At 73.0% G+C, this 55,029-nt stretch carries 54 protein-coding genes and 2 pseudogenes (1 of these 56 only partly in view); 26 read left to right on the plus strand and 30 right to left on the minus strand.

All coding sequences use genetic code 11. From position 1 onward, the window contains the following. On the minus strand, nucleotides 1-623 hold a 623-nt coding region (locus ACH4G3_RS39955), incomplete at its 3' end, for a maltotransferase domain-containing protein (protein ID WP_397629069.1). Between the two features lie 73 nt (nucleotides 624-696). Then, complete coding sequence (locus tag ACH4G3_RS39960; protein WP_397629070.1) at nucleotides 697-1,074, minus strand: DUF5133 domain-containing protein; 378 nt, start codon at nucleotides 1,072-1,074, stop codon at nucleotides 697-699. Between the two features lie 364 nt (nucleotides 1,075-1,438). Between ACH4G3_RS39960 and ACH4G3_RS39965 the strand changes: the two genes are divergently transcribed. Together ACH4G3_RS39965 and glgX are read left to right on the plus strand one after the other, a co-directional pair. Next, nucleotides 1,439-1,951 (plus strand): hypothetical protein, encoded by a 513-nt coding sequence (locus ACH4G3_RS39965; protein ID WP_020269863.1) that lies wholly within the window; start codon nucleotides 1,439-1,441, stop codon nucleotides 1,949-1,951. Next, nucleotides 1,948-4,095, plus strand: coding sequence for a glycogen debranching protein GlgX (gene glgX, locus ACH4G3_RS39970; RefSeq protein WP_397629071.1), 2,148 nt, complete (start codon nucleotides 1,948-1,950; stop codon nucleotides 4,093-4,095). Before ACH4G3_RS39965 ends, glgX begins: the two co-directional genes overlap by 4 nt. Nucleotides 4,096-4,134: 39 nt before the next feature. On the opposite strand, the gene ACH4G3_RS39975 is transcribed toward glgX, so the two are convergent. Further along, on the minus strand, nucleotides 4,135-4,938 hold the full coding sequence (locus tag ACH4G3_RS39975; RefSeq protein ID WP_243377937.1) for a VOC family protein: 804 nt from the start codon (nucleotides 4,936-4,938) through the stop codon (nucleotides 4,135-4,137). Nucleotides 4,939-5,190: 252 nt separating this feature from the next. Between ACH4G3_RS39975 and ACH4G3_RS39980 the strand changes: the two genes are divergently transcribed. Further along, complete coding sequence (locus tag ACH4G3_RS39980; RefSeq protein WP_174523400.1) at nucleotides 5,191-5,511, plus strand: ANTAR domain-containing protein; 321 nt, start codon at nucleotides 5,191-5,193, stop codon at nucleotides 5,509-5,511. Between the two features lie 30 nt (nucleotides 5,512-5,541). On the opposite strand, the gene ACH4G3_RS39985 is transcribed toward ACH4G3_RS39980, so the two are convergent. After that, nucleotides 5,542-6,333 (minus strand): RNA polymerase sigma factor SigF, encoded by a 792-nt coding sequence (locus tag ACH4G3_RS39985; protein WP_354749318.1) that lies wholly within the window; start codon nucleotides 6,331-6,333, stop codon nucleotides 5,542-5,544. A gap of 278 nt (nucleotides 6,334-6,611) precedes the next feature. Between ACH4G3_RS39985 and ACH4G3_RS39990 the strand changes: the two genes are divergently transcribed. The 4 genes and pseudogenes from ACH4G3_RS39990 to ACH4G3_RS40005 all read left to right on the plus strand — a co-directional run bounded on the left by ACH4G3_RS39990 (nucleotide 6,612) and on the right by ACH4G3_RS40005 (nucleotide 9,145). Continuing rightward, entirely contained in the window at nucleotides 6,612-7,067 is a 456-nt protein-coding gene (locus tag ACH4G3_RS39990) for a MarR family winged helix-turn-helix transcriptional regulator (RefSeq protein ID WP_397629072.1), read from the plus strand. Further along, complete coding sequence (locus ACH4G3_RS39995; RefSeq protein ID WP_397629073.1) at nucleotides 7,064-7,921, plus strand: ABC transporter ATP-binding protein; 858 nt, start codon at nucleotides 7,064-7,066, stop codon at nucleotides 7,919-7,921. Before ACH4G3_RS39990 ends, ACH4G3_RS39995 begins: the two co-directional genes overlap by 4 nt. Then, nucleotides 7,881-8,445: pseudogene (locus ACH4G3_RS40000) on the plus strand (ABC transporter permease); the annotation flags it as partial. The gene ACH4G3_RS39995 and the pseudogene ACH4G3_RS40000, both read left to right, overlap by 41 nt. 178 nt (nucleotides 8,446-8,623) lie before the next feature. After that, nucleotides 8,624-9,145 (plus strand): hypothetical protein, encoded by a 522-nt coding sequence (locus ACH4G3_RS40005; protein ID WP_397629074.1) that lies wholly within the window; start codon nucleotides 8,624-8,626, stop codon nucleotides 9,143-9,145. Nucleotides 9,146-9,169: 24 nt separating this feature from the next. On the opposite strand, the gene hemC is transcribed toward ACH4G3_RS40005, so the two are convergent. From hemC to ACH4G3_RS40025, 4 genes are all read right to left on the minus strand, one after another. Further along, on the minus strand, nucleotides 9,170-10,105 hold the full coding sequence (hemC, locus tag ACH4G3_RS40010) for a hydroxymethylbilane synthase (RefSeq protein WP_397629075.1): 936 nt from the start codon (nucleotides 10,103-10,105) through the stop codon (nucleotides 9,170-9,172). A 68-nt stretch (nucleotides 10,106-10,173) separates the two neighbouring features. After that, nucleotides 10,174-11,196 (minus strand): questin oxidase family protein, encoded by a 1,023-nt coding sequence (locus tag ACH4G3_RS40015; protein ID WP_397629076.1) that lies wholly within the window; start codon nucleotides 11,194-11,196, stop codon nucleotides 10,174-10,176. Between the two features lie 101 nt (nucleotides 11,197-11,297). Continuing rightward, a complete protein-coding gene (locus ACH4G3_RS40020; protein WP_397629077.1) occupies nucleotides 11,298-12,071 on the minus strand; it encodes an NPP1 family protein in 774 nt (257 codons plus the stop codon). Between the two features lie 139 nt (nucleotides 12,072-12,210). After that, entirely contained in the window at nucleotides 12,211-13,191 is a 981-nt protein-coding gene (locus ACH4G3_RS40025) for an ATP-dependent DNA ligase (protein WP_397629271.1), read from the minus strand. Between the two features lie 221 nt (nucleotides 13,192-13,412). Between ACH4G3_RS40025 and ACH4G3_RS40030 the strand changes: the two genes are divergently transcribed. Then, on the plus strand, nucleotides 13,413-13,928 hold the full coding sequence (locus ACH4G3_RS40030; RefSeq protein ID WP_397629078.1) for a MarR family winged helix-turn-helix transcriptional regulator: 516 nt from the start codon (nucleotides 13,413-13,415) through the stop codon (nucleotides 13,926-13,928). Nucleotides 13,929-13,938: 10 nt separating this feature from the next. Here ACH4G3_RS40030 and ACH4G3_RS40035 read toward each other — a convergent pair whose 3' ends face one another. Continuing rightward, the gene (locus tag ACH4G3_RS40035) at nucleotides 13,939-15,096 is read right to left on the minus strand and encodes an MFS transporter (RefSeq protein ID WP_397629272.1); all 1,158 of its coding nucleotides are present in this window, start codon (nucleotides 15,094-15,096) and stop codon (nucleotides 13,939-13,941) included. A 90-nt stretch (nucleotides 15,097-15,186) separates the two neighbouring features. Here ACH4G3_RS40035 and ACH4G3_RS40040 point away from each other — a divergent pair. The 4 genes and pseudogenes from ACH4G3_RS40040 (at nucleotide 15,187) to ACH4G3_RS40055 (ending at nucleotide 19,258) form a co-directional block, all read left to right on the plus strand. After that, nucleotides 15,187-15,934 (plus strand): annotated as a pseudogene (locus tag ACH4G3_RS40040) (AraC family transcriptional regulator). A 75-nt stretch (nucleotides 15,935-16,009) separates the two neighbouring features. Continuing rightward, a complete protein-coding gene (locus tag ACH4G3_RS40045) occupies nucleotides 16,010-16,390 on the plus strand; it encodes a DoxX family protein (protein WP_397629079.1) in 381 nt (126 codons plus the stop codon). Further along, nucleotides 16,387-16,854 (plus strand): peroxiredoxin, encoded by a 468-nt coding sequence (locus ACH4G3_RS40050; protein ID WP_397629080.1) that lies wholly within the window; start codon nucleotides 16,387-16,389, stop codon nucleotides 16,852-16,854. Before ACH4G3_RS40045 ends, ACH4G3_RS40050 begins: the two co-directional genes overlap by 4 nt. Nucleotides 16,855-16,915: 61 nt before the next feature. Continuing rightward, nucleotides 16,916-19,258 (plus strand): SpoIIE family protein phosphatase, encoded by a 2,343-nt coding sequence (locus ACH4G3_RS40055; RefSeq protein WP_397629081.1) that lies wholly within the window; start codon nucleotides 16,916-16,918, stop codon nucleotides 19,256-19,258. Nucleotides 19,259-19,267: 9 nt separating this feature from the next. Here the strand turns inward: ACH4G3_RS40055 and ligD are convergent, their stop codons facing one another. From ligD to ACH4G3_RS40070, 3 genes are read right to left on the minus strand one after another with little or no spacing between them, the layout of a single operon-like run. Beyond that, nucleotides 19,268-20,299 (minus strand): non-homologous end-joining DNA ligase, encoded by a 1,032-nt coding sequence (ligD, locus tag ACH4G3_RS40060; protein ID WP_397629082.1) that lies wholly within the window; start codon nucleotides 20,297-20,299, stop codon nucleotides 19,268-19,270. Between the two features lie 5 nt (nucleotides 20,300-20,304). Continuing rightward, nucleotides 20,305-20,919, minus strand: a complete 615-nt coding sequence (locus ACH4G3_RS40065; protein WP_397629083.1) for a DNA polymerase ligase N-terminal domain-containing protein — start codon at nucleotides 20,917-20,919, stop codon at nucleotides 20,305-20,307. Nucleotides 20,920-20,957: 38 nt separating this feature from the next. Beyond that, nucleotides 20,958-21,788 (minus strand): aldo/keto reductase, encoded by an 831-nt coding sequence (locus ACH4G3_RS40070; RefSeq protein ID WP_397629084.1) that lies wholly within the window; start codon nucleotides 21,786-21,788, stop codon nucleotides 20,958-20,960. 111 nt (nucleotides 21,789-21,899) lie between these two features. Between ACH4G3_RS40070 and ACH4G3_RS40075 the strand changes: the two genes are divergently transcribed. Beyond that, nucleotides 21,900-22,964 (plus strand): LacI family DNA-binding transcriptional regulator, encoded by a 1,065-nt coding sequence (locus ACH4G3_RS40075; RefSeq protein WP_397629085.1) that lies wholly within the window; start codon nucleotides 21,900-21,902, stop codon nucleotides 22,962-22,964. Here the strand turns inward: ACH4G3_RS40075 and ACH4G3_RS40080 are convergent. From ACH4G3_RS40080 to ACH4G3_RS40095, 4 genes are read right to left on the minus strand one after another with little or no spacing between them, the layout of a single operon-like run. Then, the gene (locus ACH4G3_RS40080; protein WP_397629086.1) at nucleotides 22,927-24,324 is read right to left on the minus strand and encodes a glycoside hydrolase family 32 protein; all 1,398 of its coding nucleotides are present in this window, start codon (nucleotides 24,322-24,324) and stop codon (nucleotides 22,927-22,929) included. The two genes, ACH4G3_RS40075 and ACH4G3_RS40080, sit on opposite strands and share 38 nt — an antisense overlap. Next, complete coding sequence (locus ACH4G3_RS40085; RefSeq protein ID WP_397629087.1) at nucleotides 24,321-25,175, minus strand: carbohydrate ABC transporter permease; 855 nt, start codon at nucleotides 25,173-25,175, stop codon at nucleotides 24,321-24,323. Before ACH4G3_RS40085 ends, ACH4G3_RS40080 begins: the two co-directional genes overlap by 4 nt. Before the next feature lie 17 nt (nucleotides 25,176-25,192). Then, nucleotides 25,193-26,149: a carbohydrate ABC transporter permease gene (locus tag ACH4G3_RS40090; protein WP_397629088.1), complete on the minus strand. Its 957-nt coding sequence runs from the start codon at nucleotides 26,147-26,149 to the stop codon at nucleotides 25,193-25,195. Further along, nucleotides 26,146-27,555: an extracellular solute-binding protein gene (locus tag ACH4G3_RS40095; RefSeq protein WP_397629089.1), complete on the minus strand. Its 1,410-nt coding sequence runs from the start codon at nucleotides 27,553-27,555 to the stop codon at nucleotides 26,146-26,148. The genes ACH4G3_RS40090 and ACH4G3_RS40095 overlap by 4 nt, the downstream gene beginning before the upstream one ends. 183 nt (nucleotides 27,556-27,738) lie before the next feature. Between ACH4G3_RS40095 and ACH4G3_RS40100 the strand changes: the two genes are divergently transcribed. Together ACH4G3_RS40100 and ACH4G3_RS40105 are read left to right on the plus strand one after the other, a co-directional pair. Continuing rightward, a complete protein-coding gene (locus tag ACH4G3_RS40100; RefSeq protein ID WP_397629090.1) occupies nucleotides 27,739-28,713 on the plus strand; it encodes a TauD/TfdA dioxygenase family protein in 975 nt (324 codons plus the stop codon). Nucleotides 28,714-28,795: 82 nt separating this feature from the next. Then, nucleotides 28,796-29,359 (plus strand): dihydrofolate reductase family protein, encoded by a 564-nt coding sequence (locus ACH4G3_RS40105; RefSeq protein WP_397629091.1) that lies wholly within the window; start codon nucleotides 28,796-28,798, stop codon nucleotides 29,357-29,359. Here ACH4G3_RS40105 and ACH4G3_RS40110 read toward each other — a convergent pair. From ACH4G3_RS40110 to ACH4G3_RS40130, 5 genes are all read right to left on the minus strand, one after another. After that, nucleotides 29,356-30,390 carry an LLM class flavin-dependent oxidoreductase gene (locus tag ACH4G3_RS40110; protein WP_397629092.1) on the minus strand — a complete coding sequence of 345 codons (1,035 nt, stop codon included), beginning with the start codon at nucleotides 30,388-30,390 and terminating at the stop codon, nucleotides 29,356-29,358. The two genes, ACH4G3_RS40105 and ACH4G3_RS40110, sit on opposite strands and share 4 nt — an antisense overlap. Before the next feature lie 90 nt (nucleotides 30,391-30,480). Further along, nucleotides 30,481-31,986 carry a metallophosphoesterase family protein gene (locus ACH4G3_RS40115; protein WP_397629093.1) on the minus strand — a complete coding sequence of 502 codons (1,506 nt, stop codon included), beginning with the start codon at nucleotides 31,984-31,986 and terminating at the stop codon, nucleotides 30,481-30,483. A gap of 46 nt (nucleotides 31,987-32,032) precedes the next feature. Continuing rightward, nucleotides 32,033-32,890 carry an MHYT domain-containing protein gene (locus ACH4G3_RS40120; RefSeq protein ID WP_397629094.1) on the minus strand — a complete coding sequence of 286 codons (858 nt, stop codon included), beginning with the start codon at nucleotides 32,888-32,890 and terminating at the stop codon, nucleotides 32,033-32,035. 117 nt (nucleotides 32,891-33,007) lie between these two features. Continuing rightward, the gene (locus ACH4G3_RS40125; RefSeq protein ID WP_397629095.1) at nucleotides 33,008-33,763 is read right to left on the minus strand and encodes a dienelactone hydrolase family protein; all 756 of its coding nucleotides are present in this window, start codon (nucleotides 33,761-33,763) and stop codon (nucleotides 33,008-33,010) included. A gap of 145 nt (nucleotides 33,764-33,908) precedes the next feature. Beyond that, on the minus strand, nucleotides 33,909-34,529 hold the full coding sequence (locus tag ACH4G3_RS40130) for an L-threonylcarbamoyladenylate synthase (RefSeq protein ID WP_243377919.1): 621 nt from the start codon (nucleotides 34,527-34,529) through the stop codon (nucleotides 33,909-33,911). A gap of 173 nt (nucleotides 34,530-34,702) precedes the next feature. Between ACH4G3_RS40130 and ACH4G3_RS40135 the strand changes: the two genes are divergently transcribed. Next, nucleotides 34,703-36,214, plus strand: coding sequence for a helix-turn-helix domain-containing protein (locus ACH4G3_RS40135; RefSeq protein ID WP_397629096.1), 1,512 nt, complete (start codon nucleotides 34,703-34,705; stop codon nucleotides 36,212-36,214). 228 nt (nucleotides 36,215-36,442) lie between these two features. Here ACH4G3_RS40135 and ACH4G3_RS40140 read toward each other — a convergent pair whose 3' ends face one another. From ACH4G3_RS40140 to ACH4G3_RS40165, 6 genes are read right to left on the minus strand one after another with little or no spacing between them, the layout of a single operon-like run. Then, nucleotides 36,443-37,669 carry a cytochrome P450 family protein gene (locus tag ACH4G3_RS40140; protein ID WP_397629097.1) on the minus strand — a complete coding sequence of 409 codons (1,227 nt, stop codon included), beginning with the start codon at nucleotides 37,667-37,669 and terminating at the stop codon, nucleotides 36,443-36,445. Next, nucleotides 37,666-38,904 (minus strand): cytochrome P450 family protein, encoded by a 1,239-nt coding sequence (locus ACH4G3_RS40145; RefSeq protein ID WP_397629098.1) that lies wholly within the window; start codon nucleotides 38,902-38,904, stop codon nucleotides 37,666-37,668. Before ACH4G3_RS40145 ends, ACH4G3_RS40140 begins: the two co-directional genes overlap by 4 nt. After that, the gene (locus ACH4G3_RS40150) at nucleotides 38,901-39,524 is read right to left on the minus strand and encodes a GTP-binding protein (RefSeq protein WP_397629099.1); all 624 of its coding nucleotides are present in this window, start codon (nucleotides 39,522-39,524) and stop codon (nucleotides 38,901-38,903) included. Before ACH4G3_RS40150 ends, ACH4G3_RS40145 begins: the two co-directional genes overlap by 4 nt. After that, nucleotides 39,496-39,858 (minus strand): DUF742 domain-containing protein, encoded by a 363-nt coding sequence (locus tag ACH4G3_RS40155; RefSeq protein ID WP_397629100.1) that lies wholly within the window; start codon nucleotides 39,856-39,858, stop codon nucleotides 39,496-39,498. Before ACH4G3_RS40155 ends, ACH4G3_RS40150 begins: the two co-directional genes overlap by 29 nt. After that, nucleotides 39,855-40,277 (minus strand): roadblock/LC7 domain-containing protein, encoded by a 423-nt coding sequence (locus tag ACH4G3_RS40160; RefSeq protein ID WP_037673550.1) that lies wholly within the window; start codon nucleotides 40,275-40,277, stop codon nucleotides 39,855-39,857. Before ACH4G3_RS40160 ends, ACH4G3_RS40155 begins: the two co-directional genes overlap by 4 nt. Continuing rightward, a complete protein-coding gene (locus ACH4G3_RS40165; protein ID WP_397629101.1) occupies nucleotides 40,274-41,911 on the minus strand; it encodes an ATP-binding protein in 1,638 nt (545 codons plus the stop codon). Before ACH4G3_RS40165 ends, ACH4G3_RS40160 begins: the two co-directional genes overlap by 4 nt. Before the next feature lie 342 nt (nucleotides 41,912-42,253). Here ACH4G3_RS40165 and ACH4G3_RS40170 point away from each other — a divergent pair, with 342 nt between their 5' ends. After that, nucleotides 42,254-42,490, plus strand: coding sequence for a hypothetical protein (locus ACH4G3_RS40170; RefSeq protein WP_397629102.1), 237 nt, complete (start codon nucleotides 42,254-42,256; stop codon nucleotides 42,488-42,490). A 115-nt stretch (nucleotides 42,491-42,605) separates the two neighbouring features. Here the strand turns inward: ACH4G3_RS40170 and ACH4G3_RS40175 are convergent, their stop codons facing one another. Then, the gene (locus tag ACH4G3_RS40175) at nucleotides 42,606-43,220 is read right to left on the minus strand and encodes a hypothetical protein (protein ID WP_397629103.1); all 615 of its coding nucleotides are present in this window, start codon (nucleotides 43,218-43,220) and stop codon (nucleotides 42,606-42,608) included. 210 nt (nucleotides 43,221-43,430) lie between these two features. Between ACH4G3_RS40175 and ACH4G3_RS40180 the strand changes: the two genes are divergently transcribed. Next, nucleotides 43,431-45,089, plus strand: coding sequence for a catalase (locus tag ACH4G3_RS40180; protein WP_397629104.1), 1,659 nt, complete (start codon nucleotides 43,431-43,433; stop codon nucleotides 45,087-45,089). Between the two features lie 4 nt (nucleotides 45,090-45,093). On the opposite strand, the gene ACH4G3_RS40185 is transcribed toward ACH4G3_RS40180, so the two are convergent. Further along, on the minus strand, nucleotides 45,094-45,948 hold the full coding sequence (locus ACH4G3_RS40185; protein ID WP_397629105.1) for a fructosamine kinase family protein: 855 nt from the start codon (nucleotides 45,946-45,948) through the stop codon (nucleotides 45,094-45,096). Between the two features lie 250 nt (nucleotides 45,949-46,198). Here ACH4G3_RS40185 and ACH4G3_RS40190 point away from each other — a divergent pair, with 250 nt between their 5' ends. Further along, the gene (locus ACH4G3_RS40190) at nucleotides 46,199-46,522 is read left to right on the plus strand and encodes a hypothetical protein (RefSeq protein ID WP_397629106.1); all 324 of its coding nucleotides are present in this window, start codon (nucleotides 46,199-46,201) and stop codon (nucleotides 46,520-46,522) included. Nucleotides 46,523-46,548: 26 nt separating this feature from the next. Here ACH4G3_RS40190 and ACH4G3_RS40195 read toward each other — a convergent pair whose 3' ends face one another. Further along, nucleotides 46,549-47,082 carry a hypothetical protein gene (locus ACH4G3_RS40195; RefSeq protein ID WP_397629107.1) on the minus strand — a complete coding sequence of 178 codons (534 nt, stop codon included), beginning with the start codon at nucleotides 47,080-47,082 and terminating at the stop codon, nucleotides 46,549-46,551. A 267-nt stretch (nucleotides 47,083-47,349) separates the two neighbouring features. On the opposite strand from ACH4G3_RS40195, the gene ACH4G3_RS40200 reads away from it, so the two are divergent. The 7 genes from ACH4G3_RS40200 to ACH4G3_RS40230 all read left to right on the plus strand — a co-directional run. Beyond that, nucleotides 47,350-47,877 (plus strand): hypothetical protein, encoded by a 528-nt coding sequence (locus tag ACH4G3_RS40200; protein WP_397629108.1) that lies wholly within the window; start codon nucleotides 47,350-47,352, stop codon nucleotides 47,875-47,877. A gap of 606 nt (nucleotides 47,878-48,483) precedes the next feature. After that, a complete protein-coding gene (locus ACH4G3_RS40205; RefSeq protein WP_397629109.1) occupies nucleotides 48,484-49,449 on the plus strand; it encodes an NAD-dependent epimerase/dehydratase family protein in 966 nt (321 codons plus the stop codon). Nucleotides 49,450-49,519: 70 nt separating this feature from the next. After that, nucleotides 49,520-51,184, plus strand: coding sequence for a carbamoyltransferase family protein (locus ACH4G3_RS40210; RefSeq protein WP_397629110.1), 1,665 nt, complete (start codon nucleotides 49,520-49,522; stop codon nucleotides 51,182-51,184). Continuing rightward, nucleotides 51,181-52,254 carry a glycosyltransferase family 2 protein gene (locus ACH4G3_RS40215; protein WP_397629111.1) on the plus strand — a complete coding sequence of 358 codons (1,074 nt, stop codon included), beginning with the start codon at nucleotides 51,181-51,183 and terminating at the stop codon, nucleotides 52,252-52,254. Before ACH4G3_RS40210 ends, ACH4G3_RS40215 begins: the two co-directional genes overlap by 4 nt. Then, nucleotides 52,251-53,015 carry a D-glycero-alpha-D-manno-heptose-1,7-bisphosphate 7-phosphatase gene (locus ACH4G3_RS40220; RefSeq protein ID WP_397629112.1) on the plus strand — a complete coding sequence of 255 codons (765 nt, stop codon included), beginning with the start codon at nucleotides 52,251-52,253 and terminating at the stop codon, nucleotides 53,013-53,015. Before ACH4G3_RS40215 ends, ACH4G3_RS40220 begins: the two co-directional genes overlap by 4 nt. Further along, nucleotides 53,012-54,085: a glycosyltransferase family 9 protein gene (locus tag ACH4G3_RS40225; RefSeq protein ID WP_397629113.1), complete on the plus strand. Its 1,074-nt coding sequence runs from the start codon at nucleotides 53,012-53,014 to the stop codon at nucleotides 54,083-54,085. Before ACH4G3_RS40220 ends, ACH4G3_RS40225 begins: the two co-directional genes overlap by 4 nt. Next, nucleotides 54,082-55,029, plus strand: partial view of a glycosyltransferase gene (locus ACH4G3_RS40230; RefSeq protein WP_397629114.1) — the 5' portion only. Its footprint extends 18 nt past the window's final position; the window shows 948 of its 966 coding nt (coding positions 1-948); its start codon is at nucleotides 54,082-54,084; its stop codon lies beyond the right edge, outside the window. The genes ACH4G3_RS40225 and ACH4G3_RS40230 overlap by 4 nt, the downstream gene beginning before the upstream one ends.

Raw genomic sequence — 55,029 nt, forward strand, 5'->3', positions numbered from 1 at the left:
GGGAAGAACTCGTACCAGGAGCCGTACAGGGCCCGTTCCCGCTCCACGAGCAGGGGCAGCGGCTCCGAGGTCGTGACCAGGTCCCGCAGCGGATGACGGGCCAGGACCTCGTCCACCTCCGGCGTCAGCGCCGCAGCCAGCCGCGCCGCCGGAGGCAGCGAGTCGTCGCGCAGCGCCTCCGCGGCGTCGAGCAGCACGCCGCGGCCGGCTTCCCTGGGAACGCCGGCCGCCGCCCGCTCGTGGAGATCGGCGCCCTCTTCGAGGACCAGCCCGGGGTCGATGCCGGCCGGCACCTTGATGCCCGCCGTGTGGCGCCAGGTGGCCACCGGGTCGCTCCAGGCCTCCACCCGGTACGTCCAGCGGCCGACGGCGTCCGCGGTGACCTCGGCGCCCCAGCGGTCGCTGCCCGGGGCCAGCTCGCGCATCGGCGTCCACGGGCCGGGGCGGCCCTCGGGATCCTTCAGGACGACATTGGCGGCGACCGCGTCGTGCCCCTCCCGGAACACGGTGGCGGTGACCTCGAACGTCTCGCCCACGACCGCCTTGGCCGGTCGGTTGCCGCCCTCCACGGCCGGGCGGACGTCCCGTACCGGGATCCGGCCGATGGCCCGGGTCCTGCTCATGGTCCTCACCTCCACCGTGCTCGAAAGCCGGGCCATGGGCCCGGTTCAGGGGACAGGATGTGCGGGAAGGCGGCTACCGTCCCGCGGGGGAGCGCCGCTCCGCCGCCGGCGGTCTTCGCCGGACCGCGGTGGCCGGACGGGGCCGTTCGTTCGGTTCCTGCAGACAGGTGACCTGCTGTTCCTGCAGACGGGTGACCTGGTTCGGTTCCTGCAGACGGGTGACCTGGTTCTGTTCCTGCACCGGGGCGACCTGGTTCGTGCGCAGATACCGCTCGGCCGCGTCCGCCGCCTCCCGCGCGCAGCGCTTGCCCATCAGCACACAGAGCGTGTAGCCGGAGTCCTCGAACGTCGTCCGCACGGTGCGGTCGTTCGGTGCCGCGAGCATCGCGCGTTCCCAGGCCCGGTAACGCCGCAACTGCCGGGCGACTTCGGCTTTGGCGGGTAGCAGCATGGCGCCGATCACCTTTCGGGCTTCGAGGGGCACGGTCTCCCGACGGTCGGACGGCGGCCGTGCGCACAGCGGCACGGACCCGTAACGGCGATCGAGTTCTTCACACATGGTGCACGGGTGACGACGCAGCGTCTTGTTGGATCTTCAATCAATGACGGCTCGGTCGAGTCGCCCAGGTGCGTCAAGGCTTGCTCACTTGGGCACCGAAAGGCCTCAACTGTGCGCTCGTGTTGCACGAACGGGCTAGCACCCTCAGGCTGAGGGTGACTCAGAAGCGATAAGCGCTCACGTTCCGTGTTCGGGGCTCGTCCCGCAGGACCGCGGGAGCGAGGAGGAGCTGAGCTTCGCGGTGAGGAGCCGACCGATGAAGACCGCAGTGCCCTGCTACTACCACCTCGACGTGGAAGTCAGCCCGGAACGGGTGGGACAGGTCAGCCGCATTCTGGCCGCTCACCTGAGGTTCTGGGACCTGGACAACCTGATCCAGCCCGTCTGCGGCGGTGCCGAGATGCTGCTCAAGGCCATCGACGAGCACGCCACGGACAAGAACACGTCGATCGAGATGTGGTGGAACGGCCAGCACCTGATCACCGCCATCGGGGACAACGACCGTGCTCTGCGCCCGGACCAGGAGCTGCGTGGCTGCCTGGAGCACCTCGCGGCGATGAGCGACGGCTGGGGCTGCTGCGCCACCGAGACCGGTAGCAAGGTCATCTGGTTCTCGCAGCGCGCCCGGGCCGGCGAACGTGTCCCGCTGGTGCCGACCGCGCCCGCTCCGCACCTGAGCGAGGGCCTCGACGTGCCCCGCGAGGTGCGCGTCGCGCAGCTGGCCGGCCCGGCCAGTACACCGGAAGAGGTCCTGGAGGACGCCCGGTGACCCGGCGGCAGACCCGGAAAGGGGTGTCCGCCTGGAGCGGACGCCCCTACCCGCTGGGTGCGGAGTACGACGGGGAGGGCACCAACTTCGCGCTCTTCAGCGAGGTGGCCGAACGCGTGGAGCTCGTCCTCGTCGACGACGACGGCACCCACACCGACGTGCCGCTGACCGAGGTCGACGGCTTCGTCTGGCACGGCTACCTCCCCGGTGTCGGCCCCGGCCGGCGCTACGGCTACCGCGTGCACGGGCCGTGGGCCCCGGCCGCCGGCCACCGCTGCAACCCGGCGAAGCTGCTCCTCGACCCCTACGCACGCGCGGTCGACGGGCAGATCGACAACCACCCCTCGCTCTACGAACGGAACCCGGACGGCCCCGACCCGGCCGACAGCGCCGGGCACACCATGCTCGGTGTGGTGACCGACCCGGCCTTCGACTGGGGCGACGACACCCGGCCCTGCCGGCCCTACGCCGACACGGTGATCTACGAGGCGCACGTCAAGGGCCTGACCCGCACCCACCCCGAGGTGCCCGCCGAACTCCGCGGCACCTACGCCGGGCTCGCCCACCCCGCGGCCGTCGGACACCTCACCTCGCTCGGCGTCACGGCGGTGGAACTGATGCCGGTGCACCAGTTCGTCCACGACGGTGTGCTGCACGACCGCGGTCTGGCCAACTACTGGGGCTACAACACGATCGGCTTCTTCGCACCGCACAACGGCTACGCCGCCCACGGCACCCGCGGCCAGCAGGTCGCCGAGTTCAAGCAGATGGTGAAGACCCTGCACGCGGCCGGGCTCGAGGTGATCCTCGACGTGGTCTACAACCACACCGCCGAGGGCAACGAGAAGGGCCCCACCCTGTCCTTCCGGGGCATCGACAACTCCTCGTACTACCGCCTGGTCGACGGCGACTGGGAGCATTACTACGACACCACCGGCACCGGCAACAGCCTGCTGATGCGCCACCCCTACGTACTCCAGCTGATCATGGACTCGCTGCGGTACTGGGTCACCGAGATGCATGTCGACGGCTTCCGCTTCGACCTCGCGGCCACCCTGGCCCGGCAGTTCCACGAGGTGGACCGGCTGTCGGCGTTCTTCGACCTGATCCAGCAGGACCCGGTGATCAGCCGCGTCAAGCTGATCGCGGAGCCGTGGGACGTCGGCGAGGGCGGCTACCAGGTGGGCAACTTCCCGCCGCTGTGGTCGGAGTGGAACGGCATGTACCGCGACGCGGTGCGGGACTTCTGGCGCGGTGAGGACCACACGCTCGGCGAGTTCGCCTCCCGGCTGACCGGCTCCTCCGACCTGTACCAGCACAGCCGGCGCCGGCCCCGCGCCAGCGTCAACTTCGTCACCGCGCACGACGGGTTCACCCTGCGCGACCTCGTCTCCTACAACGACAAGCACAACGAGGCCAACGGCGAGGACAACCAGGACGGCGAGAGCGCCAACCGGTCCTGGAACTGCGGCGCCGAGGGGGCCACCCGCGACCCGGCCGTGCTGGAGCTGCGCACCCGCCAGCAGCGCAACTTCCTCACCACGCTGCTGCTCTCCCAGGGCATCCCGATGCTCTGCCACGGCGACGAGCTCGGGCGCACCCAGCGCGGCAACAACAACGCCTACTGCCAGGACAACGAGATCTCCTGGATCGACTGGCGGCTCACCGAGGAGCAGCGCGACCTGCTGGAGTTCACCCGGTACGTCATCCGGCTGCGCACCGGGCACCCCGTGCTGCGCCGGCGCCGCTTCTTCCTCGGCGAGACCATGACCCGCGCGGACCAGCCGCTGCCCGACCTGGTGTGGCTGGCGCCGGACGCCCAGGAGATGACCGACGACGACTGGCAGCGCGGCGACGCGCACTCCGTCGGGGTCTTCCTCAACGGCGACGCCATCGCCGAACCCGACCCGCGAGGCCGCCCCGTCGTCGACGACTCGTTCCTCCTGCTGTTCAACAGCCACTGGGAGCCGGTCGGCTTCCGCCTCCCCGACGCCGCCTACGGCGAACGCTGGACGGCCCTGATCGACACCGCCGCCCCGGAGGGCACGCCCGACGAGGCGGAGCACAAGGCGGGCACGGCCCTGACGGTCGAAGCACGCAGCCTGGTCCTGCTGTCGCGGCCTTCCCGCACCAGGATCAGGTGACTGGCTGACGACGACCAGCAGAGCAGGGGACTCGTGACGTCAGCGGCCCCGGCGCGCCGTCACCGTGAACTGCGCGCCGTCGTGATCGCGCAGCACGGCCTCGTCGCTGCCCTTGGACAGCACGCTGCCGCCGTGCAGTTCCGCGGCCCGGGTGCAGGCCTCGACGTCGTCGACGCTGAAGTGGACCTGCCAGTGCGGCCGGATCGTCGGGTCGGGGGCGGCCTCCAGCGCCCCCGACTCGATGCGCGCCACCACGTCACCGCGGCTGCGCAGCACGACCTCCCCGCCCTCGTAGTGGACCTCGCAGCAGCCGGGGCTCTCCGACGCCCAGTCGAGGACCTCGCCGTAGAAGATGGCGGCGTCGAAGGCGTCCCGGGTGTGCAGCGTGATGAAGGCAGGCTGCGCGTTGCGCCAGGTCTCCCAGTCGGTGAACAGGTCGCCCTCCCAGATCCCGAAGGTCGCCCCGTCCCGGTCGGCCAGCAGCGCCGCCCGGCCCGGCGGCAGGGAGATCGGTCCGACCGCGACCGTGCCCATGCGTTCCTGCACCCGCGCCACCGCGTCGTCCGCGCTCCGCACGGCGAAGTACGGCGTCCACGCGACCGCCATCTGCCACATGGCGGCCACGCCCGCGATCCCGGCCACCGGCGAGCCGTCCGCCAGCGCGATCCGGAACCGGTCGCCGAGCTTGGCCGGCCGCCATTGCCAGCCCAGCACGGCCCCGTAGAACTCCTCGGTCGCCTTGACGTCCCTGCTGGTCAGACTCACCCAGCACGGTGCGCCGAACACGGAGTGTGAAGAGACGACGTCCTTGGTGCCGGAGGGGGTGGGCATGTCGTGGTTCATGGCAGTCGCGTCCTGATCTCGTCGGCCTGGCAGCCACCGGAGGAATGACACCAGTGTCCAACCGGAACCCCCGTGGGCGCCTGCCGAGTACCCCGGCGACGGCAGCAAAACGGCGGGGTGAACCGGCCTGGACCGCCCCGGTGGCACCGGGCGGGCCGAGTGACGACGATGGAGGCGTCGGACACTGCGTCAAGGCACTCAAGCACCCCACGAGGTCATGGGGACAGCGGCGCACCGGACCCGGAGGTGACCATGCCCACGGACGGGGGCTCGGAGCGGATCTTCGAGTTGCAGGAAGAAGTCCGGCAACTGAAGGAGGCGGTCGTCTCCCACGCGGTCGTGGACCAGGCGATCGGGATGGTCGTCGTGCTCGGCCGGATCTCTCCCGACCAGGGCTGGGCCGTGCTGAAGGAGGTCTCCCAGCACACCAACATCAAACTGCGCAACGTCGCGGAACTGATCCTCGTCTGGGGACGCACCGGTGTGATGCCCCGGGAGATACGGGCCGAGCTGGAGGACGCCCTCGACCGCGCCGGACCGACCCAGATCCCCGAAGCGCCACCGGAGCAGTGATCCGCCCGGCGGCGCCGATGGGGGGTCCGGTCACCTGACCTCGGTGAGCAGCTCCTCGCGCAGATGGGCGAAGCAGCTGCTGAGCAGCCTCGAGACGTGCATCTGCGAGATGCCGAGCTGCTCCGCGATGCGGCTCTGCGTCATGCCCTTGAAGAACCGCAGGTAGAGGATGATCCGCTCGCGCTCCGGCAGCGCCTCCAGACAGGGCTTGACGGCCACGCGGTTGACGACCGTGTCGAAGGCCGGGTCCGGCCCGCCGATCGCGTCCCCGAGGGCGTAGCCGTCCGTGCCGGGCATCTCAGCCTCCAGCGACAGGGCGGAGAAACACTCCAGGGCCTCCATGCCGGTGCGCACCTCACCCTCGGTGAGGTGGGCGTACTCGGCGATCTCGGCGACCGTCGGGGAGCGGCCGGGGGTGGTCTGCGACAGCTCCTTGGCGGCGTGCCGCACCCGGTTGCGCAGGTCCTGGACCCGGCGGGGGACGTGCAGCGTCCACATGTGGTCGCGGAAGTGGCGTTTGATCTCGCCGGTGACCGTCGGCACGGCGTAGGCCTCGAAGGCGTTGCCGCGCGCCGGGTCGTAGTGGTCGACGGCCTTGACGAGACCGAGGGCCGCCACCTGGTAGAGGTCCTCCAGGGCCTCGCCCCGGCCCCGGAAGCGGACGGCGATGCGCTCGGCCATGGGCAGCCAGGCCTCGACCAGCTCGTCGCGCAGGGCCTTTCGCTCGGGCCCCTCGGGCAGCCGCGCGAGACGTGCGAACGCAGCGGCGGTGTCGGGGGCGTCGTCGTGGGGGTGCGTTCTGGTGCTGCCGGCGATACGCATGGTGCGCACCTCCCTGAGCAGGTGCCGAAGGGTCGGACACCGTAGGAAGCACGGACTCGGACCTCACGGAGGGGCACCCGGGGCCCGGGCGGCTCCCACGGACGTGCCTCCGGTCCGAAGCACTTCATCGCCCTTTCCCGGGCGGGGAGACCACGAAACAATTCCGACAATACGCCCATTCGTGAGCATGGGCTTTTCCGGGAGCCGCTGCCGTCTCGAGTACATCCCTTGACTCCGCCTTGGCCCGATTACCTCTGTCACAGAGCTGATCTCGCCGCATGGAGCCGGAGACCTTCCCCGAAGAGCTGGCCGACGCGCTCGTCGGGGTCCAGCGGCTGATCCGGCGGCGCCTGCGCCGCGAGATGCCCGACCCCCGCCTGCGTGGCGCCGAGGCGGAGCTGTTGCGCCTGGTCGTGACGCGGCCCGGCATCGGCATCTCCGACGCGGCGAAGGACCTCGGGTTGGCGGCCAATTCCGTGTCGACCCTGGTCAACAAGCTGGCGCGGGCGGGCTGTCTGGTCCGTGAGACCGACCCGGCCGACCGGCGGGCCGCCCGGCTGCTGCCCACGCCGGCCGCCGGGGCCCGGCTGCGCGAGTGGCGCCGCCGCCGCGCCGATCTCGTGCGACGCCATGTGTCGCGGCTCGACGAGGCGGACTGCGATGCCCTGCACGCCGCGATCCCGGCCCTGCGCAAGCTGGCCGACGCCCTGCACGAGGAGGCCGGCGAGTCATGACGCGGGACACCGGACGACCACAGGCCGAGGCCGTCGCCTGCACCGGGCTCGTCCACGGCTTCGGCGAGACCCGGGCCGTGGGCGGACTCGATCTCACGGTCCGGCAGGGCGAGGTCTTCGGACTGCTCGGCCCCAACGGCGCCGGCAAGACCACGGCCATCCGCTGCCTCACCACCCTGCTGCCGGTGCCGGCCGGCACGGTCCGTGTCTTCGGCCACGACGCCGCCGGCGACCGCATGGCCGTACGCCGGCTGCTCGGATACGTACCGCAGCAACTCTCGGCGGACGCCGGTCTCACCGGGCGGGAGAACGTCGCCCTGTTCGCCCGGGTCTTCGACGTGCCCCGCCGGGAACGCGCCGAGCGCGTCGCCCGGGCCCTGGCCGCCGTCGGCCTCGCCGACGCCGCCGACCGGCTCGCCGCCACCTATTCCGGCGGCATGGTCCGACGGCTCGAACTCGCCCAGGCCCTGGTCAGCGCCCCGCGGCTGCTGATTCTCGACGAGCCCACGATCGGCCTGGACCCGATCGCCCGCACCGGCGTGTGGGACCACATCGAAGCGGTCCGCGCGGCCACCGGCATGACCGTGCTCGTGACCACCCACTACATGGACGAGGCCGACCAGTACTGCGACCGGGTCGCCCTGATGCACCGCGGCCGGATCCGGGCCCTCGGCACCCCGGCCGAGCTCAGGGAAGGGCTCGGCGCCCGCCGCCGCGCCGCGGGCGCGGCCACGGACACGCTGCCCACGCTGGAGGACGTCTTCCGCGACGTGGCAGGCAGTGGTCTCGACGACGAGGCAGGAGAATTCCGCGATGTCCGAAGCACCCGCCGCACCGCCCGCCGCGTCGGCTGACCCTGCTCCCGGCCAGGGCACGGACCTGCTGCTCAAGCCCCCGCAGCCCCGCGCCGGCTGGCTGCTGCTGCCCGCCCGCGTCGGTGCGATGTGCGTGGTGGAACTGCAGAAGCTGCGCCACGACCGCACCGAGCTCTACACCTGGGCGGTCCAGCCGGCCCTCTGGCTGCTGATCTTCGGCCAGACCGCTCCTCGTCACGCCGACTCCGCGCTCCGCGCTGATCACCGGCAAGGCCTTCGCGGCGGGAGTCAAATCGCTCGTCCAGGCGGTCGTGGTCCTTCTCATCGCCGCCCTGCTCGGCGTGGCACTGACCTGGAACCCGCTCAAGCTGCTCGCCGTAGCCGCGATCGTCGTCCCCGGCTCGGCCTTCTTCTCCTGCCTGTCGATGATCATCGCCGGCATCGTCCTCAGCCGCGACCGCCTCATGGGTTTCGGGCAGGCGATCACCATGCCGCTGTTCTTCGTGGTGTCACCGCGGCCTCGGCCCTGCTGGGCCGTCCGGCCCGTTGATCTTCACCCGGGAAAGTGATGTGCGGCACGCGGCGGCAAGCGCTTTCTCCGCTTGTTTCCGGATAACCGCTGGGCACGGCTTGATCACCGATCAAAAGGGATGAACTGCCAGGCCACAGCGCATTCCGCTCATTTGACAGTGCGCTCGGCCCACAGATAGGAAGCAGCTTCCAGAGGTCGAGAGGTGCAGCGTGTACGAGCCGAACGTGGTCGGGGACTGGCAGGAGTACGACGAGCATGCCGGTCTGCGCGTCCGCGTCCACCGTCTGGAGCTGGCCGAGCCGCCCCGCGGCCGTGACGACGCCGCCGACGGGCTGACGTACTTCAGCCTCCGCGTGACCGTCGAGAACCGCGGCAGCCGGCACCTCGGCATCCACCTCGAGGACGGCCAGATCGACGTGCGGATCGGCCCGGACGGGGAGAGTGCCTTCCTCGACTGGCGCAACTCGCAGTTCATCGAGGGCTTCGACGTCTACCCGCTGCGCCGGGCCACCGCCGTGCTGTACGGGGCCGGCGCCGAGGCGTCCCTGGGTCTCGTGGACGTCCAGGTCCAGCTGCGCGTCGAGGAGGAGTGGGCCGACCGCCGGCTGTGGTCGGGCGGTATCGGCGCGCACGAGGGGCCCGCCGGGGCGCAGCAGGGCGCGCTCCGTGACAGCCTGGCCCACCAGGTGAGCGTCTTCCTCCAGGACCAGGCGGGGGAAGGCACCGCCTGATCCGGTGTCAGCGCGTCCCGCCGGTCAGTGCGGGATGCCGTCGATGATCTCGCGGGCACCCTGGCGCAGCAGGGCCACGGCGACCGAGGTCCCGAGCGTGGCCGGGTCGAGCCGGCCCGCCCACTCGTGGGCGTTCAGCCGGGTCTTGCCGTCCGGGGTGAACACACAGGCCCGCAGGGACAGTTCGCCACTGCGGTCGACCTGCGCGAACCCGGCGATCGGGCTGTTGCAGTGCCCCTGGAGCACATGCAGGAACATGCGCTCGGCGGTGGTCTCCCGGTGGGTGTCCGGGTCGCCGAGACCGCTCACCGCGTCGATCAGGTCGGCGTCGTCCTCACGGCACTGGAGCGCCAGTACGCCCGCGCCGATGGGCGGCATCATCGTCTCGGTGGAGAGGATCTCGCTGATCACGTCCTCGCGGCCGATGCGCTCCAGGCCGGAGACCGCGAGCAGGAGGGCGTCGGCCTCTCCGGCTGCCAGCTTGGCCAGGCGCCGGTTGGCGTTGCCCCGGAACGGCACGCACTCCAGATGCGGGTGGGTTGCGGCCAGTTGGGCGACCCGGCGCACCGACGAGGTGCCGATCCGCGTCCCGGCCGGCAGCTCGTCCAGGGTGAGCCCGCCCGGGTGGATCAGGGCGTCCCGGACGTCGTCCCGCTTGAGGAACGCGGCGAACACCGTCCCCGCGGGGAGCGGCCGGTCGGCGGGCACGTCCTTCACGCAGTGCACGGCGAGGTCGGCCTCACCGGCCAGCAGTGCCGCGTCGACCTCCTTGGTGAACGCGCCCTTGCCCTCGACCTTGGACAGGTCGCCCATCCACTTGTCACCGGTGGTCTTCACCGGTACGACCTCGGTGCGCACTCCGGGATGGGCGGCGGACAGCTCCGTCCGGACTCGCTCCACCTGGGCGAGCGCCATGGGGGAGTCGCGGGAGACGATGCGGATCAGTTCGGGGACGGACATGCCGCCACGATAGACCCTCCCGGGGGTACGTCCGTGCCATACCTCCCCCGACCGCCCTTCGGCGTACGTCAGTTCGGGACGAGGGGCTCGCTCAGTTCGACCGCGCGCAGGGCCGCGGCCAGGGCCCGCTCGTCGCCCACGCCGAGGGCGGTGTCGGCGAGCTTGATGACGTGTTCGTCGCCGTGGGCGAGGGCCCGTTCCAGCACCTCCTCGGCGGTGCGGCCGGGCGCGGGAGCGTGGGTGAGGGGCTCGGCGTGGGCGTACATGGCGGTGACCGCCGCGGACGCGGTCCACGCCGCGTGCAGGCTCGGTGCCCACAGCTCGCGCGGCAGGGAACCGAGGGTGCGCAGCACGGCGTTGGGTGCCGTCGCCGCGTGCACCAGCATGGTCTCCTCGCCGTGGCCGTGGGTGGCGTACCGGTGGGTCGCGGCCCGGACCAGTTCGGTCAGGCGTGCCCGTGCCGTGTCCGGGTCGGTCACGTCGCCCGCCCACAGCGGCAGTCGCCGTACGGCCGCCAGCCGGTCGGGAAAACCGCCTCGGGGGTCGGCGATCGGCGGCACGGCGTCCAGGGACCGCGCCGCACTCGGCGCGGCGGGCAGTACGGCGATGCGGGACACGGGACGGTGCCGGGCCGCCCAGTAGCCCAGCCCGTGGGCGAGTTCGGCGAGCCGCGGCGCGCTCTCGCCGGCTCCCAGCGCCCGTACGGCGTGGCCGACGCGGATCACCGGGTGCGTGGAGCCGCCGTACAGCCCCGGCAGCAGCCGTGGCCACCAGGCCGCGAGGACGTCCCGCCAGGGTCGTTCCGCCAGGGCGTTGTCGAAATACTTGATCCAGTCGGCGGCCCGGCGTGGATCTCCCAGCGCCTCACGCCAGTTGGCGTCGGTCACCGGTGCCACGGGGGTGGGGAAGTCCTCCAGCTTGGGCCGGTACAGGTCCAGCCAGCGGTGCACGGCGTCCGCCCGCCCGTGCGCGGCCAGCGCCTCCACGACCATGGGGGCGTGGTTGGTGAGCCGGCCGAGCCGCTCCGGCCCCGAGGCGTGGAGCCGTTCGAGGGCTTCCTCGAGTGTCCCTGTCGTGTCGTGTGCGTCCATGAACGGGACGCTAGGCGGCCGCCCCGCGCCGGCGGATCGGACGCGGGGCGGAAGCCGGACCCGGCCGGGGGACCTAGGCCCCCCGGCCGGGCCGGGCGCGATCAGGCGTAGGGGTCGAACGCGATGCCGGAGGGCTTGGCCGACGCGAGGTGGTTGGCGAAATTGGCGTCCTTGAGGCCGAAGTTGGCGCTGCCGAAGTTGTAGGACGTCAGCTTGTCGCGCACCCCGGCCGGGTAGCCGTTCCAGCCGACCAGCGGGGGGTACTGCCAGGTGCCCTTGTGGTTCTCCGGCGGCTCGTCGTTCGAGTTCGCGAGACGGAAGCAGTGGGTGCTCGCCCCGTCCTTGTGGTAGACGATCTTCGGGTGCGTGCCGTCGAAGCGGACCTGCGACGCCGCGTGCACGCTGAACGAGCCGTGGGCGGACGCCGAGACGTACTTGACCTGGTTGTCCTGCACGAACACCGCGACGTGCTCGAAGTCGTGCCGGTGGCCGCCGATGCCGCTGCCGGCCACCGCCTGGTCCTTCTCGAAGTAGAGGGCGTACAGGATGGCGCACCAGCCGTTGTTGCACTTGGAGCGCGAGTAGCCGTTGGTGTTGTCCAGGTCCGAGGCGTCGCGGCAGTCGCCGTTGAGGGCGCCGGTCGGGTTGAGACCGCCGTTGACGGTGCCGTCCGCGCCGATGGCGGGCGTGGAGTAGCAGCCGTCGGTGTCGTAGTCGTAGGCGGGCTGGAACGTCTGCTCCAGCGACTCGGCGTTGGCGGGCAGTGCCCGCGGCGGGGCGGCGGAGGCCGTGGCGGGGAAGGCGAGGACGAGGGCGGCGGCACCGGCCAGTCCGGTGAGCCATCTCCTGCGGGGTGCGAACGGGCGTGACGACACTGCGTCCTCCTCTTGGGCGCAGCCCAACGGCTGTGGGGGAAAGGGAGGTTCAGCTTCCAGGCTGAACGCGTCCATGCCAAGAGGAAGGTGTGATCCCAGGGGTGAATCGCAGCCCAACAGCCAGAGTCGCGGCCCCGTTTCAGACCATGTCGTCCGGGATGTCGGCCGCGGCCTCCTCGGGCGCGAGATCCGGCCGGAGCCGCAGCCAGGACGGTTGCCGCAGCAGGCCCTCCCGGGTGCGGGTGCTGTAGCGCACCTCGCCGACCAGCCGGGGTACGACCCAGTGCGCGCCCGGAGCCCGCGGGGCGGGGTCGAAGGGGCAGACGTCGGTCGCGGCGGCCCGTAGCAGCCCGGCGAGTTCGGTCCGTTCGGCTTCGCTCCAGCCGGTGCCCACGCTCCCGACGTAGCGCAGCCGCCCCGCCGCACGCTGCCCCACCAGCACCGCGCCGGGCAGGCCGGTGAGCCGTCCCTTGCCGGGCTGCCAGCCGCCGACCAGGACGTCCTCGGTGCGCATGTTGCGGATCTTGATCCAGGCCCGGGAGCGCACCCCCGGCTCGTACACCGAGTCCAGCCGTTTGCAGACCAGGCCCTCCATGCCGTGCTCCCGCGTGGCGGCCAGGGCCTCGGCGCCGTGGCCGACGATCGCGGCCGGGGTCGACCAGGAGGGCCCGGCGAGGCCGAGGTCCCCCAGCGCAGCGCGGCGTCGTGCGTAGGGCAGCCGGATCAGCGACCGGTCCCCCAGATGCATCAGGTCGAACAGCACGAGATGGACCGGCACCTCCGCCGCCCGCCGGGCCGCCCTCGCGGGCGCGTGCGCCAGCCCCATGCGGGACTGCAGCAACTGGAAGCTCGCCCGGCCCTGTTCGTCCAGGGCCAGGATCTCCCCGTCCAGCACGGCCGGCACGGGGCCCAAGGCGGTGCCCAGGGGCCGCAGTTCGGGATACGCGGCCGTGATGTCCTCCCCGGAGCGGGCGCGCAGCAGCACGCTGCCGTCCCCGGGGAGATAGACCACCACGCGCTGGCCGTCCTGCTTGGTCTCATAGGCCCAGCGCGCGTCCTGCGCGGGGGGCGGCAGGGTGCCGGGCGTGGCGAGCATGGGCGGGATCAGCGGCAGGTCCACGGGTGAGTTGTGGACGGCCCCGCGCCGGGTCACGCCCGTTTTCCGGGTCTTTCCCCTGAACGGCGTCGATACCGGCGCCGTCCTCAGGGCCCCTGGTTCGCGCCGGGCGGCGCGCCGCTGCTTCGGTCACTGGCTGGGCCACGCCGACGCCGAGCCCTGGCGTGGTGTCCGCACCATCGTGAATTACTTGAGTTAGGCAACGAGCTGGTAAAGTGGCTCACATGTCCACACCACCGCTCCCCGACACCCCCTCCCCGGAAGTGATCGAGATCGAGCGTGCGCTCACCCGTATCACGTACCTGAGCACGCGCGCCCGCCAGCACGACCGGCTGATGGCCCTGGCGGGCGTGCCGCTCGACCGTGCCGCCGTCGCGCTGCTGCGGCAGGTCGCCGACTCCGAGCCGCTGCGGCCGGGAGAACTCGCCGCCCGGCTGGGAGTGGAGGCCTCGCACGTCACGCGCACGGTGCAGCAGTTGCAGAAGTCCGGCTACGTCACCCGCGTCCCCGACCCCGACGACCGCCGCGCCCAGCGCATCGAGCTCACCGACGCCGGCCTGCAGGCCATCGCCAAGGTCCGCGAGGCCGGGGTCCGCGGCATGCAGATGGCCCTGTCCGACTGGTCGCCCGAGGAGCTTCGCCAGCTCGCCACGCTCTTCCACCGCATGGTCGACGACTTCCTCGCCCACGCCGTCGACGAGGAGCCCGAGGGCCGGTCCGCCCCGGTGGGCCGGGCCTGACGCCCGCAGGTCACCGTGTGGCCGGGTCGCGCGGATCCGCCCGCTCGGCGACCGCGGGGCCGGGCGGTGCGGGCTCGCGCAGCCGGCACAGCAGCAGCCGGCCCACCGCGGGCAGGGCGATGAGCGGCAGCAGCGCCGTCCGCAGGGACGTCGCGTCGGCCAGCGCCCCGAGCAGGGGCGCGGCGAGGCCCCTGACGCTCACCGTCAGACCGAGCGTGACCCCGCTCGCGGTGCCCACCCGCCGGGGCAGGCAGTCCTGGCCCAGGGTGATGTGCAGCGAGAACGGCACGTACAGGCCCGCCGACGCCAACGCGACGAACAGGTACACCAGCGGCCCCGGCGCCAGGACCAGGCCGGCCACGGCGAGCACCGTCAGGGCGTACGACCGGCGCACCACCGTCAGCCGCCCGTACCGCTCGGCCAGCCGCCCCCCTGCCAGCGTGCCCACCGCGCCACCGGCGTAGAGCACGAACAGCGCCGCCGTACCGGCGACCTCCCCGCCACCGGTCCGCTCCCGCACGTACAGCGGGACGAACGCGCTCAGACCGACGAACACGACCGAGCGGCAGACCACGGCCCCGGACAGCCGCAGAAAGGCCGGCCAGTCGTCCCGGCCCGTGGTGACGGGCGCACCCGCCCGCGCCGCACCGGACGCGGTCGCGCGCACCGCCGCCGCGCACAGTGCCGCTCCCGCCACCGCGGGCACCGCCAGGAGGGGAGAGGCGCGCAAGCCGCCCGTCGCCATCACGGCGAGGACCAGCAGGGGTGCCAGGGCGAAACCGGCGTTGCCGCCGAAGGAGAACCAACCCATCGCCGTGTGGCGGCCCTGCGCGACGGCCCGCGCCACCCGGGCGGCCTCCGGGTGGTAGGCGGCCACCCCCGCCCCTGACACGGCGACGACCGCCAGGGTCGACGCGTAGGAGCCGGTCACCCCGCTCAGGGCGACGCCCGCCCCGGCCGTCAGGGCGCTGAGCGGCAGCAGCCACGGCATCGCCCACCGGTCGGTGAGCACCCCGAACAGCGGCTGCACCAGAGACGACAGCAGGGAGGCGGCCAGTACGACGCCGGAGGCGGCGGCGTAGGAGTAGGCGCGCTCGGTGACGAAGTACGGCACCAGAGCGGCCACGGCGCCCTGGTACACGTCCACGCAGGCGTGTCCCAGGGACATCAGAGCGACAGGCCGGTTGCGGCGGGAAGCGGTCACCCGGAGATCGTCGCCGCCGGGACGCCTGGCCCGCTTCCGATAATCTGCCGGACTGTGCCGAACATCCGCCACACCCCGACGGCCCCGACCCGCGCGCAGCGGCTGACCGCGGGCGACCGCATCGACGCGCACCGGCACGACGACCACCAGATCGTCTACGCGGGCTCCGGCGTCGTCGCCGTCACCACCGACGCCGGCACCTGGTTCGCGCCCGGCACCCGCGCCATCTGGGTCCCGGCCGGCACCGTGCACGCCCACCGCGCCCACGGCCGGCTCGACCTGCACCTGGTCGGCCTGCCCACAGGCGACAACCCGCTGGGCCTGGACCACCCGGCCGTCCTCGCCGTCGGCCCGCTGCTGCGCGAGCTGATCCTCGCCTACACCTGCGACCCCGGTGACGACAGCCCCGAGCGGCACCGGCTGTGTGCCGTCCTGTGCGACCAGCTGCGCCTCTCGCCGCAGCAGCCGCTGCGCCTGCCCACGCCCGCCGACCCGCGCCTGGCCGCCGTCTGCGCGCTCGTGCACGCCGACCCGGCCGACGCGCGCACCCTCGCCGCCCTCGGCGCCGCGACCGGTGTGGGGGAGCGCACCGTCAGCCGGCTCTTCCGCAGCGAGTTCGGCATGACGTTCCCGCAGTGGCGGACCCCAGTCACGGCTCTACCACGCCCTGCGGATGCTGGCCGACGGCCTGCCCGTCACGACCGTCGCCCACCGCTGCGGCTGGTCCTCGGCCAGCGCCTTCATCGACGTCTTCCGCCGTGCGTTCGGCTGCACGCCGGGCGCGCACAACCGACGCGGCTGACCCGTCGAAACCCCGGCTGCGGGCACCCCTTTACCGTCCAGTAATATCGCGCGGCAGGTCATCAGAGGAGGAACCGTGTCCCGGTCCGAACGCTCGCCCCTGCTGCTCGCCGGCCTGCTGGCCGCCGCGGGGGTCGCCCACTTCGCCGCCCCACGCCCGTTCGACGCGACCATCCCGAGCGGTCTGCCGGGCAAGCCCAGGACCTGGACCCACGCCAGCGGAGCCGCCGAGCTCGCGCTGGCCGCCGGCCTGGCGCTGCCGCGTACCCGCAAGGCGGCCGCGCTGGCCGCGGCGGCCTTCTTCGTCGGGGTGTTCCCCGCCAACGTGAAGATGGCGGCGGACTGGCGCCACCGCCCCGCGCCGCAGAAGGCCGCGGCCTTCGGCCGCCTGCCTCTGCAGGTGCCCCTCGTGCTCTGGGCCCGCGGCGTCGCACGGAACGCGCAGGGCCGGTCGTGACCGCGCGCGTGGAGACCGGGGACACGGTCGAGGACTTCGCCCTTCCCGACGAGACCGGCACCGTCCGCAGCCTGTCCGGGCTGCTCGCCGAGGGACCGGTCGTGCTCTTCTTCTACCCGGCCGCCCTGACCCCCGGCTGCACCGCACAGGCCTGCCACTTCCGCGACCTCGCCGCCGAGTTCGCCGCCGTCGGCGCACGCCCCGTCGGCATCAGCGGGGACACCGTCGAGCGCCAGCAGGAGTTCGCCGGACAGCACGCCCTCGGCATGCCCCTGCTGTCCGACACCGACGGCACGGTCCGTGAGCGGTTCGGCGTGAAACGCGGCTTCTCCCTGGCGCCCACGAAGCGCACCACCTTCGTCATAGCGCAGGACCACACCGTCCTCGACGTCGTACGCAGCGAACTGCGCATGAACGCGCACGCCGACCGGGCCCTCGCCGCCCTGCGCGCTCACCGGAGCTGACACTGTCACGAATGCTCCGTCGCGGTTGATACAGGGCGGCAAAGGGATAATCCTGGACGATATGGAGGACGCCTCCGCTGCTGCGATCATCAACGCCCGCGGCACCGTGACGGGGTGGAGCGAGGGTGCCCGGCGGCTGACCGGCTACCCGGCCGAGGAGGCCGTGGGCCGGTCCGTACGGGAGCTGCTCGCCGAGGACGTGCCGGCCGAGGCGGTGTCCGCGCGGTCGGGCACCGTCATGGTGCGGCACCACGACGGCTATCTGATCGGGCTCCGTGTCCGAGCATGCGCCGTGACCGGCCCGGACGGGGCACCGAACGGCTACGTGATCACCGCCGAGCCGCCCGGCAGCGCCGAGACGTCCCTGGCCGGAAAGGCCTTCCAGCAGGCGTCCATGTCGATGTCCGTGTTCGACACCGACCAGCGCTATCTACGGCTCAACGACGCCGCCTGCCATGTGATGGGCGTGCCCGAGGAGACCCTGCTGGGGCGGCACTTCCCGGAGACCGTCGAGGAGGCCGAGCACAGCCAGGGCTTCAACTGGCACCTGCGCCACGTCGTCGAGACCGGCCGCCCGCTCCGCTACGAGAGCTACACGGGCGCCCCGGCCCTGAACCGGGAGCACGCCTGGGTCACCGAGATGTGGCCGGTCCGCGACCACTCCGGCGAGCTCCTGGGCACCGCCCTGGCCGCGTTCGACAGCACCGAGCAGTACTGGGCGCGAGAGCGGCTGGCCCTGCTCAACGAGGCCGCGGCGGCCATCGGCACCACCCTGGACGTGGTGCGCACGGCCGAGGAGCTGATCGGGATCGTGGTGCCCCGGTTCGCCGACTTCGCGAGCGTGGACCTGTTCGACTGGGTCCTCGGCGCGGAGGAGTCGCCGACCGTGCCCACCCACGAGATCGTGCTGCGCCGCGTCGCCCACGGCTCCGTCACGGAGGGCACCCCGGAAGCCGCCGTCCACCTGGGAGAAGTGGACGCCTACCCCGCGTTCTCCCCCATCGCGCGGGCGATGCTGGAGGGCCGGGCGATCGTCAGCCAGGCGGGGGAGCCGTCCTTCATGCGGTGGGTCGCCGAGCGCAACACACGCGCCCCGCATGGCAGCCCCTACCGCCAGGGCGCCCACTCGATGATGGCGGTGCCGCTCCGGGCCCGCGGCACCACCCTCGGCGTCGCGGTCGCCGTGCGCATCCGAAAGCCGGACGACTACGCCGCCGACGACGCCGTGTTCGCCGAGGAACTCGCCAGCCGTGCCGCGGTCTGCGTCGACAACGCCCGCCGCTTCGCCCGCGAACGCACCACCGCGCTGGCGCTCCAGCACAGCCTGCTGCCGAGAGGACTGCCCGGCCAGGCCGCCGTCCAGGTCGCCCACCGCTATCTGCCCTCCGGCTCGGCGGCCGGCATCGGCGGCGACTGGTTCGACGTGATCCCGCTGTCCGGCAGCCGGGTCGCGCTCGTCGTCGGCGACGTCGTGGGCCACGGCATCCCCTCCACGGCGACGATGGGCCGCCTGGTCACGGCCGTACGGACCCTCGCCGACGTCGACCTGCCACCCGACGAACTCCTCACCCACCTGGACGACCTGGTCACCCATCTCGCGTCGGACGAGGACGGCGACGAGGTCGCCGAACTCGGCGCGACCTGCCTGTACGCCGTCTACGACCCCGTCACGCGCCGGCTGAACCTGGCCGCCGCCGGGCACCCCGCCCCCGCCCTGGTACTGCCCGACGGATCCGCGCGGCTGATCCCCATGAGCGCCGGGCCCCCACTGGGCGTCGGGGGGCTGCCGTTCGAGGCGACGGAGCTCCAGCTGCCCGAGGGCTCCGTCGTCGCCCTCTACACCGACGGCCTCATCGAGGACCGGGACCGCGACGTCGACCACGCCACCGACGAGCTGTGCCGCGCCCTGACCGTGCCCGCCGACTCGCTCGACGCCCTGTGCGACACCGTGCTGAAGGCCGTACTGCCGGAGGAGCCCGGCGACGACGTCGCCCTGCTGCTGGCCCGTACCCGGGCGCTGGGCGCGGACCAGGTCGCCACCTGGGACGTGACACCCGACCCCGCGCAGGTGGCCGCCACCCGCCAGGCCGCCACCGAGCAGCTCACCGCGTGGGGGCTGGACGAGACGGCCTTCGTCACCGAACTCGTCGTCAGCGAACTGGTCACCAACGCCATCCGGTACGGCGCCGCGCCCATCCAGCTCCGTCTCATCCGCGACCAGACCCTCATCTGTGAGGTGTCCGACGGCAGTTCGACCTCCCCGCACCTGCGGCGGGCCCACCAGGACGACGAGGGCGGCCGCGGACTGCTGCTGGTCGCCCAGCTCACCCAGCGCTGGGGCAGCAGGCAGACCACCCGGGGCAAGACGATCTGGTGCGAACAGTCGCTCACGCCGCTGTTCTGACCCGACCGTTCACGCGGCGGCGTGCCCCGACGGGCGTTCCCGCACCACGTCCCGTGGCTTCTTGTCGTCCCGAAGCCCCAGGTAGCGGGGGTGGCGCAGCATGCCGTCCCGGGTCCACTCGGCGAACGCGATCTGGGCCACCAGCTCCGGCCGCACCCAGCGCGCGCCCGCCTCCCGCACCGGCCCGTCGAACGGCGAACCGGACTCGCGCATCCCGTCGAGCCGCTCACGCAGGTCCAGCAGCGTGCGCCGGCCGAAACCCGTGCCGACCTTGCCCGCGTACCGCAGCCGCCCGCCCTCGTAGTGGCCGAGGAGCAGCGCGCCGAGCCCCACCCGGCTCCCGGCCGGTTCGGTGAAACCCCCGACGACGAACTCCTGCCCCTGGGAGCACTTCAGCTTCAGCCACTCCGACGACCTGCGCGGCTGGTAGACACCGTCGGCGCGCTTGGCGATCAGGCCCTCCCAGCCCCGGGCGCACACGTCCGCCAGCAACTCGGCGCCGCCCGCGTTGCGGTGCGGCGTCAGCCGGAGCGGGGAGCGGTACGCCACAGCCCGGCGCAGCAGCGACTTGCGGGCCCGCAGCGGCAGGTCCCTGGTGTCGGCCCCGTCCAGCCGGAGCAGGTCGAACACGTAGTACGTCACGGCCACCCCGCTCGCCGCCACGTCCTGACGCCGGGTCAGGCCCATGCGCTGCTGGAGCCGGGAGAAGTCCGTACGCCCGCCCGAGAACGCGACGATCTCCCCGTCGAGGACGAAATCCGCGCACGACTGTGCGGCGAGCGCGTCCACGATCTCCGGGTAGGTGTCGTTCAGCCGGCGGCCCGACCGCGACAGCAGCGTCACCCGCTCCCCGTCCCGGACCGCCAGCACCCGGATGCCGTCCAGCTTCCGCTCGAACACCCACTCCTCGTCGGCGTCCGAGAAGTCCCGCCGGTCGCTCAGCGTGGCGAGCATCGGGCGCGCCGCCAGTGCCGCTCCGGGACGGGCCGCGCCGAGCAGCCGCCGCTGCCCCTCGGGCAGGGTGTCGAGGAGGCCGGACACCGCCGTCACTCCCCGGTCGCGTCCGAGGCGACCTGGGCGAGGGTCCGCCCGGACACGGCCGAACGCGCCCGGCGCGGATCGGGAGCCCCGTGCGTACGGGCCCGGCCCCCGGCCCGCTTCACCAGCAGCCAGGCCTCCTCGCCGTCACCGCTGCCGTCGCCGCGGAACCGGGTCAGGGCGTACTCGCCGCGCAGTTTCGCCCCGCTCAGCCGGAACGTGGCGTGCCCGCGCTCCAGCGACTCGGCGAAGTCCACCGGCCGTCCCCTGCGGTCGTGGCTCAGCGGCTCGTAGGTGCCGTGGTCCCAGACGATCACCGTGCCGCCGCCGTACTCGCCACGGGGGATCACGCCCTCGAACTCCTCGTACTCCAGCGGATGGTCCTCCGTGGGCACGGCCAGCGGCTTGTCCTTCGGGTCGGCCGAGGGGCCCTTGGGGATCGACCAGGACTTCAGGACGTCGTCCACCTGCAGCCGGAAGTCGAAGTGCATCGTGCTCGCGTCGTGGATCTGCACCACGAACCGGGGCCGGTCCCCGGCGGACTCCCCGCTGCCCCGGGGCTCGCCGGTCCGGTCGAAGTCGCGCTTGCCGCGGTAGTCCCGCAGCCGGTCCCGCTCAGCCACCTGCGGCTCCTTCCTGCCTCGCGGGCCCCGGGTACCCGTCAGAACTCCTCGTGCACCTCGGGGTCCCCGCCGACCCGCCGGTGCGACCGGTCCGCGACGGCGGTCATCTCGTCCTCGCTCAGCTCGAAGCCGAAGACGTCGAGGTTCTCGCGCTGCCGCTCTGGGTTCGCCGACTTGGGGACGGGCACCGCGCCCAGCTGCGTGTGCCAGCGCAGCACGACCTGCCCCGCCGTCACCCCGTGCGCCTCGGCGATCCGCGCCACGGCGGGATCCCGGAGCAGGGGCGTGCCCCGGCCCAGCGGGCTCCAGCTCTCGGTCAGGACGCCCTTGGCCTCGTGGAAGGCGCGCAGGTCGTCCTGCGGCAGGAAGGGATGCAGCTCGATCTGGTTGACGGAGGGCAGTACGCCGGTCTCCTTCTCCAGCCGCTCGATGTGCCCGGCCGTGAAGTTCGAGACGCCGATCGACCGGACGAGCCCCTCCTCGCGCAGCTTGATCATGGCCTTCCAGGAGTCGACGTACCGGTCCACGCGCGGCAGCGGCCAGTGGATCAGGTACAGGTCGACGTACTCCAGGCCCAGACGGGCCCGGGACTCCTCGAAGGAGGCGAGCGTCTCCTGATAGCCGTGGTGCCGGCCCGGGAGCTTCGTCGTCACGACGATCTCCTCGCGCGGCACCACGCCGGAGGCCACCGCCCGGCCGACCCCCGTCTCGTTGCGGTAGTTCGTCGCCGTGTCGATCAGGCGGTAGCCCGCCTCCAGGGCCGAGAGCACCGCCTGCTGGGCCTCGTCGTCGCCGAGCGGCCAGGTGCCCAGGCCGAGGGCGGGGAGCGCCGTACCGTCGTTGAGCGTGTGCGTCGGGATGCTGATCACCGTCGGGCCTTCCCGTTGACTGTGTCCTTGCGACTGTGTCGTCCCTCCAGCGTCACGGATAGGGTGAGCGGTGATCAACCGGACGGGTGGGGGATGAGGACGGCGGACGGCATGGGCAGCGCCGAGGGAAAGCAGGCCACCGGATCAGGGCGTCCCACCTCGCGGGACGTCGCCCGGCTCGCCGGCGTGTCGCACACCGCGGTGTCCTTCGTGTTCAACGGCCGCGCCGAGGGCAACCTCTCGCCCGCCACCCAGGAGCGCATCCGGCAGGCCGCGGTCCAGCTCGGCTACCGCCCCGACCCCGTCGCCCGCGGTCTGCGCCGCAGCCGTACGGCCGTGATCGGCCTGGTCACCGACGAGATCGCCTCCTCCCCGTTCGCCGGGCGGCTGCTGCGCGGCGCCATGGACACCGCCTGGGCCGGGGAGCACCTGGTCCTCACCGTCGACTCCGGCGGCGACCCGGCCAAGGAGGACGCGGCGGTCGCCGAACTCCTCGACCGGCGCGTCGACGGCATCATCTACGCGGCCATGTCCCTGCGCCGCGTCCGGGTCCCCGAGGGCCTGCACCGCACCCACTCCGTGCTGGCGAACTGCCTGCCCGAGGACGATTCGCTGCCCGCCGTCATCCCCGCCGAGCGCGCCGGCGGCCGTACGGCGGCCCGGCTGCTGCTGGAGCAGGGGCACCGGAGGGTCGCCCTCGTCGGCGGGGAGGACGACATCGCCTCCGTGGAGCGGCTGCGCGGCTTCCGCGACGCGCTGCGCGCCGAGGGCATCACCGTCCCCAGGGACTGGGTCGTACGGAGCGGAGGAGAGATCTCCAGCGGTTACGAGGGTGCTGTCCGCGTCCTGGACGCCACCCCGGCCGACCGCCGGCCCACCGGGATCTTCACCTACAACGACCGGGTCGCGGCGGGTGTCCTGCACGCCGCGACCCGGCTGGGCATCGCCGTACCCGGCGACCTGTCGGTGGTGGGCTACGACGACCAGGAGCACATGGCCGCGTATCTCGCGCCGCCCCTCACCACCATCGCGCTGCCCCACCGGGCGATGGGCGAGGCCGCTGCCCGGCTCCTCCTCGACGCCATCGCCACCGGCCGGACCCCGCCCGCCTCCGTGCGGCGCCTGGCCTGCCCGGTGATCAGCCGCGCATCGGTGGGACCAGCTCCCATCCGGTGACGGCCACGCCGGACGGCACCCTCAACTCCCGTACGTCGTCGGCACGGTGGTAGACGCGCTCGGTGACCACGGCCCGGTCCCCGACGAACAGCTCGTACAGCGAGCCGTCGGCCAGGACACGCACCGTGAGCTCCTCCCGCGGCGGCACCCGGACCACGACCGGCGCCGGCGGGCCGGCCTCCGTGCGCGGCCAGTCGCCCCGGTCGAGTGTCACGGTGCCCTCGTCCGGGTCCAGCCGGACCGTCAGCTCGGCGCCCGAGGGCGACCGCAGGAGACTCACCGCGGCGTGCCCCCGGGCACTGACCGTCAGGTCGTAGGCCGCCGGCAGCGCGGCCCGGCCCGGGCCGGCGACGAACGGCTCGGCGGCGTGCAGGCGGTGCAGCTCCGGGGCCGGGCTGACCCGCAGCGCCCCGTCCGGATGGACGTCGACGACCCGGGGCGCGGTCAGGACGCCGGCCCAGTCGGCCCCGCCCGGCTCGCGGGCCTCCCACGACCAGCCCCACATCAGGGCCCGGTCCGGCTCCTGGAGCACGGCGGGCGCGTAGAAGTCGCGGCCGTGGTCGAGCAGGCCGCCCGCCCGGGCGGAGAAGCGCAGGTCCGTCGGAGCGCGTCCGGGGTCCAGACGCCCCGTGAGATAGCCGGTGGTCCACGGGTCGCCGTCCCACAGGGACACGACCAGCACCCACTCGCCGCTCCGCGTCGCGTACAGCTGCGGGCACTCCCAGCCGGTCGCCCGGTCGCCGAACGCCGCCGCGGCGGCCGGGTCCCGGCCGTCCAGGAGCACACCCGCGAAGCGCCAGTCGGTCAGGTCGTCGCAGTCGTAGAGCAGCACCGACGGCGTGCCGTCCGCGTGGCCGGCGCCGACCAGCGCCCAGCGCCGTCCGTCGTGCCGGAAGACGAACGGGTCGCGGAACATCGCCACGTCCAGGCCCTCGGGCGGGCCCGTCACCACCGGCGTGGGCAGGGGAGTCCAGTCGGTCAGCGCGGGGTCGTCCGGATCGGCCGCCCGGGCCAGGCAGACCGTGCCGAGTCCGCTGTGGTCACGGTCGACCCCGGTGTAGACGGCCGTCGGCACGCCCCCGTCGTCGACCACGCACCCGGACCAGCAGCCCGCCTCGTCCGGGCCGCCCGGAGTCGGCGTGAGGGCGATCGGGTGGTGCTCCCAGCGGGCGAGGTCGGTGCTGGAGGCGTGGCCCCAGTGGACGTTCGCGTGGACCGGGGCGTCGGGGTTGTGCTGGTAGAAGAGGTGGTAGCGGCCCCGCCAGTGGAACGGGCCGTTGGGGTCGTTCATCCAGTTGGCGGGCGGGCGGACCCTAAAGCGCGGGGCGTGCGGGTCCTGCGGGGGAGCGGCGAGGCTCAACGGTTGACTCCTGCGGACGTGATGCCCTCACGCAGAGGGCGCTGGCCGACGACGAACACGGCGACGGCGGGGATCATGGAGAGGACGACACCGGCGAGCACCACGGAGATCGAGCCGGTGCCGAGGTTGCCCTGGAGGGAGACCAATCCCAGCGGCAACGTGTAGTTCTGGCCCGACGTTTCGAGGATCAGCGGCCGGAAGAACTCGTTCCAGTGGTAGTTGAAGGCCAGGACGCCGACGATCGCGAGGCCCGGCGCGGCCAGCGGGGCGTACACCGACCGGAAGGTCCGCCAGGGCCCGGCGCCGTCCAGCATCGCCGCCTCGCCCAGGTCCTTGGGCATGCCCAGGAAGTACTGCCGCATCAGGAACGTGCCGAACGCCGTCGGGAAGGCCGGGATGATCAGCCCGAGCAGGGTGTCGGTCAGGCTCATCGACTTCAGGACCAGGAACACCGGCACGATGGTGACCTGCAACGGCACCATCATCGTCGCCAGGACCAGGCCGAAGAGCGGCTTCTTGAAGCGGAACTCCAGCCGCGCGAAGGCGTATCCGGCCAGGCCGGCCGTGATCATCTGGCCGGCCGCGATCAGGCCCGTGACCAGTGTGGAGTTCAGCGCGAACAGCCAGACGTCGATCTGGTCGAACACCCCGCGGTACGCCTCGGTGGAGGGGTTCGCCGGGATCAGCTGCGGCGGCAGGTCGAACGCCTCGGCGGGGGTGCGCAGCGAGGTCGACACGGTCCACACGACCGGGCCGAGGGTCAGCAGCGCGCACACGGTCAGCCCGGCGATCCGGGCCCAGGGCGCCAGCCCGTGCCGCACGCGGCTGGAGGACAGGGTTGCTTGGCTCATGGGAGGACTCACCCGGCTCACTGGTAGTGGACGAAACGCCGGCTGAGCCGGAACTGCAGGGCCGTGACCGCCATGATCAGCACGAACAGCAGCACACCCACCGCGGACGCCTCACCGAAGCGGAGCTGCTCGAACGCGGTCTCGTAGATCACCATCACGACCGTGCGGGTCGAGTCGCCGGGACCTCCGTTGGTCAGGACGTACGGCTGCTCGAAGACCTGGAGCGCGTTGATGATGCCGACCACCGAGGCGACCAGCAGCGTCGGCGACAGCAGGGGCAGCGTGACGCTGAGGTGCTTGCGCAGGCCGGTGGCACCGTCCAGCGCGGCGGCCTCGTGGATCTCCTTCGGGATGTTGTTCAGACCGCCGACGAACAGCAGGAACGAGAAGCCGAACTGCTGCCAGACGTAGACCAGGACCACGGTCGCCATCGCCGCGTTCTCCGACGTCAGCCATGGCACCGGCGCGATCCCGACGAAGCCGAGCAGCCAGTTGACCACCCCGAAGTCCTGGTTGAACAGGTACTTCATCACCACCGAGATCGACGCGGCGGACAGCACCAGCGGGAAGAAGAACGCCGAGCGGAACACCGACCGCAGCCACACGGGCATGCGCCCGTTCAGCGTCAGCGCGAGCGCCAGGGCGACCAGCAGCTGCAGCGCCACCGCGATGACCATGAAGACGAGGGTGTTGCGGAAGGACACCAGCACGGTCTCGTCGCCGAACACCGCGCCGTAGTTGGAGCCGCCGGCGAAGCGCGGCGAGTCGATCACGTTCCAGTGGAAGAGGCTCAGCACCACCGAGCCGACGATGGGGACGACCGTGAAGACGACGATGCCGACGATCGTCGGGGCCAGGAACAGCGTGGCCAGCAGCCGGGTGCCGCGGTCGCGGGCCGAGGGACGCGGTGCGTTCCTCGTGGGCGGGGCCTCGGGCCGTCCGGCTCGGGCGGGCGGTGTCCGGGTGTCCGTCATGCGTCACGCTCCATGGCCTTCTCCAGGTCGCCCTGCAACCGGCGCAGCGCTGGACGGACCGAGCGCGGGGAGGCCAGGGCCGTGCCGGTGTGCTTGAGCAGCAGCTGCTCGACCTCGGCGACCTGCGGCGGCGCCGGGATGGGTCCGGTGTCGGGGAACCGGTCGAGGGTGTCGTAGAAGACCGGCCAGTGCGCCGGGCCGGTCTTCTCGTACCGGTCGGCGGTCAGCATCGAGCGGCGGGCCGGGGTCGTCTGGTTCGTCGTGAACAGCCGTGTGAGGGTGTCCTTGCGGGCCGCGTACTTGATGAACTCCCAGGCCTCCTCCTGCCTCTTCGAGGTGCGCAGCAGCGCGTAGCCCGCCGCGCCGTACTGCATGCGCTGGGCGCGCCAGCGGGGGAAGTACTGCACGTCGAACCCGTCCCGCTCCATCCCCGCCAGGTGCAGGCCGCCCGCCCAGAAGCCGCCCGCCGGGGTGACACCGACCCGGCCGTTGGAGAACACGCCGATGAGGTTCTGGCCGTTGCCGCCCTCGGGGCGGGTGCACAGGCCGTCCCGGACGAGGGAGGCGAGGTAGTCGTAGACCTCCTCCACCCGGTCGTGCGTGGCCTGCGGCGTCGTCCACCGGAAGCCGCCCCCGCGGCCCTCGCGCTGCGCGGCCGGGTAGAAGGAGTCCCACAGCCACGCGCCGCCGGGAGCCTTGGACTCGGCGAGCAGATTGGTGTCGTTCGCGAACAGCCAGGGCACCACGCCGCCCCACAGCCGGTTGGTCCAGAAGTAGGGCGTGAAGCGGGAGCCGCTCGCCTGCTTCATGTCCCGCAGCAGCGCCGTGAAGTCGTCGCGGGTCCAGTCGGCCGGCGGGTACTGCGCGCCGGCCCTGCGCAGCACCTGGCGGTTGAGGTACATGTCGGCCGCGTTGAACTCCACCGGCAGCTGGAAGAGGCTGCCCTCGTACATCATCGACTCCACCAGCGACGGATGGACGTCGGCGAAGTACTCCTTCAGTTCGGCCGCGTCCCGCTTGACCCACTTGTCCAAGGCCACGCCGAGCCGCTGCGCGAACAGCTGCACGCCCTCGGTGGCCACGTAGACCAGGTCGGGGGCGGTGCCTGCGGCCACCTGCGTGAGGATCTTCGCGAAGAAGTCGGACCAGTCCACGGCCTGCACGGCGTTGATCTGGAGCTTGATGTCGGGGTGCAGGTCGCGGAAGCCCTCGCGGAGCATGCGGATGGCCTCCGGCCCGTAGGCGGGGCCCAGTGTGGCGACGACGAGGGAGCCGTCGTCACGGCCGGGTATGTCGGCTCCGGTGAGCCGGTCCCAGCTCGCGGCGGTGCCGGCCAGGGCGGCTGCCCCCGCGCCGTAGGCGCCGTACCGCAACAGGGCGCGCCGGGTGAGGTGCGAGTCGGTCATCGTGACGCCTAACTCGTGTTAGTCGAAGTGATGCCCCAGATGATGTGAGCGCCGCACGGGCCTGTCAAGGTGCTCGACGGGGCGGACCTTTAACGAGTTAGGTCCCGCGGTGTCGCCCTGGGCGGAGATCGCTGTCACGATCTTCCGGTAGGCACGACCACGTCCACGACCAGCGGAGTGCGCATGACGACGGACAGCCCGATGACGGACGAGGCGGTGCGGGACGCCGGGATCGAGGTGAAGCCGGTCGCGGGGCACATCGGCGCCGAGATCAGCGGGGTCGACCTGGCCGCGGACCTGGACGGCACCGTGGTCGCCGCGATCAGGTCGGCGGTGCTGCGGTGGAAGGTGGTGTTCTTCCGGGGGCAGCGGCTCGACCATGCCGGGCATGTGGCGTTCGCGCGGCGGTTCGGTGAGACGGTGGTGCTGCCCCGGCGCGGCAAGGCCTCGCCCCCGGACTTCCCCGAGATCGAGACGACCGCCGACCGGCTGGAGCTGGGCGGGCGGTTCGGCATGGAGCACGACGAGTGGCTGCGGCGCCGCCGCCACACCCTGCTGCGCGGCTGGCACTGCGACCACGGCGCCCGCGTCGACCCGCCCGCCGCGACGATCCTGCGCGCCGAGACGGTGCCGCCCTACGGCGGCGACACCACCTGGTCGAACCTCGCGGCGGCGTACGCCGGGCTCTCCGCGCCGCTGCGGCAGTTCGTCGACGGGCTGCGGGCCGAGCACCGGCTCGGCGTCGGCTACCAGCCCCGGCCCGGCGACGACGCCTACGTCCGCCACCTGCTGGACCGCCAGGTCGCCTCGCTGCACCCCCTGGTGCGCGTCCACCCGGAGACGGGCGAGCGGATCCTCTACGTCAACGGCTACTACGTGGAGCAGATCGCCGGCCTCTCCCGGCCCGAGAGCGCCGCGATCCTGGAGATGCTGCTGGAGCAAGCGGTCCGGCCCGAGTACACCGTCCGGTTCCGCTGGGAGCCGGGCAGCGTGGCGTTCTGGGACAACCGCGCCACGATGCACCTGGCACCCGGCGACACCGCACACCTCGACCACCCGCGGATCATGCACCGGGTGATGCTCGCCGGGGACGTGCCCGTCGGGGTGGACGGCAGGGCGTCGGAGCCGATCACGGGGACGGCACCCGGCCGCTGGTGACACGAAGCCGATCCGTGCGTCGCGATGAGTTTTGCGGTGTCCCGGGGTCGTACGGTCGAACCCCTTACCGAGGAGGACGCCGATGCGCAGCGTGACCTATTCGATGAGCGTCTCACTGGACGGCTACATCGTCGGGCCGGACGGCGACTTCGCCTGGACGGTGCCCGACCCGGAGGTCTTCCGCTTCTGGATCGACGAGATCCGGGACGTCGGCGTCCACCTGATGGGACGACGGCTGTACGAGACGATGCTGTACTGGGAGACCGCCGACCAGGATCCCTGGCTCGACGCCCCGGAGCTCGAGTGGACCGCGCTCTGGAAGCCGCTCCCGAAGGTGGTGTTCTCCACCACGCTGTCGGCGGTACAGGGCAACGCCCGCCTGGCCTCCGGCGGTCCGGCGGAGGAGATCGAGCGGTTGCGGGCCGAGCCGGGGGAGGGCGACATCGCGATCGGCGGCGCGACCCTCGCCGCCGAGGCGGCCGCGTCGGGTCTGATCGACGAGTACCGGACCGTGGTCTACCCGGTGCTGGTCGGCGGTGGCATTCCGTACTTTCCGCGAGCCGAGCGCCGGGTGGATCTCGAACTCGCCGAGACCCGCACCTTCGGCTCGGGAGTCGTCTACCTCCGCTACCGCGTGGCGCGCTAGGGGGTGTCCGCCGGTCGCCGGCCCAGTGCCGGTGCGAGCTTCGTCGCCATGTCGGTGAGGATCTGGACGTAGTCCTCGTGCTCGAAGGTGAACGGGAGGGCGAACGCGACCTCGTCCACCTCCCGGAACGCCGCGTGCGCGTGCAGCCGCTCGGCGATCTCCTGCGAGGTCCCCACCAGGTCCGGCGCGAACAGCAGCCGCGCCGGGCCCTGCGGCGCGGCCGTACGAGGGGTGCGCTCGGCGGCGTACTTCTCGTAGCGGGCGCGCTGCCCGGGCGAGGCGGAGTCCGTGGGGATGACGACCAGGCCCTGCGAGACGCGGGCGGCCTCGCCGTCGGGGTGGGCGGCGCGGAACGCCCGGATGTGGGAGAGCTGGATCCGTGCGAAGTCGTGGGGCCCGTGGGGGTCCTCGGCCTTCACGACGCTGCTCGTGAGCAGGTTCATGCCGTGTTCGCCGGCCCACCGGGCGGACCGCAGGCTGCCGCCGCCGTACCACAGGCGGCGGCCCAGACCGGGGGAGTGCGGCTGCACCCGGTCGGAGAAGGTCTCGAACCCCTCCGTGCCGCTGAAGTCCGTCACCGGCTCGCCCCGGACGGCGTCCAGCAGCCGCTCCACCCGCCCGTAGCCGAAGTCCTCGGCGTCGGCCGTGTCCGGGTAGAGCGCGTCCTTGACCTGGTCGAAGCGCATCGGCGGGCCCACACTGACGCCCGGGTTGAGCCGGCCCCCGGACAGCAGGTCGACGGTGGCCAGGTCCTCGGCGAGGCGCAGCGGGTTCTCCCAGCCGAGCGGGATGACCGCCGTGCCGAGTTCGATCCGGCGGGTGCGCTGCGAGGCCGCGGACAGGACGGCGACGGGGGAGGAGATGCCGTACTGCAGATGGCGGTGGCGCACCCACGCGCTGTCGAAACCGAGCCGCTCGCCCAGTTCGATGATCTCCAGCGTGGACTCGTGGCCGCGCCGGGGATCCGCCTCGTCGAACAGCCCGATGGTCAGGAAGCCCAGCTTGCGCAGCGGTCGCGGGGTCGGTGGCACGGGCGCCTCCATGATTGAACGTTCAAGGGTCTACGGCTGTGCCAACCCGGCGGCGGCCCGCGCTGTTCCCGCCGCACCGGTTCCCGCGTGTCAGCGCAGCGGGATCGTCACCTCGTCCTCGACCGGCGGGGCGAGTTCCTGAGCGCGGTTGCCGGTGGCCGCGAAGCAGCGCAGCCGGACCGACTCCGGGGAGACGTCCAGACGCAGGAAGCACTTGAAGAACGGCGGGCTGTACGTCGCCGAACTCGGCGAGAACAGCGACGTGTAGATCTTGCGCACGGGCAGCCGGAACCGCTTGGCCCGGTCGGGCCGGCGGCCGGTTCCGAGCAGCCCGGCGACCAGCCGGACGCGCCGGGTGACACGAGTGGCCGCGCCCGGGACACGCGTCGGCGGGATGCCCAGGCGCTCGGCGGTCACGGCCGTCGCCTCCGCCTCGGTGAGCGTGAAGAAGCGGGGCATGCGCAGCCGGCGGCCGTAGAGCCGGCTGTAGAAGGCGAGGGAGTCGCCGCGCAGCGGATAGCAGCGGAAATCCCGCTCGGTCACGTTCGCGACGTTGACGCGGGGGATGGTGTGGGTGGCGTGCATGAACGCCCCGCCGCCGCCCGCGACCACGTACTGGATGGTGCGTCCGTCGTCCAGCCGGACCGGGTAGCGCTGGTAGTTGTGGATGTCGCCGCCTATCGCCGCCACGTAGTGGTGCTCCGGGTCGCGGACGATGTCGTCGACGGTGCCGCCCCCTTCGATGGCGCACGGCTCGCGCCTGCCGTCCACGTACAGGGGCGACCCGGTGACCAGGATCTTCGGACGGGGCCCCTGGGACACCTCGCGCAGCCAGGCGCCCTGCTCGGCGTCGAGGGTGCCCAGCAGGCCCGTGTCGATGCCTATGATCCGCACCGGTCCGGCGTCGATCGCCCAGTACGGGCCCGGCTGGACGGCCTGCTGGGCGGGTGCCGAGCGCAATGTCCGTGCCTCGGCGAGGCGGTGACCGTCGTCCGGTCGCGGCCGGTGCCACAGCAGGGACCGCAGCCAGGCCCGGGTCAGCGGGCGCGGCCGGGGCTCGGGCGGCAGCGGCGCGGCGTCGTCGCAGAAGACACGCATGAAGCCGCCGAGATCCTCGTACCAGTCGTGGTTGCCGGGGATCGCGTAGATCGGCGCCTGGTAGTCCTGGTAGGGGCGGAAGAACTTGGTGCCGTAGTCGTCCGCGCTGCCCACCGGGTAGATCACATCACTGGCCAGCACGGCGAACCGGGTGTCCTGACCGGTCTTCAGGAGGCCCGGCACGACGGCGTACTGGGGGTCGTCGCCCTCACCGGTGTCGCCGATGACCAGGAACGAGAAGCGGTCCGGATCGTCGCGCCGGATCACCTTGTCGGCCGGTGCGCCGGCGGCCGCGCGCTGTGCCACCCACCGGCCTCGGGTGCGGCCGGTCGGGTCCCCGAACCAGGAGGCCAGCACGCCGTTGCGGGCGGCCCACAGCATTCTCGGGTCCAGCCAGGAGATCTTCTCGACCTGCTGCGGCATCAACTGCCGGTACGCGCCGCGTTCGCCGGTGCCCCAGCCGGCACCTTCGGCAGTATGACGTGAGGAGTCAGACACCGCTGCACCGTAACAATGATCTATGAGCCGTCCGCAGGCGGGTCGTTCAGCGGTGACGGGCGGGCGAGTCCGTGTCGTGCCACGAAGTACGGGGCGCGGGAACCGCGTTGGCGGGCCGGACGCCGGCGGTGCGGCCCGGGTGCGGGGCGGGGTTGCGGTTCCCGGCCCGCTCGCCGTGGACCAGCAGCGGGTCGAACATGACCACGACTCCGGCCAGCAGCAGGAAGACGACCGGCCCCAGCAGCATCGGCAGCAGCAGCGACAGGGGCGACTCGCCCTCCCACGTCCCGCCGGTCGTGTCGTGCACATGGACGCTGACCGCGGACATGCCCGTGTAGTGCATCCCGGACACCGCCACGCCCATCACCAGGCTGGCCCCGAGGCTCGTCAGCAGGCCGCGGATCGTGACGGCCGACCACAGCGCGGCGGTGGCTGCGGCGATGGCGATCAGCACGGACAGTACGACGCCGACCGGGTCGTAGCCGATGTCGCCGTGCAGCCGCATCGCGGCCATGCCCAAGTAGTGCATGGCCGCCACCCCCAGGCCGGTGACGACACCCGCGACCGCCAGGGTGGCACGGCCCGGGCCGCGGTAGCCGACGATGAACACGCCGATGCCCACGACGGCGACGGCCACGACGAGACTGAGCACCGTCGTGGCCGCGTCATAACGGACCCGGGTCTCCTCCACGTGGAAGCCGGTCATGGCGATGAAGTGCATCGTCCAGATCCCGCACCCGATGGAGGCCGCGCCTAACGCCAGCCAGCCCGGCTTCCAGGAACGCGCGTTCAGCAGCGAGCGCACGATGCACCGCAGCCCCAGCGCCCCTCCCAGACAGGCCATCAGATACGCCGCCACCGGGGTCACCGCACCGTAGCGGAACCCGTCGACCGTGCCCTCCATGAGACTCCCCCCGAGTCATGACTGATGTTCAGCAAGGTCTACGCGCAGGGATCGAGGGAAAGCAAGCCCTTACCGTCGGTAGGACGGCAAGGGCTTTCGGCCAGGAGTCGATTGGGGTCAGAATGTGCGCTTCAGCAGGTCGAACAGCGCCGCCCAGTGCCGCTCGTCGGCCTCCTCGTGGTACGACGCGGTGTCGGACTGCGTGAAACCGTGGGGCGCGCCCGTGTACACCTCGCACCGGTGGCGGACGCCCGCCGCGGTCAGAGCCTCCTCCAGGCGCTCGATCTGCTCCGGGGGCAGCGAGGGGTCCTCGTCGGCGTGGCCGAAGTACAGCTCGGCGGTGACCTTGCCGGCCACCAGATGCGGACTGTCCGGCGTGTCCGTCGCCAGCCGCCCGCCGTGGAAGCCGGCCGCGGCCGCGACCCGCTCCGGGTAGGTCCCGGCCGTGAGCAGCGACAGGCGTGCCCCCATGCAGTAGCCGGTCAGCGCGACCGGACCGTCGGCCACCGCGGGCGACTCGGCCAGCCAGCGCAGATACGCACCGGCGTCCCGCATCGCCCGCTCGTTCGTCAGGTCCTGCATGACCGGCACGATGCGCTCGAATATCTCCGGACGCGCCCCTGGGTCGATGAACTCGGGAAGGTCGAACAGGGGGGCGTGACCGTGCCGGTAGAACACGTTCGGCACCAGCACCGTGTAGCCCTCGGCGGCCAGCCGGTCCGCCATGGACCGCAGCCGCGGGCGCAGTCCGAAGGCGTCCATGTAGAGCAGGACCGCCGGGTGGGCGGCCCCGTCGGCGGGATGTGCCAGATACGCGTCGGCGGTGCCGTCCTCGGTGGGGATGTCGACGGCGGTTCCCTGTACGGCGGTCATGACTGGGCTGCCTCTCTGCGGGGGTGGGGGCCTGCAACCCGTCCGCGTGACCGGGCGGATCATGGTCATCGTGACACGCCCGTCCCGGGGCATTTCGCCCACCCCCAGCACGCGGTTGAACCGTGAATCGCCTTTGGCGTGCCCTTTACTCGAACCGTGAGGTGTCGCCCGCGCCGTGCCGCACGATCTCGGCCTCCCCGCCGGAGAAGTCGATGACCGTCGTCGGCTCGGTGCCGCAGTCACCGGAGTCGACCACCCCGTCCAGCACGTGGTCGAGCAGGTCCTTGATCTCCCAGCCCTGCGTCATCGGCTCCTCCTCGCCGGGCAGCAGCAGGGTGCTCGACAGCAGCGGCTCACCGAGCTCGGCGAGCAGGGCCTGGGTGACGACATGGTCGGGGATCCGCACGCCGACTGTCTTCTTCTTGGGGTGCTGCAGCATGCGCGGCACCTCCTTCGTCGCGGGCAGGATGAACGTGTAGCTGCCGGGCGTCGACGCCTTGATCGCTCGGAACACGTCGTTGTCGATCCGCACGAACTGACCGAGCTGCGCGAAGTCCTGGCACACGAGGGTGAAGTGGTGCCGGTCGTCCAGCTTGCGGATCGTACGGATCCGCTCGATGCCGTCACGGCTGCCCAGGCGGCAGCCCAGTGCGTAACAGGAGTCCGTGGGGTAGGCGACAAGAGCGTCCGCACGGATGCTGTCGGCGATCTGGCCGATGGTGCGGGGCTGGGGGTTGTCGGGGTGCACGTCGTAGTACTTCGCCATCCGCCGAGCTTATGCCGCCCGCGCGGTGCGGCGGCGCAGGGCGGGGTGCCGGCCCGCGGGCGGGCGCCGGGGCGCGTCCGCCCGGGATGCCCGGGATGAGAGCGCGGGACGTGTGAGGTAACGTCCGCGACCGGTGCGCCGGAGGCGGCGCGAGGGACGAGGGGAAGGCCGAGGTGGCTGGCCGAGAGGACGGGAACCGGCAGCAGGGGATACCTGCCGGGCAGGGGACACCGGCCGGGCCGGGACCCGCGTGGGCGGAGGAACTGCTCGAACACCTGCGTCCGGCGGGGCGCGACGTGCGCAGGGTCGTGGACTGGCTCGCCGGCGCCGTGCGCGGATCCGTGGCCCTTCAGGACGCCGCCGGGAACCTCATGGCCGGAACCCGGCTCCCGCTGGACGAGGGCCTCGTCACGGACATCACCGCCGGCCGGATCGCCTCCGCCGCCTGGGAGAGCCGGGAGTGCCATCAGCGCCTGGTCAGAGTGGGGCACCCGTCCCGCACCTGCGTCCTGGCCGTCTCCCGCGAGGCCCCCTTCGACCGCCGGGCCGCCGACGTCGTCACGCACACCGCCCAGGTGATCGAGCTCCTGCTGACCGAGCGCGAGTCGGCCGTGGCCGGGCACCGGCTCCGGCGGGCCACCGCCGACCTGCGCCTGGCCATCCTGCAACTGCTGATGGTCGAGGACACCATCGCCGCCCGCCGTGTCGCAGCCGGGCTCTGGCCCGGACTGCTCGACGCCGACACGGCGTGCGTGTACGTCGTCGAGTCCGACCCCGCCGTACGCGACCGGATCGCCGACGAGTGCCTGGACAGCACCAGGGAGGACGCCCTGGTCGTGCGCTGCCCGGCCATGGACGGCCATGTGATCGTCGTCAGCCCCCGCGACGCCACCGGCGAGACCCTGCGGTCACTGGTCGGCCGGCACCCGGACATCTTCCTCGGTGGCAGTGTCCGCCAGAGCCTCGCCCGGACCGCCACCGCGTACGGACAGGCCGTCAGCGCCCTCGCCGTCGCCCACTTCCGGCCCGACAAGACGGCGGTCTACGCCGAGCGGACTCACCCCGAACGCCTCATGGATCCGGAGGCACTGCGCGGCTGGACGGCCCGGGTGCTGCGCCCGCTCGACACCCTGCCGCACCACACCCGCGCCGAACTCCTCGCCACCACCCGCCTCGGCCTGGAGTTCACCGCCGTCAACGCCGCCAAGGTCCTCGGCGTCAGCCGCAACACCGTCCGCGCCCGCATGGAACGCGTGGAAGCCCTGCTCGGCACCGACTTCGCCGACCTCACGGTCCGGGCCGTCGTCCACCTGGCGATCAACACCCAGATCGGCCTGCCCGACGCCCAGTACCCCGACGGCACCGGTGACTCCACGCTCCGGCTCGCCGACCTGCTGTCCGGGCCCGCCGTGACCACCTGGGCCCGGGACCTGCTGGGCCGGATGGACGCGGACGCCCGGAACCCCCGCCGGACGCTGCGCACCTGGATCACCGCCGGCGGCAACGCCGAACGGGCCGCGCAGACCCTGGGCATGCACCCGCAGACCGTGCGCGAGCACGTCCGCAGCGCCGAACCCGTCCTGGAACGCCAACTCCTCGCCGCGGGCACCGACCTGTACGAGGTCGTGCTGGCCCACCTGGCCGTCGGCGACCTCGATCCGCCTGTTTTCCGCCGCCCCGGCTGACCGGCTCGCCTCCGGGACAACCGGTTGGCCAGGTCACGGCGGGACGAAACCGGGCCATCCGGACTCAGCTGTGCACGGGTGAGCCCTGTTGAGCATGCAACGGGCATCGACGCGATTCACAACGTCTCGGCCAGGGACGTAGGTTCGACGAACCGCGGGGGCTCGACCGGAACGGGGGACCGGTCGCGCTCCCGCGCGCAGCCTGCGGGCGGCAGCCCTCCTGTTGCCTCAGCCGCGCAGCCGCACGGGAATCTCCTGCCAGCCGAAGGCGATGAAGGACGGCACCTGCCGCAGGCCCTCCTCACCGGTGGCCAGGCTCAGGCCGGGGAACCGGTCGAACAGCGCCGGCAGCGCGGTCAGCGCCTCCAGGCGGGCCAGCGGTGCGCCGATGCAGCGGTGGACCCCGATACCGAACGCCAGATGGTCGTCGGAGGCGCGCGTGGCATCGAAGACGTCGGCGTCCGGCCCGTAGCGCTCGGGGTCGAGCCCCGCGGCGGCGTACGTCGTGAGGATGGCGTCTCCGGCCGGGATCGTGACGTCGCCGACGGTGAGGTCCGTGACGGCGAACCGGAGCGGCAGCGAGGCGACCGACGGGTGGGCGCGCAGCGTCTCGTCGACGACGGCGTCCCAGCCGATCTCCCCGGACCGTACGGCGGCGAGCTGCTCGGGGCGGCGGAGCAGGGCCACCACCGCGTTGCCGATGAGATTGACGGTGGTCTCGAAACCGGCCCCGATGACCAGCAGCAGCGTGTACAGCAGCTCCTCGTCGCTGAGCCGGTCACCGTCCTCGTCCCGGACCCGGATCAGCTCCGTGGTCATGTCGTCACCGGGGTGCGCGGTCTTGTGGGCGATCAGCGCGGGCAGCACCGTGCCGATCTGCCGTTGGACGGACGCCGCGTGCTCCGGGCTCGGGTCGGTGGTGTCCATCAGGGCCGCGATCATCCGGGCGGTGTCCTGGCCCAACTCGTGGGGCACACCGAACAGTTCGCAGATGATCCGCATCGGCAGCGGATGGGCGAACCCCTCCTTGATGTCCACGACCTCGCCGCCGGCCGCGTCGAGAGCGTCCAGCAGCTCCGCGGTGATCGCCCGCACCCGGGGCCGCAGCGCCTCGGTGCGCCGGTGCGTGAAGCTCGGCGCCACCAGCTTGCGCAGCCGCGTGTGGTCCGCGCCGTAGGTGGAGAGCATGTTGACCACGCCCACCCAGCTCATGATCCAGCCCCAGGACGGGTGCTCGCCGATCTCGGGCCACAGCCGCCAGTGCAGCCGCGGGTCCTTGCTGACCCGCGCGTCGAGGATGAGTTCCTTCAGCGTGTCGTAGCGCGTGGGCGCCCAGGCGGGGATCCCGCCGGGCAGCTCCACCGGCACGATCGGGCCGAGGGCGCGCAGCCGGGCGCTTTCGCCAGCGATGTCCGCGCCGAACGGGTCGAGTGCGATGCGGTCGGTCACGGTCACGTTCGTCCTCCTGGCTGATCGGGGGAGCGGGGAGTGAAACGGACGGGCAGCGCCGTCAGCGAGCGGTGGAACGGGCCGGGACGCCAGGTGAGACGCTCGCGCGGCAGCACGGGTTCCAGGTCGGGCAGCCACTGCGTGAGCCGTTCGATCGCCTCGGTGGCGATGAGCAGCGTGTGCTGCTTGACCGGGCAGGCGTGCGGGCCCGCCGACCAGGACAGGTGGGAGGCGTCGCCCGGGTGCCGGTCCGCGCCGCGCTCCTGCTCGGCGGCCTGCGCCAGCGCCCCGTACGAGATCACCACCGGCACCGCGGCCCGGATCCACGCGCCGTGGAAGGTGACCGGCGTGCGGGCGTAGTGGATGCCGTAGTTGGCGAGCGGGGTCTCGTGGTGCAGCACCTCCAGCACCGCGTCCGTCACCGGGCGGGCGCCGCTGGTGAGCGTCGAGTAGTAGTCCGGGTTGCCGAGGATCCTGGACAGCGCGTTGGACACCAGGTTGGCCGTCGGCTCGTGGCCCGCGCCGAGCGTGAGGAACACCTGCCAGGTGACCTCCTCGGGGGTCAGCCCCGCCGGATGGTCCAGCAGCCAGCTCGGCAGGTCGTCGCCGCGCCGACCGGTCTTGGCCGCGATCAGCTCCAGCACGTACCCGGCGTACTCCGCCTCGCCCTCCGCCGCCTGGGCACCGCCCTCGATCAGCTTGCCGAGCGCGGCGTCGAGCCGGTCGCCGGCGCCGTCCGGCAGACCGAAGAGGCTGTTGAACACCAGCGCCATCAGCGGCCTGGTGAACTCGCCGACCAGATCGGCCTCGCCCCGCGGCCCGATCCGGCTCACCAGCAGATGCACCGCCCGGTGCACCCTCTCCCGCAGGTCGTGCGGCTCCACCAGGTCGAAGGCGTCGATGAGGGTGGTGCGGTAGCGGATGTGGGCGGCACCGTCGGCGAACAGGGTGTTGGGCCGCCAGCGCATCATGCCGAGCACCGGGGAGTCGTCGGGGACGGTCGCCTCCCACGGCCGGGGGTCGTGCGAGAACGTCTGCGTGTCGTGCAGCAGATCCAGCGCCGCCAGCCGGTCCGTGACGACGTACGCCGGCACACCGGGCGCGAGTTCCGCCCAGCCGACCGGGCCGTGGGCCCGCAGGGCGGCGTAGTACGGGTGGGGGTCGCGGGCGAAGCCGTCCTCCCACAGGCGGACGGGCGCCGCACGGGAGAAGGCCTGCTCGGCAGGGGACGGGTGGGTCACCGGTACTCCGCGGGTCGGTGGTCGATCAGGTGCTGGACCAGGGCGAGCAGGGCGTCGATCGAGGAGTTCGCCTCCCGCGCGTCGCAGGTCACCATCGGGGTCGTCGGTTCCAGGTCCAGGGCGGCGCGCAACTGCTCGGGGGTGTGGTGCCGGGGCGCGTCCGGGAAGGTGTTGAAGGCCACCGCGTACGGCAGCCCGGCCTCCTCCACCAGCCCGAGCACGTCGAACGAGGCGTCGATCCGGCGGGCGTCGACCAGCACGAGCGCGCCGAGCGCACCGTGGGCGATGTCGCCCCACAGCGACCGGAACCGCTCCTGGCCGGGCGTGCCGAACAGATACAGCACGATCCCGCCCGGCAGGCTGATCCGGCCGAAGTCGATGGCGACCGTGGTGGTCGACTTGTCCCGGATCCCGGCGAGATCGTCGACCCGCGCGGACGCCTGGGTGAGCTGCTCCTCCGTGTGCAGCGGGCGGATCTCCGACACCGAGCCGATCAGGGTGGTCTTGCCCACCCCGAAAGGCCCCGTGACCAGGATCTTCACCAGGTCGCGGGCGGTGTCCGGGAGATGGATGCCACCGTCGCCGGCGGCGTCAACGGCGCTTGAGGTCGCGGAGGCCATCGGCCACTCTCTTCAGCAGGTCGGGGTCGAAGCGCCGGGCGGGCGGGATCGGCGCGCGGGCCAGCACCAGGTCACGGTCGATGAGGTCGTCGGCCAGCACCAGCACGGCGGAGACGGGCAGCCGCAGCAGGGCCGCGGCCTCCACCACCGTCAGCGACCCGTACTCCAGCTCCTCCAGCAGGGCCGCCTGCGCGGCGGGCAGATCGGCGGGAGCCGGCTCGCCGCTGCCGGTGAGGACCGACAGCCGTTCCAGGTGGGCACGGCTGGGCCGGGCCACCCCGCCGGTCGACAGATACGCGGGAACCAGGGGGCGGCCGCCTCGGCGCCCGGTCATGCCGGCGTGTCGCCGTCGGCCCCTCGGGGCCCGGCGGCCATCGCCTTCTCACCCAGCCGCGCGACCTGTGAGTGCACCCGGTGCGCGAGCAGGTCCAGGCGCACCTCGGGGTCGCCGTACGCGGCGACGCAGGTGCCGTGGTCGGTCGGGACGATGAGCACATAGCCGTGGTCCGACTCGATGACGACCTGCCGGATGTCGGCCCGGTCGGTGTCGGCGAACGCCGCCGCCGCGGTACGGCAGGCGCCCTGCACGGTGCTGGTGATGGCGGCGACCCGCTCGGCCGACGGCTGCGACAGCGCGTCGGTGTAACCGGTCACGAGCCCGTCCCGGGTGAGCAGGACGGCGGCCACGACGTGCGGCACCTCCAGGACCGGTTCGAGCACCCAGGCCGTGTCCCCCGTTGCGCGGCTGGTCATCGAGCCGTTCCCCCTTCGTGGTCGTTCCGGTCTCGGCCGGTGTCGTCGGGCCCGTCGGCCGTGGTCGCGGCCGGGGCATCCTCAGGTACGGCTGGAACGGCGCCGGTGTTCGGCCGGGCGGCGAAACGTGCGGCCGCCGTGCCGGACTGGAGGGCGCCGAGGGCGGCGGCGGACTCCTCGGGACGCCGCGGTCGGCGCTGCGGTGCGGGTGCGGCGGCCGGGGTGTCCGGCGGGGGCGTGACCCGGCTGCGGCGACGCCGCTGGGGGAGTCCGCCGTTGTCGCGGGGGCCGTGGTGGCCGGGGACTGGGGCGGAGACCTGCTCGGCCTGGTCCGTGCCGTAGCCGTGGTCATCGGGTGCGGTGGAGTGGGCCGCGGCGGTGGTGGTCGGCGGCTCGGGGTTCCGGGGCGCGGTGCGCGGCTCGGAGCCGTCGGACGCGCAGGCCGGGGCAGGTTCGGATGCACGGGCCGGGGCCGGCGGGGCGTCAGGTGCCTCAGCGGCATCGGGCGCCTGGGACGAGGCGGAGATCGACGCGCCACCGCCCGCCGTGACCCGCTCGGCCCTCCGCGTCGAACGCGGGGCGCTGGCCGCCGGAGGCAGTTCTTCGGGATCGATGCGGGTCAGCAGATGACTGTCGACCCGCAGCACCGCCCGCACCCCGCCGTACGGGGACGGCGAGGACAGGTCCACGCTCAGATCGAACTGCCGGGTCAGCCGGCCGATGGCGGCGAGTCCCATGCGCGGCGGGTCGCCGAGCTCGGTGAGCAGGATCGGTTCGGAGCCGGCCACCATCCGCTGGGCACGGGCCCGTTCGTCCTGCGTCATGCCCAGCCCGGCGTCGTCCACGGTGACGCAGACACCGTGGTGGACGGCCTCCAGGTTGACCACGACGTCGGTGTCGGGCGCGGAGTGCCGCAGCGCGTTGTCGAGGAGTTCGGCGACGATGATGGCGACCGGCTCGACGGCGTGGGACACCAGGGCGGTCCCGGCCTCCAGGTGGTTGTGGATGCGGACGCGCTGGTAGCCCGTGAGCCGGGCCTGACCACCCGTCACCGCGTCCACCAGATGGGACTCCTCCCGGGCCAGCCCCACCCAGGCCCCGCACACCACCGCGGCGATCTGCGCGCGCCGCAGCGACTGCTCGTTCTCGTGGTCCAGCTCGAACAGGGTCTGCGCCAACTCGGGGTCGTCATAACGCTGTTGCAGACCGCGCAGGGCGTCCTGCAACCGGTACAGCGCTGCCTGGATCTCCCGTGTGGCCCCGCGCATCCCGGCCTGCGCGGCGGCGTCGATGCGGGTGCGCTGCGCGGCGAGTTCGGTGTGCAGCCCCTTCAGCACCTGCTCCAGCGCGAGTCCCAGGGGCGAACCGGAGAGCTGCGGGCTGAGCGGGCCGGACACGGTGACGTGCGGGTGGGCCACCTGCCGGGCCGCTGCGGGCACGCGCCGCGCCGCCAGGTGCTCGACCTCGGCCGTGAACGCCCGTGTGGTGCCGTCGAGTTGCGCCCGCAGGGCGGCGATCTTCGCGCGCTGTGCGGCCAGTTGCCGCCGCGAGCGCAGCAACCCGCTGCCGAGGGCGAACGCGGACAGTGTGCCGACGGCGAGACCGCCGACGACCAGGTCCGGTAATTCGATCATCGAGTCGAGTCCAGGGAGAGTCGGGCAGGGCGGAGTCCGAGGTGCTCTGACGAGCCACCCGCAGCACAGTACACACCGTCATCGACCGGTCTCGCACGGTGGAAGGGCACTTCGTTCTGAAACCGACCGGGGTCTGTTCGCTTCTGTGGCAACTGTCAGGATTGCCGTACGGGGGAGGGGAGTTGGTGGTGCGTACGGGTCTGACCGACGGGCCGGCCGCCCGCCCGTCGAGGGCGTGACCGGACGGTCACGGAACGTGATACGGGTGGGCTGTGTGTCCCACCGGAGGACGGGTACCCGTCCGGCGCCTGAAGAGGTCCGCTCCGCAAGAAGGAGGTCCGAATGACCAGCGAGACGGAGACCGGCGGCGTGACCGGTACGCAGGACAAGGACTACAACCTGATCTGGTACGTCGAGGCGTGCCTGAACAACGCCCTGCGTCTGGAGGGCTACATCCAGGACGCGGAGCGCGCCAAGGACACCGAGGTGGCGGACCTGTTCCGCAAGGCCCAGGCGGACAGCCGCAAGGGTGCCGAACTGGGCAAGAACCTCCTGCGCGCACGCCTCAACGGCGGCTGAGGCCCCACCCGGGCCACGGGCCCGGACACCGCCGGCGGGCGGGTCCGGGCCCATTTCCCGGCGTAGCCCCTGCCCTCCTTCACGAGCTCGGTGCACGAGGCGATCCGCGTACGGGTCAGAGCCGAAATACTCCGCTCACCCGCTCGGCGAGTTCGTCCTCCGACGTGGTGAGGCCGACCGTGACGGCGGGCAGCCGGAGGCGTGCCGTCTCCTCGCGGAGGCGCTCCGTGAACAGGTGATCCCGCACGGCGACGTTGCGATTCGCCCGCTCCGGGTCACTGGTCCGCCCCGTGAACCCTCCGCCCGGCGTGCTCCGGCTCGTGACCGCCGCCTGCCGGAACTCCGGTGTGGGCAGCAGCCAGACGGCGTGCCCCGGGCCGGGGAGCAGGGGCTGAACGAGGTGCGGCAGCAGCCGGAAGCCCTCGACGACGACACAGGGTTCCCGCGGCATGCGCAGCAGGTCCTCGACAATCAGTCCGAAGCCCTCGCCGCGAAACCAGTGGAACGTCTCGAGCATGGTCTCCGGAGACCGGTTCACCCAGCGCTCGTCCATGTCCATGGCCATGAACTCGTGCAGCAGCGGCGCTTCGTGGGGCGTGGTCCGGCGAGCGTGATCCCCCATCACGTCGTCGGTCGCGTAGAGACGCCAGCCGTGCCGATCCGCGAGCCGGCGGGCGATCGTGGACTTGCCCGCGCCGCTCCCGCCCCCGATCCAGTAGACGTGCCGCATTCTGCCGCTCTCCCGTGGTCGCGTTCGGATTGTCAGTGGTGGCTGCCACGATGCCCAGAGGTTCACCGCCGCCTGGCCCCCGACCCGTGCGAGACACGTGACTGACCCCGCCCCGCCGGGTACCCGGGCATTCCGCCATGCCCGGCCGGGCGGCCGCTCGCGGCGCCGACCAGGTCGGCCACCGGCCATGAGCCGAAGGAGCCCACGCATATGACGGACGTATCCGGTACCGGTCCCGCTCCGGGCGACGACCGCGAGGTCCTCACCAACCGCCAGGGCCATCCGGTCTACGACAACCAGAACCAGCGCACCATCGGCGCCCGAGGCCCCGCCACCCTGGAGAACTACCAGTTCCTGGAGAAAATCAGCCACTTCGACCGGGAACGCATCCCCGAGCGCGTCGTGCACGCGCGCGGCGTCACCGCCTACGGCCACTTCGAGGCCTACGGCACCTGGGGCGACGAGCCGATCAGCCGCTACACCCGGGCCAAACTCTTCCAGGAACGCGGCAAACGCACCGACGTGGCGGTCCGCTTCTCCACCGTCATCGGCGGACGCGACTCCTCCGAGGCCGCCCGCGACCCGCGTGGCTTCGCGGTGAAGTTCTACACCGAGGACGGCAACTGGGACCTCGTCGGCAACAACCTCGGCGTCTTCTTCATCCGTGACGCGATCAAGTTCCCGGACGTCATCCACGCCCTCAAGCCGGACCCGGTGACCTTCGAGCAGCAGCCCCGCCGCATCTTCGACTTCATGTCGCAGACGCCCGAGGCCATGCACATGCTGGTCAACCTGTTCAGCCCGCGCGGCATCCCGGCGGACTACCGCCACATGCAGGGCTTCGGCGTCAATACGTACAAGTGGGTCAACGCCGACGGTGACACCAAGCTGGTCAAGTACCACTGGATGCCCAAGCAGGGCGTGCGCAGCATGACCGAGGAGGACGCGGCCAACGTCCAGGCGGACTCCCTCGGCCACGCCACCAAGGACCTGTACGAGGCCGTCGGGCGCGGCGACCACCCGGAGTGGGAGCTGCTCGTCCAGATGATGGACGACCACGACCACCCCGAGCTCGACTTCGACCCGCTGGACGACACCAAGACCTGGCCCGAGCAGGACTTCCCGCCGAAGCCGGTGGGCCGGATGGTGCTCGACCGGATGCCGAAGGACTTCTTCGCCGAGAACGAGCAGATCTCGTTCGGCACCGGCGTCCTCGTCGACGGCCTGGACTTCTCCGACGACAAGATGCTCGTCGGCCGGACCTTCTCCTACAGCGACACCCAGCGCTACCGGGTCGGCCCGAACTACCTGCAACTGCCCGTCAACCAGGCCAAGAACGCGGAAGTGCGCACCAACCAGCGCGACGGCCAGATGACGTACCACGTGGACGGCGGCGGCGAGAACCCGCAGGTCAACTACGAGCCGTCGATCACCGGCGGCCTGCGCGAGGGCCGCTACCCGACCCACGACGAGCAGGGACCCGTGATCGAGGGGCGGCTCACCCGCAAGCGCATCCCTCGCACCAACGACTACCTGCAGGCAGGCCAGCGCTACCTGCTCCTGGAGGACTGGGAACGGGACGATCTGGTGAAGAACTTCACCGACCTGCTGTCCGAGTGCGACCGGCCCGTCCAGGAGCGCATGGTCTGGCACTTCCTGCTGGTCGAGAACGACCTCGGGCTGCGGGTCGGCGAGGGACTGGGCATCGGCCCGGAGGACGTCGCCGGTCTGGAGCCCCTGGCGAGCCAGGACCTCACGGACGAGGACCGCGAGCGCCTGGCCAACCTGGGCAAGAACCCGCCGCGCGACGTCGAGGGCCTCACCATGACCCACTGCGTGCCGGACGAGCGGCACGTCGTGACCCGCTGACCGCTCACCCCGCCAGGGCGGTACGGGCCGCCGCGAGGGCCTGTTCCGCGTAGCCCCGGCCGAACAGCACGGCGTGCACCAGCAGCGGAAACAGCTGGTGCACGCCGACGCGGTCCGTCCAGCCGTCGGCGAGCGGCGCCTTCTCCTGGTAGCCGTCCAGTACCTGGTCCAGGTGCGGGCAGCCGAACAGACGCAGCATCGCCAGATCGGTCTCGCGGTGCCCACCGTGCGCGGCCGGGTCGATCAGCCGGACGTCCCCGTCGGCCGCCCACAGCACGTTGCCGTTCCACAGGTCGCCGTGCAGCCGCGCGGGCGGCTCGGCGGGCCCCGCCAGCTCGGGCAGTCGCTCGCACAGACGTTCCACGTCGGTCGCCTCACCGGGCTGGACGGTGCCCTGGTCGACCGCGCGCCGCAGATACGGCAGCACGCGATGCTCGGCGTACCAGCCCGGCCAGTCGGTGCCGGGCTCGTTGCGCATCGGGGCGAGCCCGATGAACGCGTCCACCGGCCCGCCCGGGGGCGGCGCGCCGAACGCGGGGGCCCCGGCGGCGTGCAGAGCGGCCAGGTCACGGCCGAAGCGGACCGCCGCCTCCCGGCTCGGCCGCCCCTGCGTGACCCGGTCGACGACCAGCCAGTTCGCGTCGTGGCCGTGCACGGCCGGTACCCGCACCGTGCCGGCTCCCGCCAGCCAGCGCAGCCCGGCCGCCTCGGCCCGCGTCGCCCCCGGATCGCCGGCGCGTTTGACGATCACCACCCGCCCGTCGTCGAGCGTCACCTCGGCGAGGGCCCCGGACAGGGGCCGTTCCCCGGTGACCGCACGCCCGGTGAGCCGGGCCACGGCATCCGTACGGGTGGTCATACGCGCTCCTCCTCGGCTCCGGGCCTGATCGACACTCAGCGTAGGGCCGCGCCCCCAGAGGGCGGCGCCCAGCCTTCGGACCCGCGACACGACGTCCGGCAACCGGATCGGCCGCGTCGCGTCAAGGCCGACGTACGCCCTGAAGCCGGCCCTGCCGGAGCCGGGACATTCGCCACGCCCCGGTCACGCGGGACGGTGAAATCCCGCCGCCCGCCGACAGAACCGGCCACCGCCGGGGGACCAGTCGGCCATGACGAGTTCACCGTTCCAGCGCACCATCGCCCTGCCCGCCCCCGTGTGCGAACAGGCCGCACAGCACCTGGAGCAGGCCGCCCACCGGGCCATCGACGGGGCCGCGATCCCCTTGAAGGCGTTCCGCGCCGCCGCCGACAACGACTTCATCTTCCCCGTGCCGGTCGTCGAGCAGGCGGCGGCGTGCCTGCTGGTCCTGGCCACCGAGACCGCCCAGACCGTACGGCCCTCCGCCCTGCGTGCCACCATCAGCGTCGCGTTGCGGCTGCGGGACGCCGTGGAACTGTCGCATCAGCCGGCTCTCAGCAGCAGGTTCTGGTAAGCCAGGGCCGTCGGCGGGGCCTGTGTTCAGGTCTGGCGGAAGGCGACCTGGACCTGGGCGCGGCGCAGTTCCTCCAGCGTGGCGCGCTGCCGCCGGGCCCGTTCGACGAGGTCGTCGAGCTGCCGCGCGTCGAGGCGCGCGTCCGTTGCGGCCAGGTCGCGCAGCGTCTGCCAGCCGGCCGTCTTGCCCTCCACTCCCAGACCCATCGCCTCAAGCTCCCACAGCGTGCTCAGCGGGGAACGCCGTACCAGGCTGCCGTTGCTCTTCAACCGGCCCACCTGCTCGACCGCCCGGCCCGCGTACACCTTGTAGCGCCGCACCGGGACGTCGAGCCGCCGCATGATGTGGAGCAGGCTCGCCCGGTCCTCGGCGATCTCGTCGGCGACCGGGGTCAGGGCGTCGGCGAGCGCCGTACCCCGGCACGAGCGCACCAGATGGCGCATCCGCGCCGTCCCGGCGGTGGCGCCGGCGAGATGGTCGTTGAGGTAGACACCCAGCAGCGACGTGTCGGTGGCCGGAGCACGGTGGGCGCCCGGCGGATCCGTTCGCTGTTCCGTCATGACACTGCTCCTGTCCTGCTCCGGCCCTGCCCCAGGGTGGCCGGAACAGGGGGTTCGCCGGACCTGTCCGGCTCGCGGAAGCCTACGCGGGGCGGGTGCCCGGGCCCCTCCGGGCGAAACGGGATCGGCGTCCCCGCCCACGAGCCCTGATTCGATGTGGCCGAGGCCACATCCCGGACGAGGTCCCGATCACGTCCGGGTGCGCGGAGCGGCGGCTACCGTCTACGGGCAGATCCCCGCTCCCCACCCCTTTCGGACGGCCCGGCAGTGCAAGCAGATCTCTCTCCTGTCATAGCGGCGACCGCCCAGTGGCTGACCCGCGCCTTCCCCGCCTCCGGCGGCGCTCTCGCCTCCGCGCTGTGCGAGGTGCAGGCCCGGCAGGCCGCGACCGTCGCGGCATGGCTCAGGTACCCGACGGAGATGGACGCCGCCCTGGTGGGTGTGGCGGGCCCCGGCGGCTCCGCGCGGCTGGACTGGGTCACCGGCGCGGACGCGTCCCAGGGTGACGACGCGGACGCGCACGCCTGGCGCACCTGGGTGGACGAGGTCGTGGCGAGCTGGGCGGCCAGTCTGCTCACCGACCCGGAGCTGGCCGCCCTGGCGGTGGCCGCGCTCGCCGAGGGCAGCCACAGCGCGGGCACACCGGCCGAGTTCCGCCGGCTCGTCGCGCCCGACGACAGCGACCAGCGCGCCGCCGCCCTGCTGCGCCACCCCGACCTGCTCGCCCCCGTGGCCGACCTGCACCGCTCCCAACTCCTCGCCCGCCTGCACCCGGGCCGCACACTGATCGCCTGACGCGGGCGCCTTGCCCCTGCCGGGGCCCGCGCCGCTTTCTCCCGGTGGTCTCGGTCCGCCGGCCTCGGGCGGTCTCTGCCTGCCGGTCTGCGGCGGCGTGGCCTCGCCGGTCTGCGGTGGCCGCGTTCGCCGGCCGGGGCGGCGCCGGCCTTGCCGGTCCGCGACGGCGGCCCGTTCGCCTGCCGGTCCGGTGGTCGCGTCTGTGAGCCGGGGCGGCGCGTCTCCCGTTCCGCGGCAGCGTCGGCCGGCCGATCCGCGGCGGCCGGAGGTGTGTGCCCGCCGGTCTGCGGTGGTGGCGTCCGCGGGTCCGGGCGGCGTCGGCCTGCCGGTCCGCGTCGACCTGAGCCCTGCCCTCGCGCCCGCCCCGTCGCCGGCTGGACGAGCACCCCGATCCCAGCTCTCCACCCCTGCCCCGACCTGCGAGAACAGCCGGTGACCCCAACCCCTCACCCTCCGTGACTCACCGGTTTGCCGTACGCGACCGTGCCCCGGGCGCACGGGCGGCGGACGCTGAGCTTGGGCTCGACGGCCTCCGGCCACCTTCCGCGGCGCGAGGCATGCACCGTCGTGCCGGGCCGTGACGCCGCTGACGGAGGAGAGACCGAGATGACCACCGCCCTCTCACGGAGCTGGGAACACGCCGTCGTCACGGGCGGCGCCGGATTCGTCGGCTCCCACCTGTGCGCCGCCCTGCTGGACGCGGGCGCGGCCGTCACCTGCGTGGACGACTTCAGCACCGGCCGGCCCGAGAACATATCCCCGCTGCTCGAACGGCCCGGCTTCACGCTCGTGCAGGCCAACGTCACCGAAGGCCTGAGGATCAAGCGAACGCCCGACCTCGTCCTGCACTTCGCCTCCCCGGCGTCCCCCGCGGACTACCTGCGCCTGCCGCTGCACACCATGGAGACGGGCAGCCTCGGCACCCGCAACGCCCTGGAACTCGCACGGTCCTCCCGCGCCCGCTTCGTCCTCGCCTCCACGTCCGAGGTCTACGGCGACCCGCAGCAGAACCCCCAGGACGAGCGCTACTGGGGCAACGTCAACCCGGTCGGCCCGCGCAGCGTCTACGACGAGGCCAAACGCTTCGGGGAGGCGCTGACCACCGCCCACGCCGACACCCACGGGACCGACACCTGCATCGTGCGGCTGTTCAACACCTACGGCCCGCGGATGCGCGGCCACGACGGACGCGCGGTGCCGACCTTCGTACGGCAGGCCCTGGCCGGCGAGCCCCTCACCGTGACCGGCGACGGCCGCCAGACCCGGTCGCTGTGCTACGTCGACGACACCGTGCGCGGCATCCTCGCGGCGGCCGCCCACGGCATGCGCGGCCCCGTCAACATCGGCAACCCGACCGAGATCACCATGCTCGACCTGGCCCGGCTGGTCGTCGAACTCGCCGGCTCCCCGTCGGAGATCCGCTTCATCGAACGCCCGGTGGACGACCCGGCCGTGCGCTGCCCGGACATCACGCTGGCCCGCGACAAGCTCGGCTGGGAGCCGCAGGTGCGCGCCGAGGAAGGGCTGCGGCGCACCATCGCCTGGTTCCGCGAGGACGCAACGGACGACTGACCTCAGCGCCCGCGCACCTCCGCACCGACGCGTCCGGTTCTCTCCCGACCGCCGAAAGGCCCGCCACCCCATGCGCATCCTCGGAATCAACGCCCTCTTCCACGACCCCGCCGCCGCCCTGGTGATCGACGGGCGGACCGTCGCCGCCGCGGAGGAGGAGCGGTTCTCCCGGCGCAAGCACGGGAAGAGACCCTTGCCGTTCTCCGCCTGGGAGCTGCCCGAGAAGGCCGCCGCCTGGTGCCTGAAGCGGGCCGGGCTGCGCCCGCAGGACCTCGACGCGGTCACCTACTCCTTCGACCCGGCCCTCGCCCGGCCCGCCGAGGACATGGGCCTGGACGACCCGTGGGACCACCTGCGGCTGATCTACGCCCGTGAGGCGCCCGGCTTCCTGCGGACGGCCCTGCCCGGCCTCGCCCCCGGCATCGTCCGCTTCGTGCCCCACCACATGGCCCACGCCGCCTCCGGCGCCTTCGCCGCACCGGACGCCGGCGACTCCTCCGTCCTGGTCCTCGACGGCCGCGGCGAACGCGCCTCCCACCTGGCCGCCCGCCGGGTGGGGAACCGGCTGGAGGCGCTGCACGCCCAGGACCTGCCGCACTCGCTCGGCCTCGTCTACGAGGAACTCACCGAGCACCTCGGCTTCCTGCGCTCCTCCGACGAGTTCAAGGTGATGGCCCTCGCCTCCCACGGCACCCCGCGCATGCTCACCGAGCTGCGCCGCCACGTGTATCCCACCGGCGACGGCGGTTTCCACGCCACCGGCGTGCCGTGGCAGGAGCTGTGTGCGCCGCGCGGGCCCGACGAGCCGTGGACCCAGGACCACGCCGACGTCGCCGCCAGCGCCCAGGCCGTGCTGGAGGAGACGCTGCTCGACCTCGTGCGCTGGCTGCACGGCCGTACTCACGACCGGGTGCTCACGCTCGCCGGCGGCGTCGCCCTCAACTGCGTCGCCAACTCCCGTATCGCACGTGAGGGCCCCTTCTCGCGGGTGTGGGTGCAGCCCGCCGCCGGAGACGCCGGTACCGCCCTGGGCGGCGCCCTGCTGCTGTCCGCCGGCGAGGGCGACGAACCGGAGCCCATGACCGGCGCCGACCTCGGCCGGGACTGGTCCGACGCGGAGCTCGGAGCCTGGCTGAAGACGGCTGCCGTGCCCTTCGAACGGCCCCCGGACATCGCCGCCACCGTCGCCCGTGCCCTCGCGGACAACGCGATCGTCGCCTGGTTCCAGGGCCGCTCCGAATACGGCCCCCGGGCGCTCGGCCACCGCTCCCTGCTCGCCCACCCAGGGCACGCCGGCAACCTGGAACGGCTCAACGACGTCAAGGGCCGCGAGCAGTTCCGGCCCGTCGCCCCGATGGTCCTGGCCGACCGTGCCGCCGAGATCTTCGACGGGCCGCTGCCCAGCCCGTACATGCTGTTCGTGCACGATGTCGCCCCGGCCTGGCGGGACCGCATCCCCGCCGTCGTCCACGTCGACGGCACCGCCCGGATCCAGACCGTCGACCCGGCCCGCGAACCGCTGGTGGCCCGCATGCTCGGCGAGTTCGAGCACCTCACCGGGCTCCCCGTCGTCGTCAACACCAGCCTCAACACGGCCGGCCGGCCCATGGTCGACGATCCGCGCGACGCCCTGGAGTGCTTCGGCTCCTCGCCCGTGGACCTGCTGGCCATCGGCCCGTACGCCGTCCGCCGCGGCGACCTGTTCCGTTCCGAGGACGCCGGAGGCCTGCGATGACCGAGTCCGCCGCCCGCGCCCGGGACGCCGAGTACGCCGTCGTCGTCCCGACCCTCGGCCGGCCCAGCCTGCGCGTGTGCCTGCACGCCCTGGCCGAGGCGAGCGGGCCGGGGCCCGTCCGGGTGGTCGTCGTCGACGACCGGCCCGGCCCGGACCGCCCGCCCCTCACCGCCGACGTCCCGCCGTCCCTGCGCTCACGCACCCTCGTCGTACCCGGCGGGGCGCGCGGACCGGCCGCCGCACGCAACCTCGGCTGGCGGGCGGCCGGTGACGTGCCCTGGATCGTCTTCCTCGACGACGACGTCGTACCCGGGCCCACCTGGGGCGACGACCTGACGCTCGACCTGGCCGCGGCGACGGACCGGACCGCCGGGATCAGCGCCCGGATCGAGGTGCCGCTGCCCGCCGACCGCCGCCCCACCGACTGGGAACGCAACACGGCCGGACTCGCCGGCGCCCGCTGGATCACCGCCGACATGGCGTACCGCCGGGCCGCGCTCGCCGCCGTCGGCGGATTCGACGAGCGCTTCCGGCGGGCCTTCCGGGAGGACGCCGACCTCGCCCTGCGCATCCTCGACGCCGGCTGGACCCTCACCGGGGGCCGGCGCACCACCACCCACCCCGTGCGGCCGGCCGGGCGCTGGACCTCCCTCCGTCTCCAGGCCGGCAACGCCGACGATGTGCTGATGACCCGGCTGCACGGCCGCCACTGGTGGCGCCGGGCGCAGGCGCCCCGCGGGCGGCTGCCCCTGCACCTGGCCCTGACCGGTGCGGGGGTGACCGCGCTCGGCTGCGCCCTGCTCGGCCGGCACCGACCGGCCGGGGCCTGCGCCGCCGCATGGCTGGCCGGCACGGCCGAGTTCGCCCTGACCCGGATCCTGCCCGGGCCGCGCACCCGTGACGAGGTGCTCACCATGGCAGTGACCAGCGCGCTCATCCCGCCGACCGCGACCTGGCACTGGCTGCGCGGGCGGCTCACGCACCGCACGGCCCGGCCGCTCACCCCGCTCGGGACCGGCGAGCCGACACCCGCGCCCCGCCCGGCCGTCAGGGAACGGCTACGGTCATGACCCGCCCCACCGGCCCCTGGCTGCTCTCCGGGCGGAACGGGCCCACCTGCCTACGGCAGCCCCCGCACGACCCCGGCGGCCCGCTCCCCGCGGCTGTCCTCTTCGACCGCGACGGCACGCTCGTAGCCGACGTGCCCCACAACGGTGACCCGTCGCGGGTCGCGCTCATGCCCGGCGCGCGGGAGGCCGTCGACGCCGTGCGCGCAGCGGGGATTCCCGTCGGTGTCGTGACCAACCAGTCGGGCGTGGCCCGCGGCCTGTTGACTCCTCGCCAGGTCGAGGACGTACGCCTGCGCGTGGAGGAGCTGCTCGGGCCGTTCGCCGTCTGGGCCGTGTGCCCGCACGGGCCGGGGGAGGGCTGCGGCTGCCGCAAACCGGCCCCCGGCCTGGTACTGGCCGCGTGCCGCAGACTCGCCGTCCCGCCCGGACGCACCGTCGTCATCGGCGACATCGGGGCCGACGTGGAGGCCGCGCGCGCCGCCGGGGCCCGCGGCATCCTGGTCCCCACGACCGCCACCCGCCCCGAGGAGACCGCAGCGGCCGACACCACGGCAGCCGACCTGCTCGCTGCGGTCCGTCTCGCCCTCGACCCGGCCCCGGCCGGCACGCAGGCGGGACAGCCACGACGGGATCCCGGCACGGCGACGGGGGAGTGGCGGAGCATCCCGCCCGGGCCGGCCGGGGAACCGCGCCGTCACCGGGCCACGCCGGCGGCGGCACCGCGCGGCCACCCCGCCCTGCCGACGGGGGAGCCGCGATGAAGGCCTTCCGTTCCCGCGGCCGCCTGCCCCGGACCCTCGTCGTCCGTCTCGACAGCGCCGGAGACGTGCTCCTGGCCGGGCCCGCCGTGCGGGCCGTCGCGGCCGGGTCGTCGTACACCGTGCTGCTGTGCGGGCCGCAGGGCGCCGCGGCGGGGCGGATGCTGCCCGGGGCGGACGACGTGCTGACCTACGACGCCCCCTGGGTCGGGCTGGAGCCCCCGCCGGTCACCCGGAGGGCCACCCGGCGGTTGATGGAGACGCTCACGGCGGGCCGCTTCGACCGGGCGCTCGTCCTCGTGTCCTACCACCAGAGCCCGCTGCCGATCGCCCTGCTGCTGAGACTCGCCGGGATCGGCTGGACCGCTGCCGACAGCGAGGACTACCCGGGCGCGCTGCTCGACCTGCGCCACCGCAGACCGCCGCACCGCCACGAGGCCCTGGCCGCCCTCGACCTGGCACGCGCCGCCGGCTACACCCTTCCGCCCGGCGACGACGGCGGGCTGCGCGTCACACCGCCGCCCCGCACCCTCCACCTCACCGGCCCCGAGCCGTACGTCGTCGTCCACCCCGGCGCCGCCGTCCCCGCCCGGGCCTGGACCCCCGGCCGGGCGGCACGGGCCGTCGCCGTCCTGTCCGCCGAGGGATACCGGGTCGTCGTCACCGGAGGGCGCGCCGAGCGGGAGCTGACCGCGCGGGTCGCCGGGCGGCACGCCCTGGACCTCGGCGGCGCCACCGACCTGCCGCACCTGGCCGGAGTCCTCGCCGGGGCACGGGCCGTGGTGGCCGGGAACACCGGCCCGGCCCATCTCGCCGCCGCCGTCGGCACACCCGTCGTCAGTCTCTTCGCACCGGTCGTGCCGGCCGAACAGTGGGCCCCCTACGGCGTACCCCACGTCCTGCTCGGCGACCGCCGCGCAGCGTGCGCGGACACCCGGGCCCGGCACTGCCCGGTGCCGGGACACCCCTGCCTGGACGGCATCGGCGACGCCGAGGTGCTCGCCGCCGTGGCGGGCCTCACCGGCGACGCGGCGGACCAGGGAGAACAGACGGAGCGAGGAGCGGCCGTATGAACATCCTGCTGTGGCACGTGCACGGCTCCTGGACGACCGCGTTCGTCCAGGGCCCGCACACCTACGTCGTCCCCGTCACCCCGGGCCGCGACCCGGACGGCCTCGGACGGGCCCGCACCTTCTCCTGGCCCGCCTCGGTCCGCGAGGTCGCCCCCGGGGAACTCCGCGACACGCCCGTCGACCTGGTCCTCCTGCAACGCCCGCACGAGCTCGAACTGGCCGAACGCTGGCTCGGCGGACGCCGCCCCGGCCGGGACGTGCCCGCGCTGTACCTGGAGCACAACGCGCCCGACGGCGACGTACCGGACACCCGGCACCCGTGCGCCGACCGCGCCGACCTGACCATCGTGCACGTCACGCACTTCAACCGGCTGTTCTGGGACTGCGGCAGCACCCGCACCGAGGTCGTCGAACACGGCATCGTCGACCCCGGCCACCGCTACACCGGCCGGCTCGCCCGCGCCGCCGTCGTCGTCAACGAACCCGTGCGACGCGCCCGGTACACCGGCACGGACCTGCTGCCCGCCCTGGCCGACGCGGTACCGCTCGACGTGTTCGGCATGGGCACCGAGGGCCTGGCCGGCCACCTCGCCCTGCCACCCGACCGGTGCCGCACCGCCGACCTGCCGCAGAGCGAGCTGCACACGGCGCTGGCCGAACGCCGCATGTACCTGCACCCGGTGCGCTGGACCTCCCTCGGCCTGTCCCTGCTGGAGGCGATGCACCTCGGCCTGCCCGTCCTGGCCCTGGCGACCACCGGCGCCGTCGAGGCCGTGCCGCCCGGCGCGGGCACCCTCTCCACCCGCCCCGACGTCCTGGCCCGCGCCGCCCGCCGCTACCTCCACGAACCCGAGGCCGCGGCCGCGGACGGAGCCAGGGCCCGGCAGGCCGCCCTCGAACGCTACGGGCTCAAGCGCTTCCTGGCCGACTGGGAACGCCTGATC

The organism is Streptomyces afghaniensis (assembly GCF_044327915.1).
GTDB classification, from domain to species: domain Bacteria; phylum Actinomycetota; class Actinomycetes; order Streptomycetales; family Streptomycetaceae; genus Streptomyces; species Streptomyces afghaniensis.

Coding starts and splice junctions, on each gene's coding strand:
- ACH4G3_RS39960 (WP_397629070.1), bottom strand. CDS start 1,074: ATGCTGCTACCCGCCAAAGCCGAAGTCGCCCGGCAGTTGCGGCGTTAC.
- ACH4G3_RS39965 (WP_020269863.1), top strand. CDS start 1,439: ATGAAGACCGCAGTGCCCTGCTACTACCACCTCGACGTGGAAGTCAGC.
- ACH4G3_RS39975 (WP_243377937.1), bottom strand. CDS start 4,938: ATGAACCACGACATGCCCACCCCCTCCGGCACCAAGGACGTCGTCTCT.
- ACH4G3_RS39980 (WP_174523400.1), top strand. CDS start 5,191: ATGCCCACGGACGGGGGCTCGGAGCGGATCTTCGAGTTGCAGGAAGAA.
- ACH4G3_RS39985 (WP_354749318.1), bottom strand. CDS start 6,333: ATGCGTATCGCCGGCAGCACCAGAACGCACCCCCACGACGACGCCCCC.
- ACH4G3_RS39990 (WP_397629072.1), top strand. CDS start 6,612: ATGGAGCCGGAGACCTTCCCCGAAGAGCTGGCCGACGCGCTCGTCGGG.
- ACH4G3_RS39995 (WP_397629073.1), top strand. CDS start 7,064: ATGACGCGGGACACCGGACGACCACAGGCCGAGGCCGTCGCCTGCACC.
- hemC (WP_397629075.1), bottom strand. CDS start 10,105: ATGTCCGTCCCCGAACTGATCCGCATCGTCTCCCGCGACTCCCCCATG.
- ACH4G3_RS40015 (WP_397629076.1), bottom strand. CDS start 11,196: ATGGACGCACACGACACGACAGGGACACTCGAGGAAGCCCTCGAACGG.
- ACH4G3_RS40030 (WP_397629078.1), top strand. CDS start 13,413: ATGTCCACACCACCGCTCCCCGACACCCCCTCCCCGGAAGTGATCGAG.
- ACH4G3_RS40035 (WP_397629272.1), bottom strand. CDS start 15,096: ATGTCCCTGGGACACGCCTGCGTGGACGTGTACCAGGGCGCCGTGGCC.
- ACH4G3_RS40055 (WP_397629081.1), top strand. CDS start 16,916: ATGGAGGACGCCTCCGCTGCTGCGATCATCAACGCCCGCGGCACCGTG.
- ACH4G3_RS40075 (WP_397629085.1), top strand. CDS start 21,900: ATGGGCAGCGCCGAGGGAAAGCAGGCCACCGGATCAGGGCGTCCCACC.
- ACH4G3_RS40085 (WP_397629087.1), bottom strand. CDS start 25,175: ATGAGCCAAGCAACCCTGTCCTCCAGCCGCGTGCGGCACGGGCTGGCG.
- ACH4G3_RS40090 (WP_397629088.1), bottom strand. CDS start 26,149: ATGACGGACACCCGGACACCGCCCGCCCGAGCCGGACGGCCCGAGGCC.
- ACH4G3_RS40095 (WP_397629089.1), bottom strand. CDS start 27,555: ATGACCGACTCGCACCTCACCCGGCGCGCCCTGTTGCGGTACGGCGCC.
- ACH4G3_RS40100 (WP_397629090.1), top strand. CDS start 27,739: ATGACGACGGACAGCCCGATGACGGACGAGGCGGTGCGGGACGCCGGG.
- ACH4G3_RS40105 (WP_397629091.1), top strand. CDS start 28,796: ATGCGCAGCGTGACCTATTCGATGAGCGTCTCACTGGACGGCTACATC.
- ACH4G3_RS40120 (WP_397629094.1), bottom strand. CDS start 32,890: ATGGAGGGCACGGTCGACGGGTTCCGCTACGGTGCGGTGACCCCGGTG.
- ACH4G3_RS40125 (WP_397629095.1), bottom strand. CDS start 33,763: ATGACCGCCGTACAGGGAACCGCCGTCGACATCCCCACCGAGGACGGC.
- ACH4G3_RS40130 (WP_243377919.1), bottom strand. CDS start 34,529: ATGGCGAAGTACTACGACGTGCACCCCGACAACCCCCAGCCCCGCACC.
- ACH4G3_RS40150 (WP_397629099.1), bottom strand. CDS start 39,524: ATGGCCTCCGCGACCTCAAGCGCCGTTGACGCCGCCGGCGACGGTGGC.
- ACH4G3_RS40155 (WP_397629100.1), bottom strand. CDS start 39,858: ATGACCGGGCGCCGAGGCGGCCGCCCCCTGGTTCCCGCGTATCTGTCG.
- ACH4G3_RS40160 (WP_037673550.1), bottom strand. CDS start 40,277: ATGACCAGCCGCGCAACGGGGGACACGGCCTGGGTGCTCGAACCGGTC.
- ACH4G3_RS40165 (WP_397629101.1), bottom strand. CDS start 41,911: ATGATCGAATTACCGGACCTGGTCGTCGGCGGTCTCGCCGTCGGCACA.
- ACH4G3_RS40170 (WP_397629102.1), top strand. CDS start 42,254: ATGACCAGCGAGACGGAGACCGGCGGCGTGACCGGTACGCAGGACAAG.
- ACH4G3_RS40175 (WP_397629103.1), bottom strand. CDS start 43,220: ATGCGGCACGTCTACTGGATCGGGGGCGGGAGCGGCGCGGGCAAGTCC.
- ACH4G3_RS40180 (WP_397629104.1), top strand. CDS start 43,431: ATGACGGACGTATCCGGTACCGGTCCCGCTCCGGGCGACGACCGCGAG.
- ACH4G3_RS40185 (WP_397629105.1), bottom strand. CDS start 45,948: ATGACCACCCGTACGGATGCCGTGGCCCGGCTCACCGGGCGTGCGGTC.
- ACH4G3_RS40190 (WP_397629106.1), top strand. CDS start 46,199: ATGACGAGTTCACCGTTCCAGCGCACCATCGCCCTGCCCGCCCCCGTG.
- ACH4G3_RS40195 (WP_397629107.1), bottom strand. CDS start 47,082: ATGACGGAACAGCGAACGGATCCGCCGGGCGCCCACCGTGCTCCGGCC.
- ACH4G3_RS40205 (WP_397629109.1), top strand. CDS start 48,484: ATGACCACCGCCCTCTCACGGAGCTGGGAACACGCCGTCGTCACGGGC.
- ACH4G3_RS40210 (WP_397629110.1), top strand. CDS start 49,520: ATGCGCATCCTCGGAATCAACGCCCTCTTCCACGACCCCGCCGCCGCC.
- ACH4G3_RS40215 (WP_397629111.1), top strand. CDS start 51,181: ATGACCGAGTCCGCCGCCCGCGCCCGGGACGCCGAGTACGCCGTCGTC.
- ACH4G3_RS40220 (WP_397629112.1), top strand. CDS start 52,251: ATGACCCGCCCCACCGGCCCCTGGCTGCTCTCCGGGCGGAACGGGCCC.
- ACH4G3_RS40225 (WP_397629113.1), top strand. CDS start 53,012: ATGAAGGCCTTCCGTTCCCGCGGCCGCCTGCCCCGGACCCTCGTCGTC.